Genomic DNA, 49,674 nt, shown 5'->3' with positions numbered 1-49,674 from the left:
CACGCCTTGAATTGAAGCCCCGGTAAACGGCGGCCGTAAATATAACGGTCCTAAGGTAGCGAAATTCCTTGTCGGGTAAGTTCCGACCTGCACGAATGGCGTAATGACTTCCCCGCTGTCTCCAACGTCAGCTCAGTGAAATTGAATTCCCCGTGAAGATGCGGGGTTCCTGCGGTCAGACGGAAAGACCCCGTGCACCTTTACTGTAACTTTGCATTGGCATTCGTGTCGGCATGTGTAGGATAGGTGGTAGGCTATGAAGCATGGGCGCCAGCTCGTGTGGAGCCACCCTTGAAATACCACCCTTATCGTCATGGATGTCTAACCGCGATCCGTCATCCGGGTCCGGGACAATGCATGGTAGGCAGTTTGACTGGGGCGGTCGCCTCCCAAAGAGTAACGGAGGCGCGCGATGGTGGGCTCAGACCGGTCGGAAATCGGTCGTCGAGTGCAATGGCATAAGCCTGCCTGACTGCGAGACAGACAAGTCGAGCAGAGACGAAAGTCGGTCATAGTGATCCGGTGGTCCCGAGTGGGTGGGCCATCGCTCAACGGATAAAAGGTACGCCGGGGATAACAGGCTGATAACCCCCAAGAGTCCATATCGACGGGGTTGTTTGGCACCTCGATGTCGGCTCATCACATCCTGGGGCTGGAGAAGGTCCCAAGGGTTCGGCTGTTCGCCGATTAAAGTGGTACGTGAGCTGGGTTCAGAACGTCGTGAGACAGTTCGGTCCCTATCTGCCGTGGGTGTAGGAGTATTGAGAGGATTTGTCCCTAGTACGAGAGGACCGGGATGAACATACCTCTGGTGGACCTGTTGTGGCGCCAGCCGCAGTGCAGGGTAGCTATGTATGGACGGGATAACCGCTGAAGGCATCTAAGCGGGAAACCCACCTCAAAACCAGTGCTCCCTCGAGAGCCGTGGAAGACGACCACGTTGATAGGCCGGGTGTGGAAGCAGGGCGACCTGCGTAGCTTACCGGTACTAATCGCTCGATTGGCTTGATCGCTCTCATTTATCAATGCCCATCTTTTGCGCGTGTTCTTATCCGAAAACCGCTACGCACTTTTCGGGAACACGCGAAGATGGATGATGGAAAGACAAAGCGCACAGCGCCCGTTTGCTTCGATGTGTTTCGCCGGCCTGGTGGCCTTCGGCGAAGCGATCAGACCCGATCCCATCCCGAACTCGGCCGTCAAACGCTTCCGCGCCAATGGTACTATGTCTCAAGACCTGGGAGAGTAGGTCGTCGCCAGGCCTGCCAAACACATCGCTTCCTTCCTCTTCCGATCCCAAACCAAAAGCGCCGCTCCAAAAAAGCGGCGCTTCTCGCTTGTCGCGGGGTGGAGCAGCCCGGTAGCTCGTCAGGCTCATAACCTGAAGGTCGCAGGTTCAAATCCTGCCCCCGCATCCAAGCCCGTAGGCGAAAACCCAACTCAGAAATCCTTCAATTGCGTTCTTGGCCTTGCATCGCAATTATTGACGCATCGCGGGGGGCCGGGTAAACCGATGTTCTGTCGCACCCAGTGCGACAGCAAGAAATTCTTTGCCATTATCCTGCTTTGTCCAGGTTCGGCCATCGCGTCTCGCCCCCTAAAAAGCTCCCTGGCGCCCTTGAAAACCGACTTAAAGCCCTCGGCCATTCCTCTGCGCATTTGCAGGGACGTTGTTTTGGAGGATGGCTTCCTCAACGCGACGAGCGCCGAACCATGGCTCGGGCTTCCCGATGTCGACCCTCGTTCCGGTGGCAGGTTTCTGTCCCTGCGCTATGCCGCAGACCCTTATGACCCACCGGTTCGCCCCGTTCTCCGTTTCTGGTTGAAAGACGGAGACTACCGAGATCACATCTTGCCCGCTCCGTACGACGGCGTCGGCGCATGGCTTGGTCATACCCCGCGCGATTTTAGCAGCGTCTGGATCAGTCCAACGAATCGAAAAGGTAGATTCGACTTCGAAATTATCGACATAAGGAAACCGCATCTTCTCGAGTTGCTGAAGCGAGCGCGCCATTCGCCGAAGCGGGTGTTCTTCGCAGTCTCCGCGGGCATGGTAGGCCTCGAGCAAGAAGCCGAGCTCAATTGGCGTTGGGCCCTCGGCTCGGAACCATTTTCGCACTACGAAAACTGGCGCCGGCGACGCGAGGGGACCGACAGCCGCCGCCAGCTAAGGTGTGGTCAGCTCGCATTCTCATTATACGTCGATATCACCGGGGCGAGCGTCTCTGCGATCGACAAAACCTGCACGTCGATCGCGCGACAATCCTACGCAAACTGGCGGACGATCTTTCACGGCGCGCCGCTGGATCCAATGGCGGAGCGAACCCTCGCCGCCTGGCTCGATAAATCCGATTTCGAGATGATGGAGGGAGATGAGCCTCACCTATCGTCTGATTACCTCACCGCCTTGCATGCGGGCGATATTCTTGCTGGAAACGCTCTCGAAAGCTGTGCGCACCACCTCGAGCGTTACCCCGACCACACGATCGTTTACGCGGATGAACTGGGCCAACGACCTGTTCTCAAGCCGGGTTGGAGCCCGACGCTGCAAGCCTTCGCGCCTTACGTCGGAAGATCCGCCTTTTTCGCGAGCTCCATCGCGTCGAGCGCCGGCTTAACGATATCCGATGGCGCAGAGGCGATCTTCGACAACGCATTGAGCGCACAAACGGCAAAAGTTGGATCGATCAGGCGGCCGCTCTTTGGACTCGCACCCGCGGGCGGGAAGTTTCGTCCTGCGAAGGCTCCCGATGCGATTTACGGAAGGCAATCGGCTTGCGTGGGCGTTGTTATCCCAACCAGAGACCGCGCCGACCTTCTGCAAGTCTGTCTGGAGAGTCTTTTCAACAGAACAAGCTACTCGAACTACAAGGTGGTGGTTGTCGATAATGATAGCCGCGACCCGCGGACCCTTGATCTGATGGCGCAAATGGAGGCTGCCGAGCCTCGCTTATCAATTCTCAAGCAGCCGGGCGCATTCAACTTTTCTGCGCTGAGCAACGCCGGCGCAAATGCCGTCGAAGGCGATGTCCTGCTTTTCTTGAACAATGACACATGCGTGATGACGCCCGACTGGATCGAACGACTGCTTTATTTCGCAATCCAGAAGGACATTGGGGCGGTGGGCGCGAAGCTTCTTTATCCCGATCAACGGGTACAACATGTCGGCGTTCTACTCGGCATGGGCGGGGTTGCAGGGCATTTTGGAGCCGGGCTACACGCTCAGGCGCCCGGGTGGATGGAGCGAAATCGCGTTCCCCACGAGGTTTCGGCGGTCACCGGCGCATGTCTGATGGTCGAACGGCGCAAATTCGAGGCGGTCGGCGGTTTCGACGCGGTTAATCTGCCAATCGACTTGAACGATGTCGATCTTTGCCTTCGTCTGGGAGAGCGGGGCTGGCGGACAATCTGCAATGCCGAGGCCGTCCTCGTGCACCATCAATCCGCAAGCCGTGGCGGCGGGCTGCGGCTTCAGAAGGTTTACGCCAAGGAAAGGCGTTTTTTCATGGGACGCTGGCGGGCAGTTATTCGTGACGATCCATATTTTCACCCCGCTCTATCGCTATATGCGGCCGAGCCGGCTCTGCCGTGACTTGCTTGCACGAAAGCAGCTAGCCACGTATTTTCCTCGGCCTTTCTGGACGCCTGCATCCCGTTCATGGTGATGCATCACGGCCCGTACAATATCCGCCAGCGCTGGAATCGGCGGCAATCTCTTGGAGATGACAAAACAAATGCGCCCTAAGACCCCAATGTTGGGATGGATGAAGGAGGCGCGTGACGTCGTTGCGAGGCGCCTGCCGCGCAGAGATCTCCAGAATTTGGGTGGTGAGATCAAAAACAAGCTTCCCGCCCTGTCACAGGGCGTCGACCTCGTGTCGGAGGCCTTTGCAAACGCCAGGGGCGGCGGTTTACTGCGCCGAAGCTTCCTTGTGTTCGTTATCCTGCCGACCGTAATCTACTGGTTCTATGCGGCCCTATGGCAATCCGATCAGTATGTTTCAGAGGCGCGTCTCACCGTCAGAGAAGCGCAAAAGAAAGAAACGCGTGGGACTGACGCCGCATCGATCATGGCCAGTATGACAGGCGGCGCCGGGGGATCGTCAAAAGATACGCAGAACTCCTACATGGTGCTGAATTACATCAAGAGCCGGGCAATTTTGCTTGATCTCGGCGGCAAAAGCTATTTCGAGAAAAAATTCGGCGGGGCCGACGTGGATTTTTTCTCCCGGATTTCCTCCGATATCAACCTCGAAGATCTCTGGAAATATTGGCTCAACCATATACAGGCGAGCGTCGATGGCGTCTCTGGCATCCTCACTCTGCGGATCGATGCTTTTCACCCACATGATTCCCTGGATCTAACCAAGGACGTCATCAGGCTGAGCGAAGAGCTCATCAACCGGATAACTCTCAGGAACCGCAACGACGCGCTCGCGCGCGCCGAAAGCGAAGTCAAGCTCTCGCGTGAGAAGCTCGCGGAGGCGCGTGAGAGAATTCTGCAATTTCGCAATCAGAATCTCCTCATTGATCCTGCCTCCCGGGCAACCAGCCTGGGGGAAATGATCGGCAAGCTGACGCTCGATCGCATCGATCTTTTGAACGCCCTATCGACGACCTCTACGTCCCTATCCGCGGATGCGCCGAGCCAACGCCTCCAGCAGACGCGTCTTGCCGCGATTGATAAGCAACTGGCCGAACTGAAAAAGAAGCTCACGGACGACCAGGGCGCGGACGCCGTTTCGTCTCAAATCGCCGGTTACGAGCGCGTGAAGCTGGAAGAGCAATTTGCCGAGCGGATGTATTCGATCTCGGTGACGGCCTATGAGCAAGCGCGACAAGATCTCCAACGTCAGCAGCTTTATCTTGTGACGATCGTCGCGCCGAGCCTGCCAGAATCCGCGACTTATCCGAGAGTCATCGGCAGTACGTTGCTGATGTTTGTGTCTCTGCTTGTTGTCTGGGCAATCGTTTCGCTGATGGTCGCGCTTTTTGAGGATCAGATGATTTAATATATCCGCATGCGATCATTCCCGCCGCTCGCTCGAACGATCGATCGGAAATCCAGAGCCGATCAGCGTTTTTGTGGCCCTGGATTCCCGGTCGGGTTTTCAGCCCGCCGGGAATGACATCCCCATGCCGAGCTGTTCAAACGGATAGCACATGGTGGCGGCGAGACAGGCAATAGCGAGGGATGCCTGGGCGAACCAACGATCGTCCGGCGCTGGTGAAAGCCAACACTTGCCGACCGGGCTTTCTTCAATGCGCCATATGGTCTCGCACGAGGAAAGCGACGCCAGCCAGAAGCGCCCATCCCAGAGCCGATGGAAAAACAATAATCGACCACTCGAGCCAGCGGCGTGGATAAATCGATTTCTCGGCGAGCGTCGGGCGGAGGAAAAGCGCCAGATAGGTTTGCTGCCGGTCGACGTCGATGCGCGCCGATTCATAGGCGGTTGCGGTCAAGGCATATTGTTGTTGCGCAAGAGCGAGATCAACCTGGCGCTCGGACAGGATCACCGCGTGCCCCGCCATTGAGTTGCTGTTCTCTTTACTCGCAATCTGAGCCGTGTAGTCCGCGATCTGTTTTTTTAGATTCTCGATGCGCGTTGTCAGCAGCTTCACTTGAGGAGAGTCCGTCGCAGCCGCGCCAGATTGTAGGGCAAGGCTTTCTTCCGCGCGTGCGAGATTGAGTCTGAGCTGCGTGACGATTTTGTTGACCGCCTGCGCCTCGGACGTCGCATCGAGAACGCCTTCGGCATTGCGTGCGTCGCGTAGGCTGGCGGTTGCGGCTTTCACACGCTCTTCGGCGCGCTTGAGCTCATAACTGGCTTTCGAAAGCGCGTCTTGTCGCAAGCGCGTCGACAGCTCGTTCACGAGCCTCTCTGATAATTCCACGATGTTTCGAGTGATGAGAAGGGAATCCTCCGGCGTGAAGGCGCGGACATCGACCGCAATGATGCCGGACATGACGTCGACCGTGGCCTCGACCTTCTTTTTCCAATATTTCTCGAGCTTTTCGATGGGGTCGTCCGGGTCGAATCGAGAGAGATAATCGACGTCGGGACGGGAGAACATTTTTTTTAGGCCGATCTTTTTGTCGATAATCTCGATGACGGCGCGGCTGGTGATGTATTTGGCGATGGCCTGAGACTCTTGAACCTGTTTTTCATTCCGGCTGCTGACCCCCAGCGCCGTCCACGAGGCGCTATCGGCGGACTGAAGCGAGAATTTCGCCGTCGTCACATATTGTTTGCTCGCGATCAGGCCCCAATAGAGCGACGCGCCGAGCAGCGGCGCCAGCACCAGCAGGACAAAGCTGAACAAAAGCCCTTTCTGGAAAGCTCTTTCGCCACGGCGTGCGGCAAAGCCGCCGCCGCCTGCGATCATGCTTGTCGGCGAACGAGAGCGATTGGCCGCGCGGCGCAAGGCCCGAGAGATGGATGTTGCAATCCGGCCGGCTTCGTCGGGGCTTATGGGTTCGCGGGGCCCGGGCAGGGCAACTTGCCGAGCGGCGGCGCCTTTGGTCATTGCAGGGTCAGGCATTGAGCTTCTTATACAGGTCTATGGCGTCGTCGACATTGCGGAAGACATGCATCTGCCCGCCCGCCAGAACGATCCCGTGGTCGCAATATTCCGTGATGGTCGACATCGAATGCGACACCATGATGATGTCGGCTTTTTTCCGCCGCCTGGAAAACTCTTCCTTACATCGCGCGGCGAAGCGCGCGTCGCCGACGGCCGTCACTTCGTCGATCAGATAGCACTCGAAATCGATTGCGAGCGAGAGGCCAAAAGCGAGACGCGCCATCATGCCCGACGAGTAGGTCGAGACCGCCGCATCCATATAGGCCCCAACTTCGGCGAAGTCCTCGACAAAGCTCATGACTTTGCGTGGGTCCTGGCCGTAGACGCGCGCGATGAATTTGACGTTTTCCCGGCCGCTGATCAACGGATGCATGACGCCGGCGAAGCCGAGCGGCCAGGAAATTCGGGCGTTACGGACGATGCGGCCGCCATTTGGCAGCTCGTTTCCAGCCAAGAGTCTGATCAAAGTCGATTTGCCGGCGCCGTTCACGCCGAGAACGCCATAGCTACGCCCAGGCTTGAAATCCAACGTGACGTGATTGAGGACGATCTTCCGATGCCCGCTCGACCTGTAATATTTGAAAACATTCTCGAGTTTGATCATGTCGCGGCAAAGGTCGAAGCGATTCCGAGTTGAGCAATTTGAGCCCCCTTTTCGGCTAATCGAAGGCGGCCCGCTCCCCTCTTCTACGCTGGCCATCGCCGCCAAAGCTAGAGTAGACAGAGGGCATGAAGCAAGAAACGACTTTTCAGGCAGTCCGCAGGCACTTGCGCAACGGCTATGTCATTTTGACCAGCCGCGGTCTCGTTGCCCTTTATGGCGCGGCGATGCGGGAGGCTGCCAAGCTCATCGATTCGTCGGTGGGGGTTTTTCTCGCTCCCAAGGATATTCTCCGCGACGGGCCGCATTTCTTGCGCGAGCATGGCGTGAGGACGACCATCGGCGCCGTTCTTCGACAGACCGCCGCGACCTATGACCCGCCGCTGGGTCGCCGCCGAAACCCTATCAACGATCCACTCCGTGAACGGGCGATCACTTATTACCATAGCTATGAGCTCACCAAGCCCGATGGCGTCGTGCCCTCCCGCAGGCCCTCGAACGAAATGGATTTCGCCCTCGAGATTCCCTTCGCCTTCGAGCCCTGCGCGCGCCAAGGCGCGATCGCCGCGATTGTCCACGCCTTCTATCCGGAGCTTCTGCCGCTCGTTCTGGAGAGGCTGGAGAATATTCCGGGTTCGGTAGATCTGTTCGTCTCAACGGATACCAAGGAAAAAAGGCGCGAGATCGAGGAAGCGTGCCGCTGTTGGCGGAAGGGGAAGACGGACATTCGCATCACCCCGAACAGGGGCCGCGACATTGCCGCAAAATTCTTCGGCTTTCGTGACGTCTATGCGAATTACGACCTCTTCATTCATCTCCACACTAAGCGATCGCCCCATGGCGGCGAGGCCCTGGCGCGCTGGTGCGATTATCTCTTGGACCATCTGCTCGGCTCGCCGGAGATCGTGCGCTCGAACCTCGCGCTTTTCGACGATCCGAAGATCGGCGTCGTCTTTGCGCAACATCTATTCGAGCTGCGCGGCATATTGAACTGGGGCTATGATTACGATCTCGCGCGCGGGCTGATGAAGCGAATGGGCGTCGAGATCGATAAAAACATGGTGCTGGAGTTTCCGTCGGGCTCCATGTTCTGGGGTCGCAGCGCCGCCTTTCGCCCTCTGCTCGACCTCGATCTTGGTTTCGAGGATTTCCCCGAGGAAGGCGGCCATGTCGACGGCACGCTCGCCCATGCGATCGAGCGCTGCCTGCTGATGATCGCCGAGTCGCAGGGGTTCGAATGGCTCAAGGTCGCACGCCGCGACCTCTACCCCATGCCGCAGACGCTCTTGACCGTGCAAAGTCCGGACGACCTGCCAACGCACCGGCTGAAGGTCTTCCAGCCCTGCCTCGGCAATGTCGACAATGGGCTGCGGCCGCAGGACTCCGGCGTCTTCGAGACGAAAGCGCTACTCTCCTATCCGTCACGAAACACGCGGCCGCGGCTCAATCTCCTGACCCCTACGGTCAACCCGCAGCAGATTTTCGGTGGCGTCGCAACGGCGATAAAGCTCTTCACGGAACTCGCCGACGCGCTCGGCGATGACTATGACCGTCGCATCATCGCGACCGACGCCGACATAGAGCCCGAAGCATATGAACGGCTCTCCGACTACACGGCGGTGCCACATGCGGCGAGTCTTGATCTCGGCCGCCGATTGATTGTCGACGCTTACGAACGCGATGGCAGCCGGCTCGATGTTCGCGCGCATGATATTTTCATCGCGACCGCGTGGTGGACAGCGGTTTTCGCGCTCGATCTCGAACGCGACCGAGCGCGTCTCTTCGGAGGCGATTTGCCATTCGTCTATCTCATCCAGGACGACGAGCCCTATTTCCAGGGCCGGAGCTCGCGCTACGCCCTCGCCGAGGCGACATATAGGCGTGGCGCGCGCATGATCGCCATCATCAATTCGGAAGAGCTTTTCTCGGTCATGCAACGCAAATACGCGTTCCGTGAGGCCTACTGCGTTCCTTATCAGATGAACGCCGCCATCTCAGCCGTCATGCGGCCGGCGCCGCGTGAGCGGCTGATGCTTATATATGGCCGGCCGCACGTGTTCCGGAATGCATTTGAGTTGATCTGCGACGCCCTCTTCAGATGGCAGCAACGCGATCCGGTTCGCGCCAGCCGTTGGCGCATACTCTTCCTTGGCGAGGAGTTCCCTGAGACGCAGCTTTATCCCGTGCAGAACGCCACAGTCGGCGGCAAGGCGAGCCTGGAGGATTATGCGGGCTATCTCAGTCGTGCGAGCGTTGGTGTGTCGCTGATGCTCTCGCCACATCCAAGCTATCCGCCGCTCGAGATGGCCGAGGCCGGTCTGCTCACCATCACCAATTCCTTCGAGGGCAAGAACCTCGAGAGCCGTTTCGACAACATCGTCTCGCTCGATTTGCTCGAGCCAGCGTCCCTGGCGGACGCCATAGAGGCTGCGGTCGCGCAGGCGGAGCCACGTATCGGGGAGGCGACGGGACGCGTTACCCCGAAAGCAGTGGTGGAGATCAAGCAGCCTTTCGAAATCCCCGCCTTTGCCGAGCGACTGCGGGCATTGCGGGTATGATTGTTACGGCGTTCGCAGCAGGCGGGCGACGCAATTTTCGAGGGACTCGCGCCAGGGCGGCAGGGTTACGCCATAACGGGCGGCGAGCTTCTCATTGTCGAGTCGCGAATTCGCCGGTCGGCGCGCGGGCGTCGGGTAATCGGCGGTTGTGATTCGCGCGACCCGCACAGGCTTGCGGCCGTGCTTCTCGGCGACGGCAAAGGTCGCCTCCGCCATATCGGCCCAGCTCGCGTCGCCCTGGCCGGTGAGATGGAATATCCCGCGTAAGGACGTCGAATTGTCGCTGACAAGGCGGCGTGCGATGAGGACCAGCGCGTCGGCGATGTCGATAGCGCTCGTGGGATTCCCCAACTGATCCGCGACAACGCTGATCTCGTCGCGCGATTCGCCCAGGCGCAGCATGGTTTTCACGAAATTCGCGCCAAAGGGGCTGTAAACCCATGCCGTGCGCAAGATGGCGTGGTCGCCGTGAGTCGCGGCGATCTTTTCTTCGCCCAGGAGCTTGGAGCGCCCATAGGCGCCCGTTGGCCCGGTTGGATCGTCCTCACGATAGGGCCGGCCGAGCGCGCCGTCGAAGACATAATCGGTCGAGAGATGCAGCAAGGGGACGCTAAGCTCCGCGGCGGCCTCTGCGACATGGCCTGCCCCCTCGCCATTGATCCGCATCGCGAGATCGGGCTCGCTCTCCGCCTTGTCGACGGCTGTATAAGCAGCGGCGTTAATGATTGCGTTGCAACGCGCGTGGCGCAGGCTCGCGAGCACGGCGGCGCGCATCTCGAGATCGAATTGCGGTCTTCCCAGCGCGATAATCTCGACGTCCTTCGGCGCCCGCTCGATCAAAGCGCTGACGACCTGGCCTTTGAGGCCGGTGACGGCGAGACGGAGGGTCATGGGCCGCATCTCCTTGAGCTTCGATGCCTCTCGACATTCTGGCGGGGAAACTAGCACCGCGCGGCGGCTCGCGCCAACGAGCCGCCCGTGGTGCGGCGTTCTCTTAGAAGATGCAATGAAATCAAAATGTTGATCTGTATCTAGCTGGGCGTCGCAACCTTCACGCTTGGGACGAATCGTCTTGACGACAGGTCCGCGCAAGCTTGGTTAATTAATCGTTAACGTGTTGAGTAATTGAATAAGGAGAGACGCATGACCACGCGTAAGACTCGGGCGCTTCGCGCCACGCGCAATCCTGGCGACGTGATTCGGTCCGCCGCCGAGCCGCTCGATCGCAAGCAAGCCGCTATTCTCGTCCTTTTCGAGGCGATGGATTTGATCGACGACGCAGCAGCGTCGGAACTGGTGCGTTTTGCTTTGGCGCGGCTGGTGTGCGAAAGCGCGTAATCGCTGCTCGGGGTCACGCGGTTTTGCGAGGGCCCAGACTCCGCGCAATCTGGTCCGCTATGAGATGCGCGCTCACGCGATCGGGAACAACCAGCGCTGTCGCTTGCGCCATTTGACGCAAGCCGACTGCCGCCTCTGGCAATCTCGCGTGAAGCGCCGCCATATTCAGCCGGCATAGCGCCCGAAAGTCTTTGCGCGCTTTTGCTTCCATTTCCGACCGCGGCCCATCGAAACCGGTCGCTATTTTCCCAAGGGCGCGCACCCACTGAACCTGCTCCATCCGTCCGGAGGGGGCGCGCGTCTCGAAAATCTCCAGGCTCGCGTTCCAAAGCCCCGCGAAATGCCCGGCCCGGTCGAGGTCCGTCGCGCAGCGCTGTTTCTCGACGTTCTGTCGGATATGCCCAAAAGACGGCATGCGCCCACTCCTCCAACTCGTGCGCATCGACACTAGGCCCAGAAAATCTCTGAGGAGTTAAAGTCCGGCTGCGGCGTAAGCCTCGCGCGAGGGCCCTTCGGTATGATTGGCTGTCAGATTCTCGAAGGGGTCCTCCTATGCAAACGATCGCCCAGTTGAAGCAGATGCGTCAGCAGATGATCGACGAATTGAGCAAGATGCCCGAGTATCGGGCCGTTCAGGCCATGAAGAAATTCATCGACGAGATGTCCGAGATTTACGGCTCGGACGCGCCGACCGTCGAGAATAAAAATCAGAGCGACGCGGATTCTGCCGCGAAGGCGATCGAAAAGCGCATTGTCGAGGGGCCGGTGGAAAACGTGACTCAGCGGATCCGCGCCTATTCCCCGTAAGCGCATCAATGCCGGGCGTTTACGGCAAATCTTTCGTCGAAGCGCACGCCTGATGGATAACGACGGTGGCGCCGTCTTCTTCGCGACGCCGATCCAGTGGCGTCTTCCCCAGCCGCCTTTTCCTACCTGGCCGACGCCTTCGTCTAAGGAGGCCTTCCTATGAGGATAAGCCAACTATGGCCTTTAACGCCGCCGGCCTGTTTTCCGCTTTGCGCCGATCACTCGCGGGGACTCTTTCGCGAGCGGCGCTCATGCTTTTCCTCGTTATGGCGCTGCTCGACCTTTCGGCTTCGTCATATGCGTTTCTTGTCCTCAGGCAGGAAGCGACGGCCTCCGCGGACCGAGAGCAAAGCCAGGCGAAAACCGACAGGCTATTTGCGCAGCTCGTCGAGATGCTGCAAAGCGCAAGATATGACATCGCCCAGGCGCGGCTTTCCCTCGTCGATTTCATGACGTCTCGTCATCCGGAGGGGCTCGAGAACGCTTTCCGGGACTTCGGCGCGCATTCCAAGCGATTCTCCCTTCACGTCAAAGGCGCCTTGGAGGCCGCCAAGGTTCTGGACAGTCCGGATCTTGTCCGCGTCCTGACCCAGGCTGAAAAAAACATCTACGCTTTCGCCGCAAAAGCCGCCGAAAGCGCAAAGACGAGCGACGCCACCGCGCCCGCTGACGGAAAGCTGAAATTCGACCAGCTTGCGCTTTCGGTGCAGATGGCGGTGGACAATACGAGGGGCGAAGTCGACGCGCTTCGCAAACGTATCGACAGAAATAAGGCGAACGCCGGCCTCGCTCTGGAGGCGTTGCGCACGTGGGCGCAGATTGCCGCGCTCATGGCGATCGGGACGATCATAGCGACGGCGGCGCTGGCTTGCTGGTTGGCGCGGCGCTGGGTGACGCAACCCTTGGACTGGATCACATTCACCTTCTCGCGCCTCGTGGAAGGCGATCTCAACTATGACGTCTATGAGGCCGGTCGAATCGACGAAATCGGCCGGCTTGGGATCGTCTATCGAAAATTCCGCCTCATCGCCAAGGAGAGATTGCAGGCGCAGCATCAGGCGGCGGAACAGCAGGCGATACTGGAAGCGGAACGCGCGCGCAGCGACGCCGAGCGGGCGGCCGTCGCCGCCGAACAAGAAATTCTTATCGAGACGCTGGGAGCAGGGCTTTCGAAAATCGCCGATCACGACCTCTCTTTCCGATTGAGCGAAGAGGTCCCTGCGGCATATCGACGTTTGACGGGGGATTTCAATTCCGCGCTGGAAGCGCTGGAATCGGCGCTCATGAAGGTGCGCGACGGCGCCGGAGTTATCTCTTCCTCGACCGCTGAAATCGCTTCGGCCGCGGACGATCTGTCGAGGCGCACGGAGCAACAGGCGGCAAGTCTCGAGCAAACCGCCGCTGCATTGCAGGAGGTCATGACCGCCGTCAGCCGCAACTCGGACGCAGCGAAACGCGCGCAGGATATTGTCGCGCGCGCGAAATCGGAGGCGCAAAACAGCGGCGCCGTGGTCCAAAGCGCGACCGAGGCGATGGCGCGCATCGAGAAATCATCTACCGATATCGCGAGTATCATCGGGCTCATCGACGAGATTTCCTTCCAAACGAATCTGCTGGCGCTCAACGCTGGCGTCGAGGCCGCGAGAGCCGGCGAAGCGGGCAGGGGATTTGCTGTTGTCGCGTCGGAAGTGCGCGCGCTCGCACAGCGATCGGCGGAAGCGGCGAAAGAAATAAAAGGACTGATCCTATCCTCCAAGACGGAGGTCGCAGATGGGGTCGAGCTCGTCGTCTCCACTGGCGCCGCTTTGGAGCGCATCGCCTCGGAAGTGGTGTCGATCAGCTCGATGGTGTCCGAGATCGCCGCCGGCGCCGCGGAAGGCGCCGCGGCAATCCGACAGATCAATGTCGCCGTCGGACAGATGGATCAGGATACGCAGAGGAACGCCGCCATGGTGGAAGAGACCACGGCGGCGAGCCATAGTCTCCGGCACGAGGCGGATGAATTGGCGCGCTCGGTTGGAAGTTTCCGACTGCATCAAAGCGCGCATGCGCCCGCGATCCGGGAGAACAGGCGGGCGCGCGACCATGCCGTTGTCTCGGGCGCGACGGCGCGCAAGCTCCGCGTTCAAGAGCCCGATGAGGTGGACTGGACGGAGTTTTAATACGCCATCCGCTTTGATTGGTTCAATGTCATTCCCGACGCGCGCGCAGCGACCGATCGGGAATCCAGAGCAAAACCGGCGCCTTTGTTTGAGTTCTGGATTCCCGAGCGGGCTTTCAGCCCGCCGGGAACAAGCCCCCAATGCGGAGCTATTCAAACGGAAACCCCGTATAAATCCGCCAACGCGCGTGGCTTGACGAAAGTCGCTTGATGGTTCCGTCCGTCGAAGTGAGCGATCAAAGACCCCCATCGAAGACCAAGGCAGTCGCAGCCTCTGAGGATACTCCGTCCGTCTTTCCGTCTGCCCGGAGCGACAACTTTTGAAAAAAGTCGGATAAAGAAAAAGACCAGCGCGCGGAGCTCCGTGCGCTGGTCTTTCCTTTTTTAGACGGCTTTGCTCGTTTCCGCTTCAAACCGCGCCGGTTTGATCAGAACTCTTCCCAGCTCTCTTCCTCGTATTTGGGTTCGGCGAGCGCCGCTGAGCCGCGCGTCTTCAACGCCGGTTTAGCGGGTTTGCGCGCCGGGGGTCTGGGAGCGGCGTGCGCCGCAATCGGCTTTCCGATGTTGAAGCGCCGGACGGCCGCCGCCAGCCGTTCGGTTTCCTGGCCCATGTTTTTCGTCGCGGCGGTCGTTTCCTCGACCATGGCCGCGTTATGCTGCGTCATCTGGTCCATCTGATTGATGGCTTCCGTCACCTGACTCAGCGCCAATGCCTGCTCTCTCGTGCCATCGGCGATCGTGCCGACCACCGTCGCGACTTCGCCCACCTGAGACACGATCGCCTTCAAAGCCCGGCCCGTCTGTCCGACGAGATTGGCGCCCTGTTCGACCGCCGAATTGGAGGCGGCGATCAGTCCCTTGATCTCCTTGGCGGCGTCGGCGGAGCGCTGGGCGAGGGCGCGCACTTCGGAGGCGACCACCGCGAAGCCCCTGCCGGCCTCGCCTGCGCGCGCGGCCTCGACGCCAGCGTTCAATGCAAGCAGATTCGTTTGGAAGGCAATCTCGTCGATGACGCCGATGATTTGGCCGATGTCTTTCGAGGCCTTTTCGATCTGGCCCATCGCGTCGATGGCCGAGACGATAATTTCACCGCCCTTTTCTGCGTCGGACTTCGTCGCCGCGACGATCTGATTGGCGTTCTGCGTGCTGGCGGCCGTTGCTTTGACGGTCGTGGTCACTTCGGCGAGCGCCGCCGATGATTCTTCCAGCCCCGCGGCTTGAGACTCCGTGCGGCGAGACAGATCTTCGGCCGCGGCGCCGATTTCGTTGGTCGCGCCTTCGATGACCGAAACCGACGCCGAAACTACGCCGAAAGCTTCGCGCAGTTTTTCGACCGTGTGATTGAATTCGGTTTTGATCTTCTCGAACTCCGGCGACAGATTGGCGTCGATGCCGATTTCGAGATTTCCGTTGGCGAGCTGCTCGAGCGCGTAGCTCATCGCCGCCAGCGCCTCTGAGCGATTCTTTTCCTCGGCGGCGCGAAGCTCCTCTTGCTGGCGGCGTCTTGCCTCCAGCTCTTCGAGATAGACCGAAATGGAAAGATCCATGTCGAGAAAGGTCGCTTTCACCAGGCTCGTTATCGCTTCCGCCATGCCCTCGGCGACATTCTGGCCGCGGAAAACGAACCTCGGCCAGCGGTCCTTGACGACGTCATGAATGAGCCGCTCCAGAATGACGGCGTATCCGCCGATATACCACCGCGGCTCCAGGCCCAACCGCGCATGCGCCTTGCCGACCGCGCGCACGGCTTGTGCGTATGAGTCGCCAAATTGCGCTTCGACAATCAGACCCCAGTGCTGCTGCTGCCGGGTTTTGGCGGCAGCCATATGCTGGTTGTCAGAGAAAAATTGCCGCGTTTCCGGGGTCGCGCGCACCTTGTCGTAGAAGACCGTCAGAGCCTGGTCGAGGGCGACGCTCAAAAGTGGCTTCAGCTCTCGCAACCGTGTTTTCGAGCGCTCGTCTATGCCAATGAACGTGAGGCGTTCATCCATCGATATCGACGAAACGGTGGTCTGGGGGGCTGGAGACTGGGCCATAAACGCCTCTTCCACATGAAGGGAAAGCCGCGCTGCGTCCTTGCGCACGGCTGGTAAACGGAAACCGATTGCATTCGGCGGCAGGGAGGCGTCATGCCTAATCTAGGTAAAAACACCTACTGGTATCCAACAAGTAAATAAGTGTGCAAATCGCCGTAAATTTAAGCGAAATTGTTGATATTTATCATATCAATGCACTGTTTTTATGAAAGGGGCAGTTTTCGGCGCACTTTTACGAGGCAGACCGATAAGTCCGAGCGTTGTTCAGTTTTCTTTCGATCCTGACGCCGAGTTCTCTGCGATGACGCCCCGCGGCGTGACTACGGTCCAGCGGTCGTTCTTCCTGACAATGTCCTCGATTTTGCCGAGACCCGTCACGAACTCTCCCTTCGAAACGCGCATAATCGATCCGCGAGGATCGCGGATGAGAGCCCAATTCTGGTCGGCCTCGATCAGCTTGTAATCGATCGGACCATTTCGCACGGGCGCCGGGTTTTTTCCGACGCCTCCGACCGGGCTGTAATCGATGCCATTCTTGTTCGCGACGACTAGCGCCGGATTTTCCTGATTGCGCCGAGCCGCGATGGTGGACGGCCGTGCGAAGATCATCAAATGCTCCGCCCCGGCGAAAGTAGGGATGCGATCGGAAGCGCTGATCATCTCCGCCGCGAAAGCTGTCGCGCCGACAGCGAGCGCGACTGTCGCAACATGCAGAGCGCGTTCCGCGAGCGGCGTTTGTCTGCGGCCGATCTTGGCAATTTTTTTCTTGGGCGCGAGCGAATTTTGATTGGAAGAAGACGCGGGTCGTTGCATGGCGGCTCTCACAGCCTCTGGTTCAGGACAAAAGAATCACTATTGATGTTTACTGGCGTCGCGCTGTCGCGGCGTGTTGAACGATTGAGTTCGCTCTTCGCCGATCCCTCGCAAGTTTCGCGAAAGCTCGCGAGAATCGAGCAATTGCGAATAGAAGAATCTCCTTTTTGTGTTAAACAAAGTATTAAGAGATCGTCGCCTAAATGGGCTTGCGGAGATCGTTGTCGAGAAGCGCGCTTGCTTCGCCTTCGATCACATGCGCCGCCATGAAGGCGGCCATCGTTCCAGGCTCCTTTTATGAGTCGCTCGGACGATAAGCGCCGCTCATTCAAAACCCGATGCGATGTTTCTTGCGGCCTGCGCCTCGATGGCGCGCACGCGAGATATGTCGATCTGCGCAGCCGCTCTTTTAGCGAATGGGATAATTCATGAGCCTCTCGATCGCGGGAATGATCGCCAACACCTCGCTCGGGACGATCTCGAACGAGATCGGCATTCTCTCGCGCAACGTGTCGAACGCCAACACGCCGGGATACTCGACGCGAATCGCGCAGACGAGCACAGGCGCCGCGGGCTCGGCGGAGGTCAATGGCGTCGCGCGCATCACGAATCCCGCATTATTCAAGAGCCAGCTTCAATCGACGTCCGGCGGCGCTCAGGCGTCCGCTGTCTATGACGGCGTCTCCTCCATCGCCCAATTGCTGGCTACCGACAGCGACGGCAACAGTTCTTCTCCGTCTTTCTTCATGGGGAAGCTTTCAAGCGCCTTGCAGAGCTATGACGCCGCGCCCTCCGATCCGACGGCGGCGGCGGGCGCCGTGACCGCAGCAAAGGACCTGGCCAATTCCTTGAACCAGGCGACGACCACGGTTCAGAATGTGCGCCGGAACGCCGATCAACAGATCGAAGACTCGGTCACGAACATCAATTCGATTCTGAGCAAGTTCGAGCAGGTCAACAACGCGATTGTCGCGGGCGCGGGCGCCAAGAGGGACATCACAGATCTCCTCGACCAGAGAGACTCTCTCCTTACGCAGCTCTCCTCCGAGATTGGCATAACGACGGTCACGCGCCCCAACAACGATATGATGATCTTCACGGACAGCGGCGTGACGCTGTTCGAGACGGCTCCGCGCGCGGTGACGTTCCAGCCCAATCCCGTGCTCACGGCGGGCACCAGTGGAAACGCCGTCTATGTTGACGGCGTGCAGGTGACGGGAAATAGCACCTTCGCAACAAGCGTGCATTCCGGCAAGCTCGCGGGTTTGACGCAGTTGCGGGACTCTATCGCGCCAGCATATCAGAACCAGCTCGACGAGATTGCGCGTGGGCTTGTTTCGGCCTTTTCCGAGAGCGATCAGACCGGTGGCGGCGCGCCGACGCTCCCTGGGCTGTTCACTTATCCCGGCGCGACGAGCATACCCGGCGCCATGGTTTCTGGCCTCGCTGGGCAAATTCAAGTCAACGCCAACGCCGACCCCAGCCAAGGCGGCGATCCGACGCGCTTGCGCGACGGTGGAATCTCGGATCCCGGAAATCCTGCCTATACCTACAACACCTCCGGGGGCGCGCTCTATACTGCCCGTATCGAGCAGATGATCTCGTCGCTGTCTGCGACTCAATCTTTCGATCCCGCGGCTGGCCTCAATACGAATACGTCGCTGACCGCCTTTGCGAGCGCCTCCGATGGCTGGCTCTCTGCGCAAAAGCAGCAGGCCCACAGCGCCGATACCTATCAGAGCGCCATGCTCAGCCAGAGCACCCAGGCTCTGTCGAATGCGGTCGGCGTGAATCTCGACAGCCAGATGGCCAAAATGCTCGAGCTGGAGAATTCCTACCAGGCGACGGCGAAACTGATTTCGTCGATCGACGCCCTCTATACAGCCCTGTTCAACGCCATCAGACCGTGAGCGCAGATCGATGATCTCATCCGTTTCCACTTCGGCAATGTCGAACGCCTTGAGCAATTCGATTGTCGATCTTCAAAAGCGCCTGTCGATCGCTCAGAAAGAACTGTCGACCGGGCAGCACGCCGATATGAGCGTGGCGATCGGTTCTCAGCAGACGCGGGATTCCCTCCTGCATCTCAGCGTAAGCGACATCGACGCAATCACTGCAAGCAACAATGTGGTTGCTTCTCGCCTCGAGATTACGCAGACGTCGTTGCAGAAGCTCTCGACAGACGCGCAAGCCATGCGAAGCGCGCTGATGACGGCTCAAAACGGCATCGGCAACAGGGGCGCGATCATTCAGCAGGCGCAAACCGCACTCGGCGCCATGATGTCGGGCTTGAACGCTTCGAGCGGCGGCGTGTTTGTCTTTGGCGGCGTCAAGGGGGACACGGCGCCGATTACGGATACCGCATCGGCGCCGCCGAGCGCAGCAAAAGCTGCCCTCGACGCCGCTTTTACCAGTAATTTTGGCTTTCCGCCCTCGGATCCGCTTGTCTCCACGATAACGGCGTCCCAGATGGACGCCTTTATTTCCGGTCCTATGGCCGCTTTGTTTTCACCGGCGAGCTGGACCACGGACTGGTCCTCGGCGTCGAGCTCGCCGCTGCAAAATCGCATATCGATCACCCGCACGAGCGCCACTTCCGTTACGGCGAATGACGCGTCGTTCCAGAAGCTTGCGGCCGGCTATACGATGCTGACCAGTCTCGGCGCGAGCAATCTGAGCAAGGATACTTTCCAGGCTGTCGTTACGGCGGCGACGAACGCCATCGATCAAGGCGTATCGGGGCTTACAAATTTACAGGAAAAAGTCGGGGTCATGCAGGCCGACGTCAAAAGCGCTCTGGATAACATGGCGACTCAGAAGGATCTATTGAGCGCCCAGATCGGCGCGTTGGAGGGCGTCGATCCTTCGCTGGCCTCTGTCACGGTCACCAATTTGATGACTCAGATCGAAACGTCCTATTCGCTGACGGCCCGAATTCAACAGTTGAGCCTTACGAAATATCTCTAGCGCGCTTTCCGCTCGCATAGAATCGTGCAAGCGATGAATGCGCGCAGATTCAAAAAGCTGGAGCGCATTCTCTTCACAAAAGTCTATCAACTTTTGCGGAATGCGCTCTAAGTTTTGCGCCTTGGCCGGCTTTCAGTGGTGGCCACGCGCCCGGAGGACGCAACGAGAGCGTCCTCATTCGGGGATTTTTCTGGCTTTATTTGCCCGTGGCTTCCGTTTGTGAAACTAGAAGGTATCCAAGGAACCGCTGCGAGTCGATCGGGTCATACCCCAGTTGCTTTCGCAGCTTTTTGCGCAGCTTGCTGATGTGGCTTTCGATCACCGTTTCTTCCACTTCCTCGTCGAAGAGGCCGTAGACGGCGTTGAATACTTGAGTCTTCGTCAGCCGCCGGCGCTTGTTCAAAACGAGCAATTCCAGAACGCGCCTTTCCCGGCGCGGCAGCGGGAAGGGCTCGCCGTCGATCACCGGATCGCGGCCGTCGAAGAAGACTTGGATGCGGTCGAATGTCGCATAGTCTTGCCGGGCTTCGGCGCGTCGCCGGATAGCGTGAACACGCGCAAGTATTTCGCGCACATGAATCGGCTTGCGGACAACGTCGTCGACGCCGGCGCTGAACAGGCCCAGTGTTTGTTCCAACGATAGCGTGTCGTTCATCGCGATGACGGGAGCCTGGGAATGCCGCCGGATAACCCGCGGGAGTTCTTCCCGATCCGGGCAATCGCCAATCAAAAACGCCTCAACTGCCTGCAAGTCCTTTTCACGAGCCGAGTCGACCCACTCCAAGAACTGCTCGAAGCCAAACCCCGTAGAGAACACACCCTCTTGACCAAACCGACTAGTATACGCACTCGTTACTATTTCCCTTTCATCCACAATGATTAACATTCGGCGTCTCCCGGCGGATGGGCGAGCATGTCGGGCAGTTCATGCGAATCGACCCCTCTACTGGGTGTAGTCGTAACCCCAGAGGGTCGTCAACGGCTAAGACCTAAGTCAAGGCTTGCCATTACTGGCGGCGGCCCCGCCTGCTAAATGCAGCTTCGCGTAAGGCGGGCTCGTTATCTTTCGAGCGAATCCCTGCGGCGTTCCCGAGAAGAGAACCAAGAATGCTTTCGTCTTATTATGTGTCTTTGTCGTCACAGCTCGCTCTGGACAAGCGCATGTCGACGATTGCCATGAATGTCGCCAACGCGAATACTGTTGGATTTCGTGCAGCGGGCGTTTCTTTCGAGACGGCTCTCTCCAAATCGGGCCCCGCGCAAACTGCTTATGCTTCCACCGGGAAGGATTTCATCTCGACGGTGCAGGGTCCCGTCACAAAGACCGACAATCCGCTCGATGTCGCCGTGCAAGGATCCGGTTGGCTGGCGATCCGAACCCCTAATGGCGTCGCCTACACTCGGGATGGCCGCCTGAAGATGCTGCAAACGGGCGAGCTCCAGACGATCGAAGGATTTCCAGTCCTGGACGCGGGCAATGCGCCGATCGTCCTCGATCCGACGCAGGGCCCGCCGATGATCTTCCGCGATGGCATGATCAGCCAGGGGGCCAATCAGGTTGGCGCCCTGGGCCTGTTCTCGATAGATCCCAGCGCCGCTCTGACAAGGGGCCCGAACTCCAGCGTGATACCGTCAACGCCGGCGACGCCTATTCTCGAATTTTCCGTCAATGGCGTGTCGCAAGGGTTTCTCGAGGGCGCCAATGTCAATCCGATAACGGAATTGACAAAACTTATCGCCACCTCTCGATCATTCGATAATGTGACCTCCATGTACGACACGCTGGATTCGGCCCAGCAAAACGCTATTCGCACGCTCGGCGGCGCCTGAGGCGCCGGCATGTCCAAACTCGCGCAATTGCAGCGTTCGGCCGAGCTTTTCGCTCGCACGGAGCGTCAGATCGCCATCTCTGGCGCGGTGGTGGAGGTGACGCCGACTTACTTCAGAACGGCCGGGCTCTCGAAATTCGTTAAGCTCGGCGACTGCGTTGGCGTGGAAACCGCGCGCGGCGAGACGCTCGCCCAAGTCGTGCGAATCGACCAGAATGGCGTCATCGTCAAGGCTTTCGAAAATAATTCCCCTGTCGGGCTAGGTTCGAAAGTGCGCTTCGTCGGTCCGATCGAACTCTTGCCGCATGAGTCGTGGAGGGGCAGGGTTCTCGACGCTTTCGGCCGGCCGGTCGATGGGCAAGGGCCTGTCTCTGCCGGCCTGAAGCCCTATTACCTGGATGCGCCCCCGCCGGCGGCAATGCGCAGAACGCCGATCACGAAACCATTGCGTACAGGCGTCCGGGCGATCGACGCATTCACGCCGATCTGTGAGGGTCAAAGGATCGGCATCTTCGCGGGTTCGGGGGTTGGCAAATCCACTTTGCTGGAAATGCTGTCCCGGGCGGGTGGTTTTTCTGTCGCGGTGATTTGTCTGGTCGGCGAGCGCGGACGCGAAGTGCGCGATTTCGTGGACACGGTGATTTCCGCCAACCCCGGCGGCGTCGTCACGATCGTCGCCACCGCCGACGAAAGCCCGATGATGCGGCGAATGGCCCCGCTGACCGCCACTACGATCGCCGAGTTTTTCCGAGACGCGGGCGCCTCTGTGGTTTTGATCGTCGACTCGGTGACGCGCTATGCCCACGCCGCGCGCGAAGTGGCGTTGGCGTCGGGCGAGCCGCCTGTCGCCAACGGCTACACGCCAAGCGTTTTTGCCGACCTGCCGCGCTTGCTCGAACGCGCGGGGCCCGGCGAAGATGGCGTGGGCGCCGTGACGGGAATTTATTCCGTCCTCGTGGACGGCGACAACCATAATGATCCTATCGCCGATTGCATTCGAGGCACGCTCGATGGGCATATTGTTCTCGACCGAGAAATAGCCGAACAGGGCCGCTATCCGGCGATAAACCTTCTCAAATCCATCTCTCGCCTTGCCGATCGCGTCTGGACGTCAGACGAACGCGAGATGGTGATGAGGCTGAAATCCATGCTCGCGAAATTCGAGGAAACGCGCGATCTGCGCATGCTCGGCGGGTATCACGCTGGCGTGGACGCCGAGCTCGATCGCGCGGTCGTCCTCTCGCCGGTCGTATATGACGCCCTGCGGCAAGCTCCTAAAGACCCGCCAGCCGTTGTGGCGCTCGAAGAATTGGCGGAGCGGATCAATCGTGGAGGAGGGTGAGGGCGTTCTCCACCTGGCGCGCTTTGCGCGCACGGAATAGTGCGAGCGATGAGAAAACCCGCAGAGCGCATTCTTTTCCGCTGAAGTCTATCAACTTTGCGCAGTGCGCCCGCGCGAGGCCATGTCTTCGCGACCGGGCCAAAGCGGCGTCGGAGCCCCTGGTAGGGTCCAGCTTCGCGAAAGCTGCGCTGTATACATTTGATGAAGCGCAACGACCGAGATGTTTCGGAATGTCTCCCTCGAGGGGCGGCGCGATCGAGGATGTCCATGACCGCCGATGAAGCATTCGAAATCCTGCAGGTCGAGAAGGAGTTCATCGAGACGGCCGGACCGGCGGTGCTACGGCTAAAGCTGATGGAAATCGGCAGCCTTTGTCGGCGACGTCTTGCCGGCGACGAGGCCATCGAGGCGGCGCGCACCGCTGCGCAGGAGCTGCGCCGACTCATCGCGGAACGTCCCTGTGTGTCCCTTGTCGATTTCAAGGCGCGCGACAAGGTTCTGGAGGCAAGCGCTGCGCCCCAAGGCTGGGCAAAAACGTCGGGTTGGACCGCCGTGCTGGCTTCTCCCTTTTTTCGAAAGAGGGTCCCAACGGAACCCGCCCTCTCGGCGCATCGGGGCGCTTGCCGGGAGGATCTGGCGAGAATCGCGGGCGACGCCGATTTGGATCAACGGGACGTCGTGGCGCTGGACTGCGTATTGAACAAGGGTTACAGCCCGAGAGATTTGCGCGAGTTCAGCTTTCTGATGAGCGGCATGTTCGATTCGCCGAGCGAGCCGACCCGCTTCGTCAAACGCGCAAACGAACTTGCGAACCGCTACGCGGCTGCCCTCGGCGGTGAATCGAAAAGCGAGCAAGGCGTCGCCGCGCGCGAATTGGCTTATAAAAAGTCTGCTTGACGCTCCTGGGAAAGGCCTTGGAAGGTCCTGCAGTTGGTTTCCAGCTTCGCACGTAGCATCCTGGTGGCGCGTCCGGCAGAAAGGCGCGCTGAGACCGGTTAAACGCATTCTTAATTATAGGCCGTGTATTCATTTGCTCGTGGCTCGCCGGAATGAGACTGTCGAGCTGTCGAGCGGGCGTCGAAATCAGCAGCGCCTCCGATGAAGACAACGGATCGGATCGAGTTTCCGAGGCATGACGCCAATTCCGTCGAACCGGTGGAAGTCCGGTATGTCCCTCTTGTAAAGATTTATCGAAAGGGATCGACGAGTCATGTCGAGCATCAACACCAACCCGTCAGCCATCACCGCCTTGCAGTCTCTGCGCAACACGCAGAATTCGCTGAGCGTGGCCCAGAAGCAAATTTCGACCGGTCTGAAAATCTCCAGCGCCTCCGACAACGCCTCGACTTGGTCGATCGCCGAAACGATGAAGTCGGACAAGGGCGTGATGTCCACGCTGAGCGACTCGCTGAATTTCGCCGGTTCGACGCTGAACGTCGCCGCCAATGCGCTGACCGGCGCGATCTCGGTCGTGAACAGCATCAAGGACACTGTCGCCCAGGCCCTGACGCCCGGCGCTGACCTCGCCAAAATCGGCACCAAGCTCGCTCAGCTCGGCCAGCAGCTCTCGAGCGTCGTCTCTTCGGCGAGCATCACCGGCATTAATATGCTGGATGGCTCGACGACGACCACTGTTGCGGGCGGCGCGGTACCTGGCGTGAACTTCACTGCCTCCTATAAGAATAACAGCGGCGCCGCTGCGTCCAGCGTGGGCTTCATCTCCCTTGCCACGACGGATCTCACCAACGCTGGCGGCACCGGCATTCTGCAAGCCGCGACGGCGGTCGGCTCGACCGCGACGACCAACTTCACGAGCCTCAGCGCCGCCGACGTGGCCGCGGGCACCGTGGCGGACACGCTGTCCAATGTCGATAAGGTGATCGCTGATCTGACCACCTACGCCTCGCAGATCGGCGCCGTTCAGTCGCGCGTCGCCTCGCAGGCGGCCTTCGTTCAGTCGCTGAATGACGCTTTGACCTCGGGCGTGAGCTCGCTCGTCGACGCCGACATGAACGAGGTTTCGACGCGCCTGCAAGCGCTCCAGACCCAGCAGCAGCTCGGCGTTCAGTCTCTCTCGATCGCCAACCAGAACTCGCAGCTGATTCTCAAGCTGTTCCAGTAATCTTTCTCACCGAGAAAGAAATAGGTGGCCGCCCGAGGCGATCGGGTGGCCATTTTGTTTATTTTTTGTTAAGCATCGTTTAACTGTCTGTTAATTTTTACATTAATGCGGGCAGCCTCGCACAAGGCTAGATAAGAATTATCCTTCCGAAGGGCCGGGGCGAGCATCTGGCAGTCCTCGCGCCCGAGAGATTCGGAAAGGCCGGCATGTCCAGCATTTTGACTAATCCTTCGTCCTTGCTTGCGCTTCAAATGCTGCGTTCGACCCAGATGTCCCTTGGCGACGCCCAAAGGGAAATTTCCACCGGCCTCAAAGTTTCCGCGGCCTCGGATAACGCCTCGACATGGGCGATCGCCACAACCATGGGCTCGGATCAAGGCGTCACCAGCGTGCTGCACGACTCCTTGGGCGAAAGCGTCTCGATTCTGGCCGTAGCCTCTGGTGCGGTGACCAGCGCTATCTCGGTCATGGACAGCATCAAGGACGCTGTCGTGCAGGCTCAGACGCCCGGGGCGGACCTCGATAAGATTGGCTCCTACCTCACTCAGCTTGGCCAGCAGTTGTCGAGCATCGTCGCTTCTGCGTCGCTCATGGGCCTCAATCTGCTCGACGGTTCGACCGCCGCGGCCGGTAAGGTGAGCTTCATTACGTCCTACAAGAACAATGGCGGCGCCGCGCCCTCTCAAACCGGCACGATCGACTTGCCCACGACGGCCCTCGTCAGCGCCGGCGCGGGGTTGCTGGAATCGGCGCAGGCGATCGGCGCCGTCACGGCGACCGACTTCACCAACCTCAACGCCGCGAATATCGGTTCGGCCGTGGCCGCCGACACGCTTTCCAACGCGGATTTGGTCATCGCCAAGCTAGCCGATTACGCCTCGCAGATCGGCGCGGTGCAGTCGCGAGTCTCGTTGCAAATAACATTTACGCAGTCGCTCCACGACGCGCTGAAGACGGGAATCAGCTCTCTTGTGGACGCGGATATGAACGAGGTTTCGACTCGACTCCAGGCCCTTCAGACCCGGCAACAGCTTGGCGTTCAATCCGTATCGATCGCCAATCAAAACTCCCAGCTCATCATGAAGCTGTTCCAATAACGCAATCTGATCTTTTATCCCGGCCCGAAAGCAGAAGTTTGCCTCGATGGAACAAGTTTCGCTCGTCTTGGACAATCTAAAGAGCCTCGGAAGCAAGAAGCTGGCGGCTCTCGCATTGGTGTTCGGCTTGATTGTCAGCGTCGTGCTGGCCGGGACCTATTATCTGTCGCGACCCAACGAAGAGACCCTCTACGCCGGCCTCGATCGCGACGACGTGAGCAGGATTGGCGCCGCTTTGAAGGAGATGGGCGTCACATTCGACGTCAATCCGGAGGGCACCGCCGTTCTGGTCCCTTATGGACAGACAGGCCGCGCGCGCATGCTGTTGGCCGAGCGCGGCCTGCCGCAGAGCGCCAACGCTGGATATGAGCTGTTCGACAAGGTCGGCGCTCTGGGCCTGACGTCTTTCATGCAGGAGGTCACGCGCGTTCGAGCGATCGAAGGGGAGCTTGCTCGAACCATCCAGTCGATGCGGGGCGTGAAGGCCGCGCGCGTCCATATCGTCATGCCCGACGAAGGTTCGTTCCGCCGCGCCAAACAACCCCCATCTGCATCGGTTGTGATACGGACCGAAGGTCCGGACGACTCGAGCGCCGCGCATGCCATTCGCCATCTGGTGGCCTCTGCGATGCCCGGCATGTCGATCGACCAAGTCACGGTGCTCAACACCGATGGAATGATCCTCTCCGCCACAGACGGCGATCCGTCGGAAGCCGTTCCGACCAAAACGCTGGCGCTCGAGAAAAGCGTCGCAAAAGACATTCAGGACAATGTTCGGCGCACATTGACGCCCTATCTGCGTCTTCCAAATTTTCAAGTGAGCGTGCGTGCGCGGGTGAATACCGACCGCCGCCAAACAAATGAGACGATCTACGACCCCGAGTCGAAGGTCGAGCGTTCGACGCGCACGGTGAAGGAGTCGTCGCTCTCGCAAAACGCCAGCAACTCGTCGCCCACAACTGTCGAAAGAAACGTCCCGCAACCGCCGCAACAAAGCGGAGACGGAAAGCAATCCAACGACGAAAACAAAAAGCACGAGGAACTGACCAATTACGAGGTTTCGACGAAAACCGTCACGACGGTCAGCGGCGGTTACACGGTTGAAAATCTGGCGATCGCGGTTTTGATCAACCGGGCGGCTCTGGCGGAGGCAGGCAAGCCGGCGCCGAGCGCGGATGTGATCGAGCGGCAGGTGAAGGAAATCGAGCAGATCGTGGCGTCCGCCGCTGGCGTCAGAAAAGAGCGGGGTGACGTCCTGAAGGTTTCGGCCGTCGAGTTCACCTTCAATGAGCACGAGATGAACCCGGTTGAGTCGCCTGGGGTCATCGAGACTCTGAGCCACTACTTTGGCACGATGATCAACGCGGCCACGATGCTCGCGATCACCGCAGCCCTCGTCATCTTCGGCCTCATGCCGGCAACGCGCGCCCTCCTCGCCGAAGCGCCCCAGGTCAATTCTCTTCAGTCTTCTCCATTGCTCGGAATTGAAAGTGAAGCAGCGGGAGACGAGGATGAAGGTCTGCTCCCGCAGATGAACGCGCCGACTCTGGCGTTCGACTCTGATCTCGAACCCTTCGCCGGAATTGGGGGAATGGGACGCGTCTCGTCGCGCCAAAAGCTGGAGCAGCTCATCGAAATAGATGAAATGCAGGCCGCTTCGGTTCTGAAACGGTGGATGCGATCGGATGAAGCGGCATGATACAGCTTCGCCCGATCGGGTCCTATCTTACCAACTTCGACGCTGGGATGACGGAGACCGAACAGGTTTTCGCGATTCCAGAGGCCGCGCCCATGTTCGCCCTGGAGGCCGACACGCCGCCCAGCGAAGACCTCCTTGCCGAAGAAAGGGAAAAGGCGAGGGAGGAGCTGCGAGATGAACTCGAACGAGAATACGAGGCGAAGCTCGAAGAGGAACGGCAGGCGTTCGAAAAAGAGCGTGAAGCATTCGACCAGCGGTTGGAAGCCCTTCGAGCCACATGGGCGGAGGAAGAAGGAACACGAATCGCACAGGTGATCCAACACGACATCGAATCGTGCCTCGGGAACATTCGTGACGCGCTCGGGCATATATTGACGCCATTCCTGACACACAGTGCGCTCACGCGTTCGCTGGAGGACTTTATCGAGACAGTGCGTTCGGCCGCCCTGGACGAGGCAAATCCGCTCGTCGAACTGCACGGACCGCCCGACCTGCTCGACGTCGTGAAAGAGCGCTTGTCCCGAGAACAGATATCGTTGCGCACGGTCGAGACGGACGGCGTCGACATCGCAGCGAAAATAAACAGCACGCTTATCGAAACGCGCATGGAAGAATGGGTCCGGCGTCTGCGCAATGGAGAATAATCGACAATGAGCCGCGAAGACTCGAATGACGTGATTATTGTCCGCAAGCGGCACGGCGATGGCGAAGAGGATCATCACGGCGGCGTTTGGAAGCTTGCCTTCGCGGACTTCATGACCGCGATGATGGCGTTTTTTCTCGTGATGTGGCTGATCAACTCCACCACGAAGGAGACGAAAGCGTCGATTGTCCAATATTTCAATCCGGTGCAGCTCGTCGACTCGAAACCCGCCAAAAAAGGTCTTCAAGATCCCAAGGATAGCGGCCAGGGCTCGAGCATGCAGCGTACCGTTGAGGACAAATCTTCAAATCAGCGGCAGTCGGGCCAGGATACGGCGGAGGCGGACGCCGCCTCTCTGCACAAAGATCCGATCAAGGCGCTCGATGCGATCGCCAAGCTCGATCCCCCTCCTGGCGCAGGGGCCGGATCACCCGGCAATACGCTGCCTGATCCATTCGATCGTATGGATCAGCGGGCAATGCCCGACGAGGCCGCTGCGAGCGCGCCGAAATCGAGCCTGCAGAAAAAAAGCGATGCACAGGAACGACAAAACCAACCCGCTACCACCAATCCAACCAAGGCCGACGCCAACGCCAACGCCACAGTCGGTAGCGCGATCGAAACGGTCATCAAGGCCGAAGCGCAGGGAACGCACGCGGTCCCGAAACTCGAGGTGAAAGGCGTCGAAGACGGCGTGTTGATCAGCCTGACGGACGACGCCAACTTTTCAATGTTCGACGTCGGCTCGATTAAGCCGAAGCCGCAGTTGGTCCGCATTCTGCAAAAAATCGGCGGCGTTCTGACAAAGCGCCCCGGCAATATAGAAATCGGCGGCCATACAGATGGACGCGCCTACAAGTCTGGGTCGTATGATAACTGGCGATTATCCGCCGATCGCGCCAACATGGTCCTTTACATGCTTGTGCGTGGCGGGCTGCCCGCAGCGCGCGTGACGAGAATTTCCGGCTATGCCGATCGACGCCTGAAGACGCCTGAAGCGCCGCTCGCTCCAGCTAACCGCCGCATCGAAATCCTTCTGCGTGGGGATCGCAATTGAAGCTCCGCCGGCTCCTCGCATCGTTGTCTATGGTCGCGCTTAGTTGCACGGCAATACAGGCGCGCGCATGCGACCTCGTCGGTAGCGTATGGGAGTTGATAGAGGGGCAGGACCGCGTTGTCGCTGGCGAGACCTCGCGTCAAGCGAAGATAGCGCCGCGAATCGAGGCCTGCATCTCGTCGCTTTCGGCCGAGAATTGGAAAGAGCTGCGAAATTACCGGGCCGCAGTCATTTATGTGTTGGCTGGCGGCGGATCGGCGCGCCTTAAACGACTGTTGCAGGATCACACGATCGAGGAAAAAGACCCGCCGCTTCTCTCAGCGAGTCTGGCTTTTGCCGACGGCGATCGGCAGAATGCCACGAAACTGATGACCCCGCTGGACGTAAGAAGCTACCCTCCGATCCTCGCGGGGCACTTGGCGCTTGTCAGAGGAGGGTTGTTGATCGGCGTCGACAACAAAGAAGCCGCGAGGTCGTTGGCATATGCACGGCTGACGATGCCGGGGTCTCAAGTCGAGGAGGCGGCGTTGCGCCGTGAAATAGCGATAAGCGATCCGAGCGTCGAGATGGACCGGTACTTGCTGCTCGCGAGGCGTTACCAATTCGTCTACTCTCATTCGCCCTTTGCTACGAAATATTGGCAGGCGCTAACCGGGGCGCTTTCCAAGATGGGCTTGGGACGGCATCTGGCGGACCTCGAAGAATTATTCAAAGCGGCGCCTGCTGGCTATGGATTCGAACTCCACGCGGCGCTCGCTCGTACGAGCATTCAAATGTCCCGACCGGACGTTTTGAAGGCGCAAACACAGGCCGCCGCGGTTTTCGCTGAAAGCGCACAGGCGAAAGAGCGCATGAAGCTCTATCAGGCGGCCCTTCGCGTGATGGGCGGCGATTCGCCGCCAAGCGATTCTGATCTCAAAGACGTCGACGCTTCTTACTTGAATAGAGAAGAAGCCATGATCTTGAAGACGCTTCGGAGCGTTGGCGCGAGGCTTGGAGCTGGGGACGAGCCTGCGCCGGCGCAAGCTGCGACGGCGTCTCACGACCGAGACGACACGCCGCAATTTCAGAACTTGGAACAGTCGCTCGAAGACTCGGGAAAACTCCTGGAAAGGGCGGGCCGCTAATGAACTCGTTGACCATGCAACGGACCACTCTACCGGACAGCGGCATTGCTTCGACGATGAACCGTCGCGAGCCGTCCGACTCGAATGGAGCGCAGGCTTCGACCTTCGAGGCGCAAGTCACTGCGCTCCATAACGACGCGAGCGCAGAAAAGGCGCAGGTGCCCTCACATGGCAACCCGCGTGCGAGCGAGGGAGGCGATCAGCAGGCATCGGGCACTCCGGAAGCGCTTCGTCCGATTGTCGAAAGCCTGACGATGCTACGCCTATCGCCGTTGCAAAAAGCCGATCAGAAGGATCAGCCGGCTGAAAAGAACAAACCGGACCAGGCGGCGGCGTTTGAAGCAACCGGCGGCGAGGTCGTCGGTTGGCCATTGAGCGCGCTAGGCTTCAGCCAAATATCCGGGCTCTTCGCCGGCTTTGGAAAAACCAATGACGCTGAGGCTCGAGGTGATTCGGGTGCAGCGGCGTCTGGCGTCGAAGCATCGACTTCGACGAACCAGGACGAGCTTGCGGCTTTCTTCCCGGCGACGCAATTCCTATCGGGCAATCCTTCGCCGAATCTGTCGCTGGCCATGGCTGACGCCGCCGACTCTGCTGGAAACATTGGAGAGCCGCCGACGCTCCAGATGATCGGTTCTGCGAACGCTTCTCTCCCAGCAGCGACAGCGGCGCCCAAACGTATGACGCTCCAGGACTTCCTCGCGCATTTGCCATCTGATCTGGCGCAGGCGCTCTCTGATGAGGTCGCGTCATCGCAAGGCGCGAACGCGGACGGCGTTTTGCTCGTCGGCGCCTCGAATCAGCCTCTCTCCGGCTCAGCCGCCATCGGAGCGGATGATACGACGGCGGCGCCAAAATTGACGCTCGTGTCGCTGGCCACACATCTCCCGGCTTCGCAAACGCCGGCTATAGCTATAAAGGGCGCTTTCGTCGAAACCCCGGGTTCTATGGAGGCGCCTCCTTTTGCGGGCATCGGCAATTCGAAGGAAGAATCTGTTTCCGCCGTGGCCAATGACGCTTTTGGTCTGCAGCTCGAAACGCAGGGCGTAGCGACTACGCCATTGTTGGTTGGTTCGCCCGCCTCAGAAGGCGGTTCTTTGTCTGGGGCGGTCTCTCAAACAACAGCTCCTGCCTCCCCCAAAGCGGTAAGCGATCATGCGAAGGATCATCCTACAAAAGTTCTGACGTTCCAATTGGAGCCCGAAGATCTCGGCGCCGTGACTGTGAGAATGCAGCTCACGAAGACGCGCGTTTCCTTGAAGATCGATGTGAATTCGACGGCGATACAGAATATTCTGACGCAGTCTCGCGACGAACTTTCGCAGGCGTTGAGCGCTTCCGGCCATTCCGTCGACGATATAGCCATCAGGGTCAGCCCCGCTCCCGTTCCCTCGGATACAGTTAACGATGCGCGCCAGAATGACTCTCGGGCGCCGTTCGATCAACGAGGCGAAGGGGGATCATTTGGCGAAAACGATGGCGCAGGAAACAATCGGGATGGCCAAAGCTTTTCACGCGCGCCGCGAAAAGAACAGTCCCAGGAACATGGCGCCGTGGCGCGTGATAGCGGCGCTCCTGGCGCTTCCGGCGTCTATCTCTGACGCACGAGCGGACGTTCGGTCCGGAACGCCCAGCAATGTGTGCGAGCGCGAGATGATTCGCGCCGCCCAAGAGCATAACGTGCCGGTCGCGGTGCTTTACGCTGTCGCCTTAACGGAGACCGGCCAAAAAGGCGATCTGCACGAATTCGCGATGAATGTGGGCGGACGCCCGGTTTTTAGTCCCTCTCTACCCGAAGCGGTCGCTGTATTCGAAAACGCTCGCGCCCGTGGCGTCAAGCTGATCGACATCGGTTGCATGCAAGTCAATCATCATTATCACGGCCGCATGTTCAAGTCTGTCGAGGCGATGTTCGATCCGCGTCAGAATGTCGATTATGCGGCCACGTTTCTGCGCGATTTATACCGAAGCGAAAAGACTTGGACGAGCGCCGTTGCGCGGTACCATGCGGGGCCAGGCAATGCGCCTGCTCAAAAAAGCTATGTGTGCGCGGTTATCGGAAATATGATCGCCAGCGGTTTCGGTTCCTGGACAGAGCAGTCGAAAGCTTTCTGCACCATGGTTCGCAGCGAAATGGCTTCACGGCGTTTTTGACGCCGTGAAGGAATAGTTTTCCAATTATTGCACGACGATTTCAGCCTGCATCGCTCCGGCGTTTTTGATCGCCTGCAGGATCGAGATAATATCGGTCGGCTTGAGACCGATCTGATTGAGCCCCTTCACGAGCGTCTTCAAATTCGGCCCCGTGAGCGTCGCGACCTGCCCGGCCGGCTCGGAGGCCGTTACCGCGGTCTGCGACGTCACGACGGTCTGCCCATTCGAGAAAGGCGCCGGCTGCGACACTTGCGGCGACTCTGTCACGCGGAGGGTGAGACCGCCGTGCGTCACGGCAACGGGCGAAATTTGAACATCGGCGCCGATAACGACCGTGCCCGAGCGTTCATTGATGACAACCTTGGCGGGCGTGCTCGGAGATACGTGAAGATCGCCGATTTCGGCGAGGAAACGCGTTGCGTGGACGCCGGGAGGAAGTCGAAGGGCGACAGTTCGATTGTCGCGTTCGACGGCCGCAGCCGCATGATAGCGCCGCTTGGTGAAATGATTGATCGCATCTGTGATCTGGACGCTGGTGGCGAAGTCCGGGTTGTGGAGTTCGAGCGCAAGCGTGCCGTCGCCTGAACTCGGCCGTGGCGGCTCCTTCTCGATAGTCGCGCCATTGGCTATTCGCCCAACCGTCGCGACGCCATGGGTCAGCGTTTCATTTTGGCCCGACACAGCGAAGCCTGATACGGCAAGCGGTCCTTGCGCAATTGCATAGACCGCCCCGTCGACGCCAGTCAAAGGCGTCAGAATTAGCGTGCCGCCCATGAGGGACGAAGCATCGCCGAGCGAGGACACCGTCACGTCGAGCGTCGTGCCCCAAGCGGCAAAGGGCGGCATTGACGCAGTCACCATGACTGCCGCGAGATTCCTCGTGCGCATGAGGTTCATTTGCGGCGGACCGCCAGGAGTATTGGGGCCGTTATTGAGATTGACGCCCATGCGGCTGAGCATCGAGGATAGGGACTGCTCGGTGAACGGCGAGTTCCTCAACGTATCGCCGGTGCCCTGCAGACCCACGACGAGGCCGTAGCCGACAAGCTGGTAGTCTCGAAGACCGTATGTCGAGGTGATGTCCTTGATTCGCACTCCCGCGAGCGACGTCTCCGAAGCGAGCAGAAATACGCCCAGCACGAGCCAATGACGCTTCATCCCTCGTTGACCTTTACAGTTCCATCGGGCTGAACGACGCCGACGACGACCAAGTTGCTATCCTGGTTGCGCACGCGAATGAGATCGCCCGCTGCGCCAGCCTGCATGGCCATTCCGAGAGCAGTGATCGTTAGCCCACCCTCGGAGAAGACAATTTTGACCAGCGTTCCGATCGTGATCAGGCGCGGGTTATCCACGGCGATCGTGAGAATGGGCTGACCGGGCAATAGGGTTCGTCTTGCGATTTTGCCGACGAGATCCTTTCGCGATTCGACGACGCCGCGTCGCGCCCCGGCGTCCAGCGGGGCCTCCATATCGTCCAAAACGCTGTCGTCGAACCGGTCGCCCGGATAGATTGTTACCCGAGGCGTGGGAATGCTCGTTTCCGACGCCAAAGATGGCGCAGCGCAAAATTGCCCCGCCGCGGCGGCCACGACGACAGCAAGCATGAATCCCCGGGGCCGCGTCGCCATCAACGAATTCCCTTCGTGATCGTGCCAGCCATGTCATCGACAGTCTGGATGACTTTGGAATTGAGTTCGAATGCGCGCTGGGCCGAGATCATGCTGACCAGCTCTTTCACCGGATCGACATTCGAGCTCTCGAGATAACCTTGCGCGATCACGCCGTAACCGATGTCGCCGGGAACGCCCACGACGGGGGTGCCGGAGGCAGCCGTTTCGCGAAAGAGATTGCCGCCGAGCGCTTCGAGACCCGCATCATTGGGGAATGTCGCGGTCGTGAGCTGCCCTAATTGCTGCGGCGCCGTTTGGCCGGCAATGACCGCGGTGACAAGGCCGGACTGTGAGACGGAGACGCTTACGGCGTTATTCGGGATCGTGATCGTCGGAGACAGCAGATAGCCGTCGACCGTTACAAGTTGGCTGTTCGCGTTCGTGCTGTAGGAGCCGGAACGCGAATAGAGAATCTCATTGTTCGGTCCGGTGATCTGAAACCAGCCAGATCCATTGATGGCAAGGTCGTAGCTGTTGCCAGTTTGAGAAAGAGGGCCTTGCATTTCAAGACTGCGAATGGCCGCCAGCCGCACGCCGAGACCCGTCTGAGATCCCTGCGGCACGATAGCATCGCGCCCCCGGTTCGATACGCCCTGCAGTCTTTCCGCTTGATACAGCAGGTCGGTGAATTCCGCGCGAGAGCGTTTGAAGGCGGTCGTATTGATGTTTGCAATGTTATTCGAGATCACCTCGATGTTTTGTTGCTGCGCGCTCATTCCGGTCGCCGCAATAGCAAGGGCCCGCATTTTGAAACTCCTCAGATCGCCATTTTGCTGATTTCTTGATAGGCGTTCACGGCCTTATCCCGTACCGCGATCATTGTCTGGAGCGAGCGCTCAGCAGCCATTACTGCGTCTACGACTTGCAGCATAGAAGCCTGACCGTGAATCCCGGCGATCGCTGCCGATTCGCCATTCTTGATCGTATCGGCTCCTTCGTTAGCCAATTGTTTCAGCACGTCGCCGAAAGACACGTCCGAAGATGCGACCTTCGTCGATTGTGCGAAGGAAGTCGCACGTTCGACGGCCTTTGTCCCGTAGGAGAGGCTGAGGGCGGAAATCTCACTCACGAATTATCCTTTCAGGAGATCGATCGTCATAGAAAGAAGATCGCGGGTTTGTTTCATGGTCTGAAGGTCGGCTTCATAGGCGCGATTAGCTTCGCGCATGTCCGACATTTCGACGATCATGTTGACGTTCGGTAGCGTAACATTGCCATTTGAGTCAGCCGCCGGATTGCCCGGGTCGTACTCGACATTGAAAGGCGAACGATCGACGCCAACTGCGCTCGTTCGGACGAGGGCGACGCCAGAGGCGCGATCGAGCTCGCTGTTGAATGTGACGGTCTTGCGCCGATACGGGTCTGCGCCGGCCGTTTTTCCGCTCGATAGGGCGTTGGCCAGATTTTCCGAAACGACGCGCAGCCTGGTCGACTGTGCGGCCAGGCCTGATCCGGCGACTTTGAGCGAGGCGAAAAGCGGATCCATGGCACTTACCCTTTGAGGCTCGAAAGCCACATCGCGTGGAAGGTCTTGAGCACGTTCGTATCCATCGAGAAGTTGTTGCGGACGTCGCCAGCCTTGATAAGCTCGGCCTCGAGAGAGACGTCATTGCCGGAGTGTGAGACTTCCCACGCCTCTCCGTCCTTGGCTGACACGGATTCTCCCGATGGCGTGATCGATTGATGCGATGCGCTTGTCGTCGCCATTTGAAGGCCGGCACTTTTGTCGAGCACCTTGGCGAAATCCGAAAGATCCTGGGCTTTGTATCCAGGCGTGTTGGCATGCGCGATGTTTTGCGAGACAATCGATTGCCGGGCCGAGAGCCACCCCCTCTGGAGGTTCAAGAGGCCGAAGAGATGAACAGGCTCCATATCGCTCTTTTCCTTTCGTTAAAGAATTTATCCGGCATCGCTTGCGTCGGACTGAACTGAGCAATTGGTAGAGAATGGAGCCTTATGACAGCCGACGCCGATCGACTTTCGTCGATCGGCGTTCGCGTTCGTCTTCGGGAGGTCGGCCTATCGCTCAGGCCGCACGAGCGTCGGTAACATGGGGTGTCACACGAGGTTCGGCATCCGAGGCCTGCTCATTCGACACCCGGCTCTCGATGGCGGCGTCGAGCTTTTGCTGGAGCGTGTGCGCTGCGGTCTCGCACGGAGCTTGCGCGACGTCGTAAATCTCATTCATCTGCACGATAAAGCGATCAATGGCCTTCAGTGCGCGATACTGAGGGAGATTACCCAGCTCAGTCAACATCTGAGCATGTATCGCCTTCAATTGCGTCATCGTTTGCATCGAGCGGCTCCTTCAGCGGTAACGCAAAATTAATCGCCGTACCTAACGCGAGGCTTGCCACAACGGTTGAGGCTGATGGACCATGCAACCCGCAACGCTCGCGCGTTTTCCGCTCGCATGGAATCATGCGAGCGATGAAAAAGCGCGAGGGTTCAAAAAGTTGGGCCGCATTCTTTTTGCAAGAGTCTATGCACTTTGCGGAATGCGCTCTAGCGGGGGATCTCGTCTTTGGGAACGAAAGTGAGGTTTTTGACCAAGGTTTCTTTGATTCGCGTGTTTCCGAGGCGGGCGTTCACATTGGCGGTGATCTGCTTCGTCAGTGAATTGATATCCATCTTTTCGAGCTTCGCGAAGTCGATCTTGGTGTCAGAATAAATAAGCCGGAAAGCCTCATCCATGAGAAATCCTTCGGGGTCGACTTCGCCGCTCCCGTGGCCCTCACTCGCCTCCATAACAAACATGAATTCGACGGAGACATATCCTCTGAGCACGCCATTAGAGATGACGGGCACGGAAATGGGTTTAACTTTTTTCGTCTCCGTTTTCACGGGATGATCGGCGGCGGCCGGCGTGCTGGTCCGATGCGCCTGCCAATAGGCGCCGCCATAAGTCGACGCCAGAGCGACGAGGCCACACCAGAGGCCCACCAGCACTGTGCGGATCATCCGAGCCTCTGGGTCACCCGGATGGAGACGTGACGGCAATAGGTGCCGTCGGACTCTTCAGCGCGGATCGTATCGATTATCAGTCTCGAAATTTCCGACGCGGCCTGCAGATGCTGCTTCAAGACTTCGCCATTCTGCGCCAAGCTTTCGTTGAGGCGTTGCAGAGCCGAGAGTAATTGTGGCGAAAGGGATGCGACGCTTCGCGACACGACCATGAATTCCAGCAGCGCGTGATTCTTTTTTGAATTGAAGTTTTCGAATTCGACCTTATCTCCGGCCAATAGCGCTTTTGTCTCCGCGCGCGCCAGAGCATCCATCCGCTCGATCCACCGCATGAGAGCAGCTTCGGCTGGTGAGTGTTCCACAAGCAAGTCCCAACGCCCATTGTCTGGCTGAGATAGAGAGTCGTTCACGAGTTTACGTGGCCCCAAGTGAGTATCGAACAATCTAGGAGGTCTTCGAGGGCGCGATCGGTTGCGCCGAGGATGGCGACGAAATTTTCGCGTCCAACATCTTGTTCAAGCCGATAACGCCGGAAGCCGCGAATTTCGCCGAAAGTTGCTCCGCCATCATCGACCGCCACACGCCGCCAGCGACGCCGGAGCCGAAGTTTTCGTCGTCTTTCGGAAGGAGCGCCTCAAAAAATGTCTGAAGCACCAACGCTTCGAACTTCTTCGCGGCGTCCGCAGCGGAATTGGCTGCGGCGGGCGCGACGGCTGCCCCGCTCGCTGGCGTCTGATAGGACGCACGGAGCCCCACGCCGGCTGCGCGCCAATTCGAAGAACCGGACACATTTGCTTTGATGGGGTTTTCGCTGGAGAGCGACGCAAAGGAAACCGATGGCGCGTTGGCTGCGGCTTCGAGGCGGCGCAGAGCAACCTGCTGACGCCGCGGGTCCGCCGCTTTTGCGACGTCGACGATGAGATCCGTCGATGGAAAGATAGACATGCCACGTCTCCGGAATTTTCGAAAAGATATGATATTTTACGTGACTTACTCGACGCTGGCGTCGCGGGGCGTCGAAAAGCGCTCCAAAATTGCCGAACGCTCCCTTTCGCTTTCCTTACGCGTCGCCTTGTCATTAATTCGGTCGGCGTATTTATCGATACGTTTGATCTGCTGTTTGAGAATCAAAGCCGCATCGCGGCGGCGGGCCAATTCTGATTCGAGTTCCTCACGCTGTCGGGAAGCTTGGCGCAGGCGATCTAGGACGAGCGTCGAAAAGGCCATAGCGGTTGGATCGTCACGCTCCAACATCCGCTGTAGGTCGCATATTTGACTATCTGTTTCGTGCAATCGCTTCTCGACCGTGGCGCAGTTAGCCGTTTCCGTCATCAAGCGGCGCTCCTGCAGAGCGAGCAATTTCGCGATACGCCGTTGTTTATCCCGCAAGGGACTTATCCTTTCGCCAGCCAGGCGGCATATTCCATCGCCAATTCGCCCAGTGCGTCCGAACTGAACGCATACAGGAAGGCGAGTCCCCCAAAGATGAGAGCTGGCGTCACCGCGAAATAGACCGGGACCATCGGAGTCATCTTATTGAGAAAAGCGACCGCAATGTTGCTGATGAGGCCAAATATCAGGAACGGGCTTGCGATGCGGAAAACGACAAGATAGGCCTCCTCCAGCGCCTTTAACACCTCGCGGAGCATGCTTTCCGATGATTGCAACGCGAATGGAGCCACGTGGTCATAAGAGATCCCGATGCCGCGAAGCAGTTCCAGGTGTAGATCCATCGCAAAAATGAGCGCCGTCAGGCCGACTGTGACCAGGGCAGTCAGCGCAGGCGTCGGTTCGGACTCGTTGATCGGCGCCCCAAGAGCGTTTCCGAGGCCGATCGAGAGCGTGACGCCAGTGAACATGGTCTCGACCGCAAACAGAAACATTCGGCATGTCAAGCCGATGAGGACTCCGATGATCGTCTCCGACACGCATGCAATTGCGGTTGAGACCAGCGGAGCCGCCGAAATCGGTTCGACGAGCCTCGGCCATAGGTAAATCGTAACGGGCGCAGAGACGGCAATGGCAATATATAGCTTCACGCGCACGGGCGCGCGGTCACTGCCCAAACCCGGCAGCATCATGATGCATCCCGCGACCCGGCAGAACACGACGAACCAAGCCTCGAGAATCAAGTCGAGTGGCGCGTTCAAGATATGGTCCCCAGGGAACGAAGCTGCACTCCGCATGCGATTTCAAGGTGCGACAACACGGGCTGCGCGGGATAGAGCCGGCCAACGATCAGCCGTACGAAGGGACGCGCGTCAGGCGTTGTGACGATCGCGAATATTTCGCCTTGATCGGAGTATTTCTGCACCGCCGCTATCGCGTCCTGGCTGAACCGTTCGATCTGCGCCGGATCGGCGTCGAGGCCGATAATATCGCCTTTTGCATCGCGCTTGAGATGTTCGTGGAAGAACAAATCCCACCTGCTGCCGAGCCTCAGAACGCTCAGCACGCCGTCGACCGCAAGCTCGCCGCAGATTTGTGAGGCGATGCGGACGCGAACATGTTCGACGATGGCTTCGGGCCTACGCGCGAAGGGCGCGACCTCGGCGACCGCTTCCAAAATCATTTCGAGATTACGTATCGAGACGCGCTCCCCAAGAAGAAGCTTGAGAATGCTCTGCAGAGCCGAGTTGGAGATGAAGTTCGGCACGATTTCATCAAGAAGTTTGCGATACTCCGGGTCGAGCTTCTCGAATAATTGCCGTACGTCCTTATAGGAAAGTAGCTGCGAAAGATGGTTCCGTAGAATCTCGCCGAGGTGCGTCAAAAGGACAGACATCGGGTCGATGGGGTTGAAGTTCTGGCGTCGCGCTTCTTCGACAAGAGCGTCGGCAATCCAAATCGCCCTAATTCCAAACGCGGGATCGCGAGCTTCTTCGCCAGGGAGATCCGGCATGCGTCCGTTCCCGACGACGATCATATGTTGCCCGAGACGGAGCTCATCCGAAATGATCGTCGTACCGTGAATTCGGATCTGATAACCCTTGGGTTTGACCTGAAGATCATCCGCCATTCGGATGTCGGGAATAATGAAACCATAGAGCTTCGCAAAATTGCGTCGCATCTTTCCGACCCGATGGGTAAGCTCTTCCTGGGAGACCAGAAAGCGCGTCCAAAGCTGCTTTCCGAGCAGGAGCTCGACGCCCGCCGGGCGCAGCGCCTCTGCGAGGGAGGTCTTGTTCTCCTGAAGAGCGCGCTTTTCCTCCTCGGCGCGGCGCATCTGAGTGTCTGCTTCGCGCTTCTTTGTCTCGCCGCTCACCTTTCGCGCGATAAACGCCATCGTCAGGCCCAAGGCCCCAAAGGGCGCCATTGGAAGACCCGGCATCAGGGCCAGCACAAACATCAGAATCGAGGCGACGAAAATCGCATTCGGATAACCGCCGAGCTGACGGACGATATTCTGTTCGGCGGAGCCGCGCGTGCCCCCTTTTGAAACGAGAAGGCCCGCCGCCAGCGAGACGATCAGGGCGGGGATTTGCGATACGAGGCCATCGCCGACGGAGAGCTTGGTGTAAACGTCGGCCGCATTGGCCAATGTCATTCCATGGCGCGTTACGCCGATGACGATGCCGCCGAAAACATTAACCGCAAGGATAATGAGTCCGGCGATCGCGTCGCCACGAACGAATTTAGAGGCGCCGTCCATCGAGCCAAAGAAGGCGCTTTCTTCCTCGAGCTCCCGGCGCCGATCCTGCGCTTGCCGATCATCGATCAGGCCTGCCGAGAGATCTGCGTCGATCGCCATCTGCTTGCCCGGGATCGCGTCCAGGGTAAAGCGTGCGCCGACTTCGGCTATGCGCGTTGCGCCTTTGGTAATCACCAGGAAATTCACGATCACGATGATCGAAAAAACGGTAAGACCAATGACGAAGTCGCCGCTCATCACGAGCCGGGAAAACCCGCTGATGATATAGCCGGCGGCGGCAGTGCCTTCGGCGCCGTGCGAAAGGATCAGTCGCGTCGTGGCGATGTTCAGACTTAGCCGGAGAATTGTAGCGACGAGGAGGATCGTCGGAAAAGAGGAAAACTCGAGCGGCTTTTGTATCCAAAGGCTGACCATGAGAATGAGAACGGAAAGCCCAATGGAAAACGCGAGGCCCAGATCGATCGCGACCGGCGGCATCGGGAGAAAGAAGACACAAAGGATGAAGATAATTGATAATGCGAAGCCGATGTCGGTCGGTCGCCGAGTCGGTGCGCTTGCTTCCGCCATTTTCATCATGGCTTTTATCCTGTCTCTTCATGAGCGGATTTGTAACGGCTATTTTAGTAGCCGGTCTCGATTCGTGCGTACAGAGTTTCGGTAAATCCTTTGATCTTCCCGCCGATAAAAGGCGATGCGAGGCTGAGAACGACCAGCATCGCAAGCATTTTCGGCACGAAGGTCAGCGTCATTTCCTGAACTTGCGTGAGCGCCTGAATCAATGAGGCGACGACGCCCACGAGCAAAGCGGTCCCGACCAAAGGCCCAGTGATGAGCAGCACGGTCATGATGGACCGTTGCAGCATTTCGAGAGCATCGGCTTCGTTCATGATTGTTAGCTGATCGTTACGCCGGACCCGATCGTCACTTTTGAGCCGTTCGTCAGCGTGGCGACGAGGCCTGAGCTCGTGATCGACATGGACTTGATGACGCCGTTGATGCTTCCGTCCGCGCTTGTAACGGTTTTTCCAATTGCGTTCGATGCTTGATCGAGGCGAGAGGACTCGAGCAGCGAGGTCAGGAGCTGATTGCCTTGAACGGATTGTTCGACAGAAGCAAAGGTGGCGAGCTGCGTAACGGTTTCCGTTGGATCCATCGGCTTGGTCGGATCCTGGTGCTGTAGCTGAGTGACCAGCAATTGGAGGAATGCGTTATAGTCGGCGAGACCGCTGCCGCCGGTTGTTTTGGTGGTCGCAGACGTCGTTGAGTTATTGACGGAGTTGACTTGCATTTATCGACCTCTCTAGCGCTATGCGGCGCAGCCCGTCTCCGACTGCGCCATAGCCTCGGTTTCGAGCGGAAACAGGCCACGAAGAATCTTGAGAGCATCGAAGTAACGCTTGCTTTCGATAAGCTTGGCCACAGAGGACAATCCCTCGACAATGCGGGGATCAGGCATCGTCTTCGAGCACGTCGCCAGAATATCGCGTGAAAGGTAGAGCGCTGCGTCGATGTCGTTTGGAGAGATGAGCATGAGTTGCACAGCAAAATAGAGCTGCTTCAACGGCGTTGTGGCGTCAACGGCTTGCATCACATGATTTTCCAGAAGAAAAGTCACGTCGTTGAGCAGCTCGATGCACACCTTGCGATCAACTCTGAACACCGCTCCGTTGATATAGATCTTTTCGCCACGCTTGAGAGAGATATTCATTTGATCCTCATTGCAGCCCGTCGGCAATCATCCGGTTGATTTCGATTACGCCGTCGAAATTCGCGGATTCGCCCGAGTCGATCTTGTCGAGTTCGCGCAAAACCCATAGGCCGATGGAGATCAACGACGCTCTGAGCGAGTCGGGCAGGCGGTTTTCGTCATTGCTGAGGTCGAGAATGAAGGTTGTCCAAAGCGAGCGTACGAAGTGAGTCGCCTCGAATGATTCGGTTGTCTTGACGCCGCGAATACGCGCCATCGACAGAAGCTTGACGCCTTTTTCGAGCAGCTCCTTCTCGCGCTGGCGAGCGGCCGTATAAGAATCACTGGCGATTTCGTTGTAGAGTCTCTGGTACATCCTGCCTCACCGAAGATTGGGCATTGTTTTTTCCCGCGCATCGCAAGCGGCGCCAGCTAGGTTCGAGAGGCGCGCTATTTCAGGTTGGTGAGAACCTGCATGATATCGGAGGCGACTTGGAACACCTGGCTGTTTGCCGTGAACGAGCGTTGCGCAACGATCATCGACGACAGTTGCGACGCAAGGTCGACAGTTGAGCCTTCCAAGCTCGAACCTTGAATAGTGCCATAGCCGCTCGACCCGGCCGCGCCGATAAAGAGCTGGCCCGATTCCGCGTTGGCGGAAAATACATTGCCTGTTTCACTTGTGAGATTATCGGGGCTCGCGACTTTGCCCAAGGGAATCTCATAGGCCGAGATGGTTTGGCCGTTTGCGAGCTGATAGCTCAAGGTTCCCGTCTTACCGACATGAATTCCGTCGATGGTCGACGCTGCATATCCGTCGGCGTCATTATCTGTGGGAGTATAGCCGCCTCCGAGTTGCGTCATCTTGGCGAGATTCAGCGACATGGCGCCGCCGCCTGGTACGTTGAGCGTTACAGAGCTCGGGCTTGTTAGGCTTCCATCTGTCGTGCTGAAGTTGAGCGTCTGCGTCGTTAGAGCGGCGCTCGCATATGGAAAACTGCCTCCGGAGGCTGCGTCCGCGTGGTTGTAGGCGGTCATCTCCCATGTGTTGGCGCCTGTCTTGGCAAAATAGAGATCGAACACCACGGCGTTGCCGAGGTTGTCGTAGACGGTTAGAGACGATTTGCCGGCGAATTGGGCGCCTATCGTGTTGGTGGAGGGCAGGTTGGCGGCGGGGACGACACTGGAGTTCGAAGGGAGATTGGCGCCGAATATGCCTTGCGTCGTTGGGCTGGAATACATTTTGTTCATGTCGACCTTGATGGTGGACAAGGGGCCTGACATGCCAAGCTTCGAGTCGTATCCCATCAAATAATAGCCGGCAGAGTTGACCAATCGTCCTTGAGCGTCGGGAACAAAATTGCCGGCTCGGGTAAGGAAAGTTTGGCCAGCGTCGTTGGAGACGAGAAAAAAGCCGTTGCCGGAGATGGCGAGATCGGTGGTTGTGCCGGTGGTCAACGGAGAACCCTGGAGAGACACTTCATTGCGTGTAACGGTCGTCACGCCGCCGCCGACAGAGTCGTAGCCATTCAATACCGTCAGGAAATCGGTTCGAGCGTTCTTGTATCCGGCCGTGTTCGAGTTCGCGATATTTTTGGAAATTGCGGCAAGCCAATCTGTTTGAGCCGACATTCCCATAACGGACGTGTTGAAAAGGCTGGATCCTGAGCTCATTGCACTATGCTCCGTTACAGACTGAATCTGCTCGACGACAATTCGTAAGACCCGTAGCTTACGCGAGACTGCGAAAACAATCGGGGCAGGGGCTCTGATCCAGTGCAGTTAATGGATTGAAAATCGGTAGGCAGCTATTTTGAGTCTCGGTCTTTGGCAAAATTGCCTCTCGAAAGAGGCTATGAGCGGTTCACCATGGCAGAAAACGGACGCCACACGGTTCTCGACGCGCAGAAGGTGGACGAGAAGAAGTTCCGTCGGATGTCGTTTCTGCGAGATGGGCAGGCGTTGACCTATACGGTCAAGACCGTGCAATCGGAACGCAGGCAGGAAAAGAGAGTGGCGGTCCGCCTGCAATCAGGCAAAGTCCTCGACGTCGACGGGCGTTTTCTTGCCGATTTTCTTTTCGTCAATCGTGGCTCTGGCGGCGTGCGCATAACGCTTACGCGTCATCTGGCGCTCCCGAGGAGGATCTGGCTATACGAGGATCTCAATCATATTTGCTGGGGCGCTGAAGTGGTATGGCAAAACGGCGGCGTTGTCGGCTGCCGCTATAGAGGTTCCGACGTCGCGTTGGACGAGCGCCTGCTGCGTCGGTTCAGGGCCAAATATTATGCCTTGCGTTGAACCGCCCTGAAGTGGCGGGCACAGGGCAGCCGAGAGATCATATTGGATAGGAGCGCACGAGACTGCCAACCAGCAGATGCCAACCGTCCATAAGGACGAAAAACAAGACCTTCAACGGCAGTGAGATCGTTGTTGGCGGCAACATCATCATGCCCATCGACATCGTCACGATCGAGATGATCAGATCGATTACGAGAAAGGGCAGGACGATGAGGAAACCGATCTCGAAACCTCGCCGCAGCTCCGAAATCATGAAGGCAGGGATCAGAACGTAAAGATCCGGATCGGCGGAGACATTGGCCGCAGCCTTGTTTTTCGTGAGGTCCTCGAACAGGCGGATGTCCTTGTCGCGCACATTCGCCACCATGAACGATCGAAACGGCTTGATAATCTTATCGACCGCTTCGGGTTCGGCAATTTTGTTCTCCAGCAGAGGTTTGAGCCCAGCGTTCCAGGCCTCGTCGAATGCGGGATGCATAACGTAAAAGGTCATAAAGAGAGCAAGGCTGATCATGACGAGATTCGCAGGGGTGCTTTGCAGCCCAAGACCTGCACGCAAGAATGAAAGAGCGATAGAGAAGCGGGTGAAGCTCGTGACGGTGACGAGGAGGCCGGGCGCGACCGACAAGACGGTCAGCGCCGCGACCAATTGAATGATTCGGCCGGAGGCGGAGGCGCTCCCGGCTGGAATTAGCGCATTCAGATCTAAGGTCTGATTTGCTCCCCAGGCGGCAGTCGGAACAAGGGCGAGGAGAAGGATGATCAGAGCGCGCTTCATTGCACCACCAGAGATTGGATGACGAGCTCCTGAACAGCGCCTTCCGAGCGGATAGAAGCGCGCTCCGAAAGTTCTTCGTTGAGCCTGCGCAAGCCGGCGCTTCCTTCGATCGAGCGAAGGGAGAGACTCCGCAGATAAGCGACGATATCTCCGGTCAGCTCGCTTATGAGAATATCCGGATGCGTGAGTGTGTCGGGATCATAGACGATAGCGACTTGCAGTCTGATCCAACTCGAATTGCCATCCGACAAATTCGTGACGATCGGCGCGAGCTCCTTCAATGCGGTCTTGCCCGCTTTGCGCGCGCTTGCGCGTGACGGCGTTTCTCCATGAGCCGGCGTGGAAGAAACATGCTTGCCATCGCTCGCCGGGGCCTCACTGGCTGGAGGCTCGGGAGATTTGAGGGGTTCGGGCGTGCGCGCAAGCATCATTCCGACAAAAGCGCCCGCGATAGCGATCACGACCGTCATTGCCAGCGTAATTGCAATGAAGGTCATCGTGTCCGACGCAGTTTTGCTTTCGGTGTCGCTCATGAGACTCTGACCTTTGGCCTTTCGCTAGAATGGCCAAGCGAGATCGTAAAGCTGCTGCCCGAGGGCCGGTTGCTGGACCTCCATCAAACGTCCGCGTCCGCCGTAGGAGATGCGGGCCTCGGCGATTTTGTCATAGGCAACGGTGTTGTCCTTCGAAATATCGCGCTGGCGCACAATGCCGGCGATGGTCAAGACGCGCATTTCGTAGTTGATTCGAAACTCCTGCGACCCCTGAACGACAAGATTGCCATTCGGAAGGATAGCCGTGACCATTCCCGCGACGGAGAGCTTTATCTGTTCCCGTCTGTTGATCGAACCCTGGCCCTGCGTGGAGGTCGTCGAGTCGATTTCGTTTTCGAAGTTGCCCGTAGCGTTCACGGGTCCGCCGCCGAGGAAGCCCGGCAGGAACGCCGCCAGATACTGCCATTTGGTGTGGACTTTCGAGTCGCGAGAGCGGTCGGTGGAATTACCCACGATCGCCTTGTCGTCCATCGAGATCGTGATGGTGACGAGATCTCCGACAGTCATTGCGCGCACGTCGCGAAACATATTGATGCGGTTGTCGTCGAAACGCATTCCCCGACCTGGGGCGGGGAGTCTCGTTGCGCCAACGGGGAGATTTTCGTCAAAAGGAGTCAAACCGCTGCCAACCGCCGTCATATGAGGCTCGCGGCCGATGTCACGCGGATCAGTGGCGCAGCCGCAAAGAAATAGAGCAAGCAAAGCGGCTAGTTTTTTTGTCATTGCGGCTTTCCTGAAGGCTTTGCCGAACTATATGCAGCCAGTTTTTTAATGAGGCCCGCGCCCCTGGATGCGGTCATTTCCGAGAGGATTTGGCTCGAGGCTTTCGGGTTCAGGCGACTGAGCACGGCGATGGCGACATCGTCGTCGAGCACTGCGAATTGCGCAGCCGCTACGTCGGGCTTCATTTTCGAGTAGACGGTGACGAGGTTCTCATCGGCTCTTTTCAGCAACGCCTCGTATTTTTCGAGGACTGCCTCGAGCTCGCGCTTTTTGGCTTCGAGTTCTTCTCCGCGGCGCTTGATCAGTGATTCCAGCTCGCGCAGGCGGGTTTCTTGCGCCGCCATCTTGGCGGTGGATGCGGCCTTGGCGACACTCGAACAGTAGTCCTGCCCGTTCTCTCGATCGGCGGTTGGCCTGTCGCCGGCTTGGCCCTCGACCGCGTGCGCTTGGCCGAGATAGGCGCTGGTCGCGCAGAGCAAAGCCAGCAGACATATCGAGGGTAGCGCTCGCATGGCGGCAGGAAACATGAACGTAGATCCGTTCCAGGTAGGGCTGTCTGCGCAGGTGAGTTCATTCTTTATGGAGCGCAACTTGCGCGAAGCTTTCCGCGTCTGTGGGCGCTCGGAGACGTGGTGCGGGGGCGCATAAGAAAATTTTAAGCGGAACGCATTAGTTAATCCAGAATGGGGAGACCCCGAACGCAGCGGCGGGGTTGATCAGCATGACGCCGTCCCCCGCTCCTCCGGTCGATTCCGGGATGTCCCTGTCAAAAAATCCCTAGCGTTATGGTCGGGAGCTTCCGAGGACGGCTTGCCCTTCGTCAATAACGCGCAGGCCGTTCACTTGGTTCGGATAGCTCCGATTGCGGCGGCGGGCGGCGCTATGCGGCGAGGGCGACGTCGAGACCGCAATCCCGCGGTGCGGTCGTCGATCGAGCGTTTGGCGATTCGAGTGTCCGAGCCAACAACGAAACGGAAGGTTGTGAGGAGTTTCAAATTATGAAAAACCGCGCCGAACTGACTAACGCTCAACAGCCTTCCGAATATATTGCCTTCCATGTCGGCGAGCAGACCTTTTGTATCGACATTATTGCCGTGCGGGAGATCCGCGGCTGGTCTCCGGCGACGCCGCTTCCACAAGTTCCGTCCTATATTCGCGGCGTCATCAATCTCAGAGGCGCGGTTCTTCCCGTGATCGATCTCGCCGCGCGCCTTGGCCTGCCGGTAAGCGAACCAACACCCCGACACGCGATCATCGTGCTCCAGCATGAAGGCGCGGTTGTCGGGCTGCTCGTCGACGCCGTCTCCAACATTCTCATGTTGGCTCCGTCCGCGATCCAGCCGGCGCCGGAGGTGGGCGCTGATCCGACCCGCCTCTTCATAAAAGGCATCGTCGCCACGGAGGACGAGGTGATCAGCATTCTCATCATCAAGAATCTCCTGCCGGAGTCGAGCGAGGCCGTTGCGGCTTGAGATGCAAGATCGGAGCATTCCTGGCATGAACGACATTTCGAATGACAGCGGCGGGTTGTTCTCGACACTGAACCTCCCTCGAACGCTCGATCTACGCGCGGCGGCGCCGCTCGCCGCTGATTTCGGCCGCTTTCGCGGGCGGCCCCTCGCCATCGATGCGTCAGAGGTCGAAAAAGTCGGCGCGCAATGCGTTCAGGTTCTCGTTTCGGCGCAGCAGACATGGGCGCGCGACGGAGTCGCTCTCACCCTTTCGAACCCGTCGAGCGCCTTCCTTGGCGCGCTCGAAATACTCGGCATTCCGACTATCGGCGAATAGGAAATCGAGAAGATGACGAAAACGATATTGACGGTCGACGACTCGCGAACGATGCGCGAGATGCTACGCATCGCGCTTGCCGATGCTGGATATAATGTCGTTCAGGCGGAGGACGGCGTTCACGGGCTGGAGGTGCTCGAGACCGTAACTCCCGACGCCATCATCACCGACATTAATATGCCGCGCATGGACGGGTTTGGATTCATCGAGAACGTGCGCGTTCACGAGACGCATCGCGCTCTGCCCATTCTCGTCCTGACGACGGAAAGCGACGATCAAAAGAAAGATCGGGCGCGCCGCGCCGGCGCGACCGGATGGATCGTAAAGCCTTTCAATCCAGCAAAACTCGTCGACGCCATTCGTCGCGTTACGGCCTGATGTAGGGGATGATCTATGGATCCGATGGCGGCGATCAGGCAGACGTTCTTTCAGGAATGCGATGAGCAGCTCGCAGACCTCGAAAGCGGGCTTATCAAGATAGATGAGGGCGACCGTGACCCCGAGACGGTCAACGCCGTGTTTCGCGCCGTTCATTCGATCAAGGGCGGCGCCAGCGCCTTCGGCTTCGACGATCTCGTCGAGTTCGTGCATGTTTTCGAAACGACGCTCGATCTG

At 58.7% G+C, this 49,674-nt stretch carries 52 protein-coding genes, 1 tRNA gene and 2 rRNA genes (2 of these 55 only partly in view); 27 read left to right on the top strand and 28 right to left on the bottom strand.

Features of this window, described 5'->3' with window-relative positions; all coding sequences use genetic code 11:
- The 5 genes from QNA11_RS12640 to QNA11_RS12620 all read left to right on the top strand — a co-directional run.
- Window positions 1-1,013 (top strand): 23S ribosomal RNA (locus QNA11_RS12640); it begins 1,927 nt to the left of the window's first position.
- Between the two features lie 133 nt (window positions 1,014-1,146).
- Window positions 1,147-1,262 (top strand): 5S ribosomal RNA (gene rrf, locus QNA11_RS12635).
- A gap of 79 nt (window positions 1,263-1,341) precedes the next feature.
- Window positions 1,342-1,418: transfer RNA gene (locus tag QNA11_RS12630), tRNA-Met, on the top strand.
- A 95-nt stretch (window positions 1,419-1,513) separates the two neighbouring features.
- Complete coding sequence (locus QNA11_RS12625; protein WP_283483303.1) at window positions 1,514-3,592, top strand: glycosyltransferase family 2 protein; 2,079 nt, start codon at window positions 1,514-1,516, stop codon at window positions 3,590-3,592.
- 130 nt (window positions 3,593-3,722) lie between these two features.
- Window positions 3,723-5,012, top strand: a complete 1,290-nt coding sequence (locus QNA11_RS12620; RefSeq protein WP_283483302.1) for a KpsE/RkpR family capsule polysaccharide export protein — start codon at window positions 3,723-3,725, stop codon at window positions 5,010-5,012.
- Between the two features lie 247 nt (window positions 5,013-5,259).
- Here QNA11_RS12620 and QNA11_RS12615 read toward each other — a convergent pair whose 3' ends face one another.
- Window positions 5,260-6,327 (bottom strand): KpsE/RkpR family capsule polysaccharide export protein, encoded by a 1,068-nt coding sequence (locus QNA11_RS12615; protein WP_283483301.1) that lies wholly within the window; start codon window positions 6,325-6,327, stop codon window positions 5,260-5,262.
- A gap of 211 nt (window positions 6,328-6,538) precedes the next feature.
- Entirely contained in the window at window positions 6,539-7,192 is a 654-nt protein-coding gene (locus tag QNA11_RS12610) for an ABC transporter ATP-binding protein (protein ID WP_202074119.1), read from the bottom strand.
- Window positions 7,193-7,317: 125 nt separating this feature from the next.
- Between QNA11_RS12610 and QNA11_RS12605 the strand changes: the two genes are divergently transcribed.
- Window positions 7,318-9,747, top strand: coding sequence for a rhamnosyltransferase WsaF family glycosyltransferase (locus QNA11_RS12605; RefSeq protein WP_283483300.1), 2,430 nt, complete (start codon window positions 7,318-7,320; stop codon window positions 9,745-9,747).
- Between the two features lie 3 nt (window positions 9,748-9,750).
- Here QNA11_RS12605 and rfbD read toward each other — a convergent pair whose 3' ends face one another.
- Window positions 9,751-10,638: a dTDP-4-dehydrorhamnose reductase gene (gene rfbD / locus QNA11_RS12600; RefSeq protein ID WP_283483299.1), complete on the bottom strand. Its 888-nt coding sequence runs from the start codon at window positions 10,636-10,638 to the stop codon at window positions 9,751-9,753.
- A gap of 252 nt (window positions 10,639-10,890) precedes the next feature.
- On the opposite strand from rfbD, the gene QNA11_RS12595 reads away from it, so the two are divergent.
- From QNA11_RS12595 to QNA11_RS12585, 3 genes are all read left to right on the top strand, one after another.
- Entirely contained in the window at window positions 10,891-11,085 is a 195-nt protein-coding gene (locus tag QNA11_RS12595) for a hypothetical protein (protein ID WP_283483298.1), read from the top strand.
- A 552-nt stretch (window positions 11,086-11,637) separates the two neighbouring features.
- Window positions 11,638-11,892 carry a hypothetical protein gene (locus QNA11_RS12590; protein WP_202074115.1) on the top strand — a complete coding sequence of 85 codons (255 nt, stop codon included), beginning with the start codon at window positions 11,638-11,640 and terminating at the stop codon, window positions 11,890-11,892.
- Window positions 11,893-12,143: 251 nt separating this feature from the next.
- Window positions 12,144-14,054 (top strand): methyl-accepting chemotaxis protein, encoded by a 1,911-nt coding sequence (locus tag QNA11_RS12585; RefSeq protein WP_283483297.1) that lies wholly within the window; start codon window positions 12,144-12,146, stop codon window positions 14,052-14,054.
- Between the two features lie 427 nt (window positions 14,055-14,481).
- On the opposite strand, the gene QNA11_RS12580 is transcribed toward QNA11_RS12585, so the two are convergent.
- Both QNA11_RS12580 and QNA11_RS12575 read right to left on the bottom strand, forming a co-directional pair.
- The gene (locus QNA11_RS12580) at window positions 14,482-16,044 is read right to left on the bottom strand and encodes a methyl-accepting chemotaxis protein (protein ID WP_283484212.1); all 1,563 of its coding nucleotides are present in this window, start codon (window positions 16,042-16,044) and stop codon (window positions 14,482-14,484) included.
- A gap of 309 nt (window positions 16,045-16,353) precedes the next feature.
- Window positions 16,354-16,902, bottom strand: coding sequence for a hypothetical protein (locus QNA11_RS12575; protein ID WP_283483296.1), 549 nt, complete (start codon window positions 16,900-16,902; stop codon window positions 16,354-16,356).
- A gap of 428 nt (window positions 16,903-17,330) precedes the next feature.
- On the opposite strand from QNA11_RS12575, the gene flgK reads away from it, so the two are divergent.
- Together flgK and QNA11_RS12565 are read left to right on the top strand one after the other, a co-directional pair.
- The gene (gene flgK, locus QNA11_RS12570) at window positions 17,331-18,812 is read left to right on the top strand and encodes a flagellar hook-associated protein FlgK (RefSeq protein WP_283483295.1); all 1,482 of its coding nucleotides are present in this window, start codon (window positions 17,331-17,333) and stop codon (window positions 18,810-18,812) included.
- A gap of 10 nt (window positions 18,813-18,822) precedes the next feature.
- Complete coding sequence (locus QNA11_RS12565) at window positions 18,823-19,869, top strand: flagellar hook-associated family protein (protein WP_283483294.1); 1,047 nt, start codon at window positions 18,823-18,825, stop codon at window positions 19,867-19,869.
- Window positions 19,870-20,065: 196 nt separating this feature from the next.
- On the opposite strand, the gene QNA11_RS12560 is transcribed toward QNA11_RS12565, so the two are convergent.
- On the bottom strand, window positions 20,066-20,755 hold the full coding sequence (locus tag QNA11_RS12560) for a response regulator transcription factor (RefSeq protein WP_202074110.1): 690 nt from the start codon (window positions 20,753-20,755) through the stop codon (window positions 20,066-20,068).
- Window positions 20,756-20,976: 221 nt separating this feature from the next.
- Here QNA11_RS12560 and flgF point away from each other — a divergent pair, with 221 nt between their 5' ends.
- The 11 genes from flgF to QNA11_RS12505 all read left to right on the top strand — a co-directional run bounded on the left by flgF (window position 20,977) and on the right by QNA11_RS12505 (window position 32,939).
- Window positions 20,977-21,699, top strand: coding sequence for a flagellar basal-body rod protein FlgF (gene flgF, locus QNA11_RS12555; RefSeq protein ID WP_202074109.1), 723 nt, complete (start codon window positions 20,977-20,979; stop codon window positions 21,697-21,699).
- A gap of 9 nt (window positions 21,700-21,708) precedes the next feature.
- Window positions 21,709-23,040, top strand: coding sequence for a FliI/YscN family ATPase (locus tag QNA11_RS12550; protein ID WP_283483293.1), 1,332 nt, complete (start codon window positions 21,709-21,711; stop codon window positions 23,038-23,040).
- A 267-nt stretch (window positions 23,041-23,307) separates the two neighbouring features.
- Window positions 23,308-23,937 carry a hypothetical protein gene (locus QNA11_RS12545; protein WP_281930284.1) on the top strand — a complete coding sequence of 210 codons (630 nt, stop codon included), beginning with the start codon at window positions 23,308-23,310 and terminating at the stop codon, window positions 23,935-23,937.
- A gap of 313 nt (window positions 23,938-24,250) precedes the next feature.
- Window positions 24,251-25,162, top strand: coding sequence for a flagellin N-terminal helical domain-containing protein (locus QNA11_RS12540; RefSeq protein WP_202074106.1), 912 nt, complete (start codon window positions 24,251-24,253; stop codon window positions 25,160-25,162).
- A 206-nt stretch (window positions 25,163-25,368) separates the two neighbouring features.
- On the top strand, window positions 25,369-26,259 hold the full coding sequence (locus tag QNA11_RS12535; protein WP_283483292.1) for a flagellin N-terminal helical domain-containing protein: 891 nt from the start codon (window positions 25,369-25,371) through the stop codon (window positions 26,257-26,259).
- Between the two features lie 46 nt (window positions 26,260-26,305).
- Window positions 26,306-27,958 (top strand): flagellar basal-body MS-ring/collar protein FliF, encoded by a 1,653-nt coding sequence (fliF, locus tag QNA11_RS12530; RefSeq protein WP_283483291.1) that lies wholly within the window; start codon window positions 26,306-26,308, stop codon window positions 27,956-27,958.
- 92 nt (window positions 27,959-28,050) lie between these two features.
- Window positions 28,051-28,602, top strand: a complete 552-nt coding sequence (locus QNA11_RS12525) for a hypothetical protein (RefSeq protein WP_283483290.1) — start codon at window positions 28,051-28,053, stop codon at window positions 28,600-28,602.
- 6 nt (window positions 28,603-28,608) lie between these two features.
- On the top strand, window positions 28,609-29,658 hold the full coding sequence (locus QNA11_RS12520) for a flagellar motor protein MotB (RefSeq protein WP_283483289.1): 1,050 nt from the start codon (window positions 28,609-28,611) through the stop codon (window positions 29,656-29,658).
- Window positions 29,659-29,687: 29 nt separating this feature from the next.
- Window positions 29,688-30,785: a MotC family chemotaxis protein gene (locus tag QNA11_RS12515; RefSeq protein ID WP_283483288.1), complete on the top strand. Its 1,098-nt coding sequence runs from the start codon at window positions 29,688-29,690 to the stop codon at window positions 30,783-30,785.
- On the top strand, window positions 30,785-32,386 hold the full coding sequence (locus QNA11_RS12510) for a flagellar hook-length control protein FliK (RefSeq protein WP_283483287.1): 1,602 nt from the start codon (window positions 30,785-30,787) through the stop codon (window positions 32,384-32,386). The genes QNA11_RS12515 and QNA11_RS12510 overlap by 1 nt, the downstream gene beginning before the upstream one ends.
- Before the next feature lie 52 nt (window positions 32,387-32,438).
- A complete protein-coding gene (locus QNA11_RS12505; protein WP_202074099.1) occupies window positions 32,439-32,939 on the top strand; it encodes a transglycosylase SLT domain-containing protein in 501 nt (166 codons plus the stop codon).
- A 24-nt stretch (window positions 32,940-32,963) separates the two neighbouring features.
- Here the strand turns inward: QNA11_RS12505 and QNA11_RS12500 are convergent, their stop codons facing one another.
- The 18 genes from QNA11_RS12500 to QNA11_RS12415 form a co-directional block, all read right to left on the bottom strand.
- The gene (locus tag QNA11_RS12500) at window positions 32,964-34,097 is read right to left on the bottom strand and encodes a flagellar basal body P-ring protein FlgI (RefSeq protein WP_283483286.1); all 1,134 of its coding nucleotides are present in this window, start codon (window positions 34,095-34,097) and stop codon (window positions 32,964-32,966) included.
- Complete coding sequence (gene flgA / locus QNA11_RS12495) at window positions 34,094-34,570, bottom strand: flagellar basal body P-ring formation chaperone FlgA (RefSeq protein ID WP_283483285.1); 477 nt, start codon at window positions 34,568-34,570, stop codon at window positions 34,094-34,096. The genes QNA11_RS12500 and flgA overlap by 4 nt, the downstream gene beginning before the upstream one ends.
- Window positions 34,570-35,358, bottom strand: a complete 789-nt coding sequence (gene flgG, locus QNA11_RS12490; protein WP_283483284.1) for a flagellar basal-body rod protein FlgG — start codon at window positions 35,356-35,358, stop codon at window positions 34,570-34,572. Before flgG ends, flgA begins: the two co-directional genes overlap by 1 nt.
- Window positions 35,359-35,369: 11 nt before the next feature.
- Window positions 35,370-35,681, bottom strand: coding sequence for a flagellar hook-basal body complex protein FliE (gene fliE / locus QNA11_RS12485; RefSeq protein ID WP_202074095.1), 312 nt, complete (start codon window positions 35,679-35,681; stop codon window positions 35,370-35,372).
- 3 nt (window positions 35,682-35,684) lie between these two features.
- The gene (flgC, locus tag QNA11_RS12480) at window positions 35,685-36,098 is read right to left on the bottom strand and encodes a flagellar basal body rod protein FlgC (RefSeq protein WP_202074094.1); all 414 of its coding nucleotides are present in this window, start codon (window positions 36,096-36,098) and stop codon (window positions 35,685-35,687) included.
- A gap of 5 nt (window positions 36,099-36,103) precedes the next feature.
- Entirely contained in the window at window positions 36,104-36,484 is a 381-nt protein-coding gene (locus tag QNA11_RS12475; protein ID WP_202074093.1) for a flagellar basal body protein, read from the bottom strand.
- Between the two features lie 154 nt (window positions 36,485-36,638).
- Window positions 36,639-36,908, bottom strand: a complete 270-nt coding sequence (locus tag QNA11_RS12470) for a hypothetical protein (protein WP_283483283.1) — start codon at window positions 36,906-36,908, stop codon at window positions 36,639-36,641.
- A 209-nt stretch (window positions 36,909-37,117) separates the two neighbouring features.
- Window positions 37,118-37,573: a flagellar basal body-associated protein FliL gene (locus QNA11_RS12465; protein ID WP_283483282.1), complete on the bottom strand. Its 456-nt coding sequence runs from the start codon at window positions 37,571-37,573 to the stop codon at window positions 37,118-37,120.
- Entirely contained in the window at window positions 37,570-38,019 is a 450-nt protein-coding gene (locus QNA11_RS12460; RefSeq protein ID WP_283483280.1) for a hypothetical protein, read from the bottom strand. The genes QNA11_RS12465 and QNA11_RS12460 overlap by 4 nt, the downstream gene beginning before the upstream one ends.
- Window position 38,020: 1 nt before the next feature.
- Entirely contained in the window at window positions 38,021-38,521 is a 501-nt protein-coding gene (locus tag QNA11_RS12455) for a rod-binding protein (protein ID WP_283483279.1), read from the bottom strand.
- 45 nt (window positions 38,522-38,566) lie between these two features.
- Window positions 38,567-38,965: a hypothetical protein gene (locus QNA11_RS12450; RefSeq protein WP_283483277.1), complete on the bottom strand. Its 399-nt coding sequence runs from the start codon at window positions 38,963-38,965 to the stop codon at window positions 38,567-38,569.
- Window positions 38,966-38,970: 5 nt separating this feature from the next.
- Window positions 38,971-39,726 carry a flagellar biosynthetic protein FliR gene (locus QNA11_RS12445; RefSeq protein ID WP_202074087.1) on the bottom strand — a complete coding sequence of 252 codons (756 nt, stop codon included), beginning with the start codon at window positions 39,724-39,726 and terminating at the stop codon, window positions 38,971-38,973.
- Complete coding sequence (gene flhA, locus QNA11_RS12440; protein ID WP_281931887.1) at window positions 39,723-41,801, bottom strand: flagellar biosynthesis protein FlhA; 2,079 nt, start codon at window positions 41,799-41,801, stop codon at window positions 39,723-39,725. Before flhA ends, QNA11_RS12445 begins: the two co-directional genes overlap by 4 nt.
- A 47-nt stretch (window positions 41,802-41,848) precedes the next feature.
- Window positions 41,849-42,115, bottom strand: a complete 267-nt coding sequence (fliQ, locus tag QNA11_RS12435; RefSeq protein WP_202074086.1) for a flagellar biosynthesis protein FliQ — start codon at window positions 42,113-42,115, stop codon at window positions 41,849-41,851.
- Between the two features lie 5 nt (window positions 42,116-42,120).
- Window positions 42,121-42,516: a flagellar hook assembly protein FlgD gene (flgD, locus tag QNA11_RS12430; protein ID WP_281930313.1), complete on the bottom strand. Its 396-nt coding sequence runs from the start codon at window positions 42,514-42,516 to the stop codon at window positions 42,121-42,123.
- An 18-nt stretch (window positions 42,517-42,534) separates the two neighbouring features.
- Entirely contained in the window at window positions 42,535-42,936 is a 402-nt protein-coding gene (gene flbT / locus QNA11_RS12425) for a flagellar biosynthesis repressor FlbT (protein WP_281930315.1), read from the bottom strand.
- A 7-nt stretch (window positions 42,937-42,943) separates the two neighbouring features.
- Window positions 42,944-43,291: a flagellar biosynthesis regulator FlaF gene (gene flaF / locus QNA11_RS12420; RefSeq protein ID WP_202074083.1), complete on the bottom strand. Its 348-nt coding sequence runs from the start codon at window positions 43,289-43,291 to the stop codon at window positions 42,944-42,946.
- Window positions 43,292-43,365: 74 nt separating this feature from the next.
- Window positions 43,366-44,589 carry a flagellar hook protein FlgE gene (locus QNA11_RS12415; RefSeq protein ID WP_283483276.1) on the bottom strand — a complete coding sequence of 408 codons (1,224 nt, stop codon included), beginning with the start codon at window positions 44,587-44,589 and terminating at the stop codon, window positions 43,366-43,368.
- A gap of 195 nt (window positions 44,590-44,784) precedes the next feature.
- On the opposite strand from QNA11_RS12415, the gene QNA11_RS12410 reads away from it, so the two are divergent.
- On the top strand, window positions 44,785-45,216 hold the full coding sequence (locus tag QNA11_RS12410; RefSeq protein ID WP_202074081.1) for a hypothetical protein: 432 nt from the start codon (window positions 44,785-44,787) through the stop codon (window positions 45,214-45,216).
- 37 nt (window positions 45,217-45,253) lie between these two features.
- On the opposite strand, the gene fliP is transcribed toward QNA11_RS12410, so the two are convergent.
- The 4 genes from fliP to QNA11_RS12390 all read right to left on the bottom strand — a co-directional run bounded on the left by fliP (window position 45,254) and on the right by QNA11_RS12390 (window position 47,615).
- On the bottom strand, window positions 45,254-45,994 hold the full coding sequence (fliP, locus tag QNA11_RS12405) for a flagellar type III secretion system pore protein FliP (RefSeq protein WP_202074080.1): 741 nt from the start codon (window positions 45,992-45,994) through the stop codon (window positions 45,254-45,256).
- Window positions 45,991-46,527, bottom strand: a complete 537-nt coding sequence (locus QNA11_RS12400; RefSeq protein ID WP_283483275.1) for a flagellar basal body-associated FliL family protein — start codon at window positions 46,525-46,527, stop codon at window positions 45,991-45,993. The genes fliP and QNA11_RS12400 overlap by 4 nt, the downstream gene beginning before the upstream one ends.
- Window positions 46,528-46,551: 24 nt before the next feature.
- Window positions 46,552-47,103, bottom strand: a complete 552-nt coding sequence (locus QNA11_RS12395; RefSeq protein WP_349362196.1) for a flagellar basal body L-ring protein FlgH — start codon at window positions 47,101-47,103, stop codon at window positions 46,552-46,554.
- A 164-nt stretch (window positions 47,104-47,267) separates the two neighbouring features.
- Window positions 47,268-47,615: a MotE family protein gene (locus QNA11_RS12390; RefSeq protein ID WP_283483273.1), complete on the bottom strand. Its 348-nt coding sequence runs from the start codon at window positions 47,613-47,615 to the stop codon at window positions 47,268-47,270.
- A 654-nt stretch (window positions 47,616-48,269) separates the two neighbouring features.
- On the opposite strand from QNA11_RS12390, the gene QNA11_RS12385 reads away from it, so the two are divergent.
- The 4 genes in view from QNA11_RS12385 to QNA11_RS12370 are tightly spaced (at most 25 nt apart) and all read left to right on the top strand, a layout consistent with a single transcriptional unit that may run on beyond the window.
- Window positions 48,270-48,743 (top strand): chemotaxis protein CheW, encoded by a 474-nt coding sequence (locus tag QNA11_RS12385; RefSeq protein ID WP_202074076.1) that lies wholly within the window; start codon window positions 48,270-48,272, stop codon window positions 48,741-48,743.
- Between the two features lie 25 nt (window positions 48,744-48,768).
- Window positions 48,769-49,059 carry an STAS domain-containing protein gene (locus QNA11_RS12380; protein WP_202074075.1) on the top strand — a complete coding sequence of 97 codons (291 nt, stop codon included), beginning with the start codon at window positions 48,769-48,771 and terminating at the stop codon, window positions 49,057-49,059.
- A gap of 12 nt (window positions 49,060-49,071) precedes the next feature.
- A complete protein-coding gene (locus QNA11_RS12375; protein WP_202074074.1) occupies window positions 49,072-49,437 on the top strand; it encodes a response regulator in 366 nt (121 codons plus the stop codon).
- A 15-nt stretch (window positions 49,438-49,452) separates the two neighbouring features.
- A protein-coding gene (locus tag QNA11_RS12370) for a chemotaxis protein CheA (protein ID WP_283483272.1) crosses the window boundary here: on the top strand, window positions 49,453-49,674 show its start. Its footprint extends 1,956 nt past the window's final position; 222 of the gene's 2,178 nt are visible here — the first part of the coding sequence; it begins with the start codon at window positions 49,453-49,455; its stop codon lies off the right edge, out of view.

The sequence above is a fragment of the Methylocystis sp. JR02 genome, from assembly GCF_030063565.1.
GTDB lineage: Bacteria > Pseudomonadota > Alphaproteobacteria > Rhizobiales > Beijerinckiaceae > Methylocystis > Methylocystis iwaonis.
The sequence above is the reverse complement of the archived record's forward strand: the minus strand, read 5'-3'. Positions and strand labels throughout refer to the sequence as shown.

Excerpts from the sequence above, each read along its gene's own strand:
- QNA11_RS12625 (WP_283483303.1), top strand. The coding sequence starts at position 1,514 with ATGTTCTGTCGCACCCAGTGCGACAGCAAGAAATTCTTTGCCATTATC.
- QNA11_RS12620 (WP_283483302.1), top strand. The coding sequence starts at position 3,723 with ATGACAAAACAAATGCGCCCTAAGACCCCAATGTTGGGATGGATGAAG.
- QNA11_RS12610 (WP_202074119.1), bottom strand. The coding sequence starts at position 7,192 with ATGATCAAACTCGAGAATGTTTTCAAATATTACAGGTCGAGCGGGCAT.
- QNA11_RS12605 (WP_283483300.1), top strand. The coding sequence starts at position 7,318 with ATGAAGCAAGAAACGACTTTTCAGGCAGTCCGCAGGCACTTGCGCAAC.
- rfbD (WP_283483299.1), bottom strand. The coding sequence starts at position 10,638 with ATGACCCTCCGTCTCGCCGTCACCGGCCTCAAAGGCCAGGTCGTCAGC.
- QNA11_RS12595 (WP_283483298.1), top strand. The coding sequence starts at position 10,891 with ATGACCACGCGTAAGACTCGGGCGCTTCGCGCCACGCGCAATCCTGGC.
- QNA11_RS12590 (WP_202074115.1), top strand. The coding sequence starts at position 11,638 with ATGCAAACGATCGCCCAGTTGAAGCAGATGCGTCAGCAGATGATCGAC.
- QNA11_RS12585 (WP_283483297.1), top strand. The coding sequence starts at position 12,144 with ATGCTTTTCCTCGTTATGGCGCTGCTCGACCTTTCGGCTTCGTCATAT.
- QNA11_RS12580 (WP_283484212.1), bottom strand. The coding sequence starts at position 16,044 with ATGGATGAACGCCTCACGTTCATTGGCATAGACGAGCGCTCGAAAACA.
- QNA11_RS12575 (WP_283483296.1), bottom strand. The coding sequence starts at position 16,902 with ATGCAACGACCCGCGTCTTCTTCCAATCAAAATTCGCTCGCGCCCAAG.
- flgK (WP_283483295.1), top strand. The coding sequence starts at position 17,331 with ATGAGCCTCTCGATCGCGGGAATGATCGCCAACACCTCGCTCGGGACG.
- QNA11_RS12565 (WP_283483294.1), top strand. The coding sequence starts at position 18,823 with ATGATCTCATCCGTTTCCACTTCGGCAATGTCGAACGCCTTGAGCAAT.
- QNA11_RS12560 (WP_202074110.1), bottom strand. The coding sequence starts at position 20,755 with ATGTTAATCATTGTGGATGAAAGGGAAATAGTAACGAGTGCGTATACT.
- flgF (WP_202074109.1), top strand. The coding sequence starts at position 20,977 with ATGCTTTCGTCTTATTATGTGTCTTTGTCGTCACAGCTCGCTCTGGAC.
- QNA11_RS12550 (WP_283483293.1), top strand. The coding sequence starts at position 21,709 with ATGTCCAAACTCGCGCAATTGCAGCGTTCGGCCGAGCTTTTCGCTCGC.
- QNA11_RS12545 (WP_281930284.1), top strand. The coding sequence starts at position 23,308 with ATGACCGCCGATGAAGCATTCGAAATCCTGCAGGTCGAGAAGGAGTTC.
- QNA11_RS12540 (WP_202074106.1), top strand. The coding sequence starts at position 24,251 with ATGTCGAGCATCAACACCAACCCGTCAGCCATCACCGCCTTGCAGTCT.
- QNA11_RS12535 (WP_283483292.1), top strand. The coding sequence starts at position 25,369 with ATGTCCAGCATTTTGACTAATCCTTCGTCCTTGCTTGCGCTTCAAATG.
- fliF (WP_283483291.1), top strand. The coding sequence starts at position 26,306 with ATGGAACAAGTTTCGCTCGTCTTGGACAATCTAAAGAGCCTCGGAAGC.
- QNA11_RS12525 (WP_283483290.1), top strand. The coding sequence starts at position 28,051 with ATGTTCGCCCTGGAGGCCGACACGCCGCCCAGCGAAGACCTCCTTGCC.
- QNA11_RS12520 (WP_283483289.1), top strand. The coding sequence starts at position 28,609 with ATGAGCCGCGAAGACTCGAATGACGTGATTATTGTCCGCAAGCGGCAC.
- QNA11_RS12515 (WP_283483288.1), top strand. The coding sequence starts at position 29,688 with ATGGTCGCGCTTAGTTGCACGGCAATACAGGCGCGCGCATGCGACCTC.
- QNA11_RS12510 (WP_283483287.1), top strand. The coding sequence starts at position 30,785 with ATGAACTCGTTGACCATGCAACGGACCACTCTACCGGACAGCGGCATT.
- QNA11_RS12505 (WP_202074099.1), top strand. The coding sequence starts at position 32,439 with ATGATTCGCGCCGCCCAAGAGCATAACGTGCCGGTCGCGGTGCTTTAC.
- QNA11_RS12500 (WP_283483286.1), bottom strand. The coding sequence starts at position 34,097 with ATGAAGCGTCATTGGCTCGTGCTGGGCGTATTTCTGCTCGCTTCGGAG.
- flgA (WP_283483285.1), bottom strand. The coding sequence starts at position 34,570 with ATGGCGACGCGGCCCCGGGGATTCATGCTTGCTGTCGTCGTGGCCGCC.
- flgG (WP_283483284.1), bottom strand. The coding sequence starts at position 35,358 with ATGCGGGCCCTTGCTATTGCGGCGACCGGAATGAGCGCGCAGCAACAA.
- flgC (WP_202074094.1), bottom strand. The coding sequence starts at position 36,098 with ATGGATCCGCTTTTCGCCTCGCTCAAAGTCGCCGGATCAGGCCTGGCC.
- QNA11_RS12475 (WP_202074093.1), bottom strand. The coding sequence starts at position 36,484 with ATGGAGCCTGTTCATCTCTTCGGCCTCTTGAACCTCCAGAGGGGGTGG.
- QNA11_RS12470 (WP_283483283.1), bottom strand. The coding sequence starts at position 36,908 with ATGCAAACGATGACGCAATTGAAGGCGATACATGCTCAGATGTTGACT.
- QNA11_RS12465 (WP_283483282.1), bottom strand. The coding sequence starts at position 37,573 with ATGATCCGCACAGTGCTGGTGGGCCTCTGGTGTGGCCTCGTCGCTCTG.
- QNA11_RS12455 (WP_283483279.1), bottom strand. The coding sequence starts at position 38,521 with ATGTCTATCTTTCCATCGACGGATCTCATCGTCGACGTCGCAAAAGCG.
- flhA (WP_281931887.1), bottom strand. The coding sequence starts at position 41,801 with ATGAAAATGGCGGAAGCAAGCGCACCGACTCGGCGACCGACCGACATC.
- fliQ (WP_202074086.1), bottom strand. The coding sequence starts at position 42,115 with ATGAACGAAGCCGATGCTCTCGAAATGCTGCAACGGTCCATCATGACC.
- flgD (WP_281930313.1), bottom strand. The coding sequence starts at position 42,516 with ATGCAAGTCAACTCCGTCAATAACTCAACGACGTCTGCGACCACCAAA.
- flbT (WP_281930315.1), bottom strand. The coding sequence starts at position 42,936 with ATGAATATCTCTCTCAAGCGTGGCGAAAAGATCTATATCAACGGAGCG.
- flaF (WP_202074083.1), bottom strand. The coding sequence starts at position 43,291 with ATGTACCAGAGACTCTACAACGAAATCGCCAGTGATTCTTATACGGCC.
- QNA11_RS12415 (WP_283483276.1), bottom strand. The coding sequence starts at position 44,589 with ATGAGCTCAGGATCCAGCCTTTTCAACACGTCCGTTATGGGAATGTCG.
- QNA11_RS12410 (WP_202074081.1), top strand. The coding sequence starts at position 44,785 with ATGGCAGAAAACGGACGCCACACGGTTCTCGACGCGCAGAAGGTGGAC.
- fliP (WP_202074080.1), bottom strand. The coding sequence starts at position 45,994 with ATGAAGCGCGCTCTGATCATCCTTCTCCTCGCCCTTGTTCCGACTGCC.
- QNA11_RS12400 (WP_283483275.1), bottom strand. The coding sequence starts at position 46,527 with ATGAGCGACACCGAAAGCAAAACTGCGTCGGACACGATGACCTTCATT.
- QNA11_RS12395 (WP_349362196.1), bottom strand. The coding sequence starts at position 47,103 with ATGCGTTTCGACGACAACCGCATCAATATGTTTCGCGACGTGCGCGCA.
- QNA11_RS12390 (WP_283483273.1), bottom strand. The coding sequence starts at position 47,615 with ATGGCGGCGCAAGAAACCCGCCTGCGCGAGCTGGAATCACTGATCAAG.
- QNA11_RS12385 (WP_202074076.1), top strand. The coding sequence starts at position 48,270 with ATGAAAAACCGCGCCGAACTGACTAACGCTCAACAGCCTTCCGAATAT.
- QNA11_RS12380 (WP_202074075.1), top strand. The coding sequence starts at position 48,769 with ATGAACGACATTTCGAATGACAGCGGCGGGTTGTTCTCGACACTGAAC.
- QNA11_RS12375 (WP_202074074.1), top strand. The coding sequence starts at position 49,072 with ATGACGAAAACGATATTGACGGTCGACGACTCGCGAACGATGCGCGAG.